This is a genomic window from Neisseria sp. Dent CA1/247 (genome assembly GCF_022870825.1).
Lineage (GTDB): Bacteria > Pseudomonadota > Gammaproteobacteria > Burkholderiales > Neisseriaceae > Neisseria > Neisseria zoodegmatis.
This window is the reverse complement of sequence record NZ_CP091522.1, coordinates 2,299,938-2,357,073: the sequence shown is the minus strand read 5'-3', so window position 1 is coordinate 2,357,073 and position 57,136 is coordinate 2,299,938. Positions and strand designations below refer to the sequence as shown.

The window sequence follows — 57,136 nt, the reverse complement described above, 5'->3', positions numbered from 1 at the left end:
GCAAAAGTGCTGACCCTGCTGGTTTTATGGGCGCACAAAGCCGAGTTGCCGGCCTTGATCGGCGAAGAATTGATGATGGCTTTGCATGGTAAAGCGGTTATGCATTGATACCGACATCTGCGGGAAAGCCGGTATCAAACTTATTTTGATTAATAAAAAGTAAGGCTAAATCGCATTGCGGTTCTGTCGCCTAAAATAGAATTTGTGATTATTGATAATAAAAAACCCGCTTTGTGCGGGTTTTTTGTTTCAATTTAATAATTGAACATTACAAATTAATTGGGATTAATTGCTGTTCATCCAATCATCCAACTCTTTTTCAGCTTGCTCTTTGGTATAACCATAGCGCTCTTGAAGCTTTCCGGCGAGTTGGTCGCGTTTGCCTGCAGCAACAGTCAAATCGTCATCAGTCAATTCGCCCCATTTTTCCTTTGCTTTGCCAACCAGTTGTTCCCATTTGCCTTCGATTTGATCCCAATTCATGTGGATTCCTTTCCTTATAAATGATTTATACAAATGATGTGTGCACCATATCGGTGTAACAAACAGGTAAGGCATAGATGTGGTTTTCCAAGGAAAATTCAGATGTCTTAACAAAATATATTAAAAATATATAGTTGATTGTATTCTTTTAAGTCGATTTACTGAAACCGTAGATTTGTCAGTAATATTTAATTTTGCATTTATATTAATAAAATATAAAAGTTTATTTTTATCAGGTGGTTATATATTTTTGCTCTAAATCGGAGAGTTTTATGATACTGTTTTTTTTTACTTTTTGTTGATTTAATTTTTATTTAGGCGACGGTAAACCTTTAAAAGTGCGGTTTAAGTAAATTTATGCAATTGGAGAGTGTCATTCAGTGTGTTAATGTGATGGCATTCCGTGACTTCTTTATATTTTTCAATAAGATGGAGAAGCAGGAAAGCGGAATTTTGAGATGTCACACATCGAATTTATAACATTTAAAAAGGAAAAAATCATGTTGCGTTATTCTGTAATCTTTTTTGTGATTGCCATTATTGCTGCGGTTTTCGGTTTCGGCGGTATTGCCGGAAGTGCCGCGGGCATTGCGAAAATCCTCTTTATCGGTTTCTTAATTTTGGCCGTACTTTCATTGATTTTCGGTCGTAAGTAACGGTTTCTAAACTTGTGACGAAGCGTAAATAATAAAGGCTGTCTGTTGTTCAGACGGCCTTTTGGGCGTCTTGAACTCAATCGTTAAATATTATTTTGTTAGTCGACGATTTAAATAAAAAAGCACCGTAATGATACGGTGCTTTTTAATGTAAGTATTTTCAGACGGCCTATTTAAAAGCGGTTATTGACCTGCTTTCAAACCTTGCCACAACCGCACGCTTAATTTAACCGCATCGGGAGATTTGGGCAAAACCACAAAACTCTTAGCTTTTACTTCGTCGCCCGGGAAAATCGAGTTGTCGTTTGCGTATTCTTGTTCCATCAAATCGCGTGCCGGTTTGCTGGCGGGTGCGTAGGTAACGAAATTACCGTTTTTCGCCGCCACTTGCGGATCAAGCGTGTGGCTGATGTATTTGTGGGCATTGGCAACGTTTTGCGCGTCTTTGGGAATCATAAACGAATCAATCCAGATGCCTACACCGGTTTTAGGTGTCAGCACTTCGATATTCACGCCGTTTTTGGCATCTTTGGCACGGTTTTTGGCAATGTTCAAGTCGCCGCCGTAGCCTACCGAAACGCAAAGATTACCCGCTGCCATATCGTCAATATAGCCCGAAGAGCTAAAGCGCTTCACGTCGGGACGCACTTTTTTCATCATTTCCACAGCCGCTTTCAAATCATCGGCGGTTTCGCTGTTGGGGTCTTTGCCGATGTAGTTCAGTGCCAGCGGAATTTGCTCGGTGGGACTGTCGAGGAAGCTGATACCGCATGATTTCAATTTAGCGGTGTATTCGGGGTTGAACACCAAATCCCATTCGTTTTCAGGCAGTTTGTCGCTGCCCAAAGCTTTGGTTACTTGGTCTTTGTTGATGGCCAACGTGTTGATGCCCCAGAAGTAGGGCACGGCGTATTTGTTACCCGGATCGACTTTGTCCATCATAGACAACAATTCGGGATCAATATTGCCGTAGTTGGGAATCAGGTTTTTGTCGATTTCCTGATAAGCGCCGGCTTTGATTTGGCGGCCTACGTTGGCAATCGAGGGGGCAACCAAATCGTAGCCCGATTTTCCGGTAAGCACTTTGGCTTCCAGCGTTTCGTTGCTGTCGTAGAAGTCGTAGCGCACTTTAACGCCATTGGCTTTTTCAAAATCGCTCACGGTAGATGAATCGACATAATCCGACCAATTGTAAATGTTCAGTTTGCCTGTTGCCGGAGCGGCTGCCGTTTGCTGCCCGCTGCTTGCTGCCGTATTTTCCGCAGTTTTTTGCGCTTCAGTATTACCCGAACCGCCGCACGCCGCTAAAAACAGGCCTGCCACAGCAGAAACCAACCAAGTTTTTTTCATCTTCTTATCCTTCAAAAAAACGTACCGGAAGCGGTACAAAAAAATATAAACCATGCAGCGGTAGTGGAGCTGCATGCAGCAGGTGCCGAGCATTCGGCAACAGGGCGAATTAAACGGCAAAATCCTTTGAGATGCAAGACCTTACAAGGTAAAAGCAAACATTTTTTAACATGTGTTTTGATAGGCGTTTCATCATAAACAAAATTTTTTTCAGACGGCCTGAAAACGCAGGCGCGGCTTGTGGATAAATTTGTCAAACCGCCTGCATTTATGGGAAAATCTCGCGATTGAATTTTATGCAAGGGCGACACGAAATGCTGGATAGAGAAGGATATCGCCCCAATGTCGGTATTATCTTAACCAACGACCGCAACGAAGTATTTTGGGGCAAGCGCGTGCGCGAGCATTCTTGGCAGTTTCCTCAAGGCGGCATCAAGCCGGGCGAAAGCCCCGAAACCGCCATGTATCGGGAGCTTCTGGAAGAAGTCGGCCTGCTGCCGCACCACGTCAAAATTCTCGGCCGCACGCGTGATTGGCTGCGTTACGACGTGCCTACCCATTGGGTGCGGCGGGAATGGCGCGGTTCGTACCGCGGGCAGAAGCAAATCTGGTATCTGCTGCGCTTGGTGGGCCGCGAAAGCGACGTGCATCTGCGCGCGACCAGCCACCCCGAATTCGACGGCTGGCGTTGGCATCAATATTGGGCACCGATAGACGAAGTGATTGATTTCAAACGCGGCGTGTACGAAGGCGCATTGAGCGAGCTTTCCCGCTTTTTGCGCGGCTTGGAAACGCTGGAAGAATTTACCCGCCGCCAACTGGAACTCAAATAATCCCTCCGAACGCTTTCAGGCCGTCTGAAAGCGTTTTTTATTTTCAGACGGCCTCACTGATTGAAACCTGCCACAAACATACCGCCCGCCATGACCCGCTCCGAACGCCTGCTCAACCTGTTGCAACTGCTGCGCAACCACCGCCTCCCCGTTGCCGCCGACACACTGGCGGAAACGCTTTCCGTGAGCGTGCGCACCGTGTACCGCGACATCGAAACCCTGTGCCGTCAAGGGGCGGATATACGCGGCGAGGCGGGAGTCGGTTTCATTCTCCACAAAGATTTTCTGCTGCCGCCGCTTTCGTTCAACGCCAACGAAATCGAAGCCCTCGTGCTCGGCATGCGTTGAGTACTGGCTTATACCGATAACGCATTGGCGCAAGATGCCAAATCGGTGTTGGCGAAAGTGCAGGCCGTGCTGCCGGAAAACATGGCGGATTTGTTGGACAGCCAAGCCTTGTTCCCCGTCCGCGATCATACGGAATACGGCGAACACGAGCAGCATGTTCTCAACACCATTCGCGCCGCCATCCGCAGCAACCGCAAACTCGAATTCGACTACACCGATGCCGAAAACCGCCCGAGCCACCGCACCGTGTGGCCGTTTTCCATCGGTTATTTCGACGACGCGCGGCTGGTGTCAGCTTGGTGCGAACTGCGGCAGGATTTCCGCCATTTCCGCTCCGACCGCATCGGCAAAGCCGTGATCGGCGACATTTATCCCACCCCGCGCATGCTTTTGTTGGACGAGTGGCGGCGCAGGGAAGGCATCGACCTGCATCCGTTCGATTTTTGAGGCCGTCTGAAACCCTGCTGACAAAAACTGACACGCGCCGCCCGTAAAATCTTTCTACCCTTCCCGATACTAGGAGAACGACATGAAAGACTTTACCCTCTACACCGTACCTCAATCACGCGGCGGCATGGTTTTGTGGATGCTTGAAGAATGCGGTGCCAATTACGATACCGTGGTGTTGTCTTACGACAGCGTCAAATCCCCCGACTATCTCGCCGTCAATCCGATGGGCAAAGTGCCTGCCTTGAAGCACCGCGGCCAAGTGCTGACCGAATCGGCCGCCATCGTTACCTACCTCGCCGAACAGTTTCCCGAAAAAAATCTGATTCCCGCCGCCGGCAGCGAAGAGCGCGGGCAATATTACCGCTGGCTCTTGTTTGCCGTTCATCTCGAATATGCCGGCGTGGACAAAATGCGCGGTTTGGAAAGCGACGAAAACATCCGCCGCGCCATCGGCTACGGCGACTTAAACACCGCTGTAAACACCTTACGCCAACACCTCGACGGCCGCGAATATATGGTCGGCAACCACTTTACCGCACTCGACCTTTACTACACCGGTTTGCTGGATTGGACGGTCAACCACACCGGTGCGCTGCCCGCCGATCCCGCGTTCACAAACTACATCAACCGCCATGCGCAACGACCCGCGGCGGTGCGTGCTGCGGAATGGAATGGTTGATTTGCTGTCAAAACAGCGTGAGGCCGTCTGAAATCTTTTTCAGACGGCCTCATTTGCTTCAATGCCCAATCCGCTTTTCCGATGCCGTCTGAAACCCCGTTTAAATCATGTTAAAATCCCGCCCGACTGCAAGATTTTCTTATTTTTCAGACGGCCTGCCGCAAGAGGCCGTCTGAAACCGCTTAAACATTTGACTGCGTAACCCTCATGACCACACCCCAATACAGCGAATCCAGTATCACCGTCCTCAAAGGCTTGGAGCCGGTAAAAGAACGGCCGGGCATGTACACCCGCACCGACAGCCCCACCCACATCTGCCAAGAAGTGATCGACAATGCCGCCGACGAAGCGCTCGGCGGTTTTGCCGATGAAATCAAAGTGGAAATCCATGAAGACGGCTCGCTTTCTGTGCGCGACAACGGGCGCGGCATTCCGGTGGGGCTGCATCCGGTGGAAGGTTTGCCGGTGGTGGAGCTGGTGTTCACGCAGCTTCATGCGGGCGGTAAGTTCAACAAGAAAGACGGCGGCAGCGCGTATGCCTTTTCAGGCGGCCTGCACGGTGTAGGCGTGTCGGTAACCAACGCGCTTTCCAAACGCCTCGAAGTTACCGTGAAGCGCGAAGGCAAAATCCACCGCATCGTGTTTGCGGGCGGTGCGGTGGTGGAGCCGCTGGCCGAAGTCGGCAAATGCGCGGTGAAAGACAGCGGCACCGAAGTGCGCGTGTGGCCGGACGGCAAATATTTTGAAAGCCCGCAATACAGCATCGCCGAGCTTGAGCGCCTGTTGCGCGCCAAAGCCGTGCTGCTGCCGGGCGTTACCGTGTCGCTTACCCGCCCCGTCAAAGGCCAGCCCGAGCCGCACATGCAGACATGGCATTATCCCAACGGCCTCAAAAGCTATCTGCTCGACTTAATCAGCGAGGCGCAGGAAGCCGTGCCGGTGTTCGCTTCGGAAAACTATATTTCAGACGGCCACGACAGCGATTTCAGCGCGGGCGAAGGTGCGGCGTTTGCGCTCACTTGGCTGGAAGAAGGTTCGTGCAACAGTGAAAGCTATGTGAACCTGATTCCCACCCCGCTCGGCGGCACGCACGAAGCAGGCTTGCGGCAGGCGGTGTTCCAAGCGGTGAACAACTTCATCAACCACCACAACCTGCTGCCGCGCGGCGTGAAAGTACAGAGCGACGACGTGTTCAGCCGCGTGGCATTCGTGTTGTCCGCCCGCGTGCTCGACCCGCAATTCCAAGGCCAAACCAAAGATAAGCTCACCAACCGCGACGCGCTCAAACTTGTCGCCGCCGTGTCGGGCGACCCGCTGGAATTGTGGCTCAACCAAAACGTCGAAGCCGGTAAAAAAATCGCCGAACTCGCCATCAAGCAGGCGCAGGCGCGGATGCGTTCGGTGAAGAAAATCGAAAAGAAAAAAGGCAGCGGCGTGGCCGTGCTGCCCGGCAAGCTCACCGATTGCGAAAGCGAAGACATCCGCGAAAACGAACTCTTCTTAGTGGAGGGCGATTCGGCGGGCGGCTCGGCCAAACTCGCGCGCGACAAAGCCACCCAAGCCATTTTGCCCTTGCGCGGCAAAGTGTTGAACAGCTTTGAAGTGCATCAAGACCAACTGTTCGGCAATGCCGAAATCCACGACATCGCCGTCGCCATCGGCGTTGACCCGCACGGCGCGAACGACACCCCCGATTTAAGCGGCCTGCGTTACGGCAAAATCGCCATCCTCTCCGATGCCGACGTGGACGGTTCACACATCCAAGTGCTGCTGCTCACTCTGTTTTACCGCCACTTCCCCAAACTGGTTTCAGACGGCCATATTTATGTAGCCCAGCCGCCGCTGTTCCGCGTGGACGTAAACGCGCAAGGCAAAAGCAAACCCGCGCGCAAATTCTACGCACTCGATCAGGGCGAATTGGACGGCATTTTGGAGCGGCTGCAAAAAGAAGGCGTGAAAGAAACCGCCTATTCCATCAGCCGCTTCAAAGGCTTGGGCGAGATGAACCCCGACCAGCTCAAAGACACCACCATGCACCCCGACACCCGCCGCCTGTTACAGGTGCAGATTCCCGAAACAGCGCACGAACAAACCCACAGCATCTTTGTCAAATTGATGGGCAAAGGCGAAGCCGCCAGCCGCCGCGCGTGGATGGAAGCCGAGGGAGATACGGCGGAAGTGGATATTTAAAAAGTCTCGCCTTAATAAATAGAATCGGCTTTGATAAGCAAGCAAGCCGTCTGAAAAAAGGTTTTCAGACGGCCTGAAATCTTTGCGGAATAGTTAAGGTATATCGGTTTGAGCGGACTCGGTGTTCATTGCCTGCCTAAAGCAGCCGGTTTGCCCAAGCCGCATTTCCACTTCTTTCATTTGGCCGTCTGAAAGCAAAAGAAATTTGTACAAAAACACAAAACAGGGCTTGAATTTACCGTTTACAGCCTTATTTTGCCTTTCGTTCATACTAGAAAATGTTGGGCTTCCCCTTCATGCACAACATTTCATTTTTTAACAGCCTGAATATTCAGGTATTTGTTTGACTATTTATGATATTGGAGCATACACATGACCATCCGTCCCTTACACGACCGCGTAGTTGTGAAACGCTTGGAAGCTGAAGAAAAAACCGCATCCGGCATCGTATTGCCGGGCGCCGCAGCCGAAAAACCCGACATGGGCGAAGTGATTGCCGTAGGTGCGGGCAAAGTTGGTAAAGACGGCCAACGCCGTGCGCTGGATGTGAAAGTCGGCGACAAAGTGATCTTCGGCAAATACAGCGGCCAAACCGTTAAAGCAGACGGCGAAGAGTTGCTGGTAATGCGCGAAGAAGACATCTTCGGTATCGTGGAATAATCGGCAAACAACATTGTTCAGGCCGTCTGAAACGGTTTCAGACGGCCTCTTGAAAAATTTAAATTATTTGGAGAATCAACATGGCAGCAAAAGACGTACAGTTCGGTAACGAAGTCCGCCAAAAAATGGTAAACGGTGTCAATGTATTGGCCAACGCCGTTAAAGTTACTTTAGGCCCGAAAGGCCGCAATGTGGTAGTAGACCGCGCATTCGGCGGCCCGCACATCACTAAAGACGGCGTTACCGTAGCCAAAGAAATCGAATTAAAAGACAAATTCGAAAACATGGGCGCGCAAATGGTGAAAGAGGTTGCCTCTAAAACCAACGACGTAGCCGGCGACGGTACCACCACTGCAACCGTTTTGGCACAAGCCATCGTAGCCGAAGGTATGAAATACGTTACCGCCGGCATGAACCCGACCGACCTGAAACGCGGTATCGACAAAGCCGTAAATGCTTTGGTTGAAGAGCTGAAAAACATCGCCAAGCCTTGCGACACTTCTAAAGAAATCGCCCAAGTAGGTTCGATTTCCGCCAACTCCGATGAGCAAGTAGGCGCCATCATTGCCGAAGCCATGGAAAAAGTGGGCAAAGAAGGCGTGATTACCGTTGAAGACGGCAAATCATTGGAAAACGAATTGGATGTAGTAGAAGGTATGCAGTTCGACCGCGGCTACCTGTCTCCTTACTTCATTAATGATGCAGAAAAACAATTGGCTGCATTGGATAACCCGTTTGTATTGCTGTTCGACAAAAAAATCAGCAACATCCGCGACCTGTTGCCGGTATTGGAGCAAATCGCCAAAACCAGCCGTCCGCTGCTGATTATTGCCGAAGACGTTGAAGGCGAAGCGTTGGCTACTTTGGTTGTGAACAACCTGCGCGGCATTCTGAAAACCGTTGCCGTTAAAGCCCCGGGCTTCGGCGACCGTCGCAAAGCCATGCTGCAAGACATCGCCATTTTGACCGGCGGTACCGTGATTTCAGAAGAAGTAGGCTTGTCTTTGGAAAAAGCCACTTTGGAAGATTTGGGTCAAGCCAAACGCATCGAAATCGGTAAAGAAAACACTACCATTATCGACGGCTTCGGCGATGCCGCCCTGATTGAAGCGCGTGTAGGAGAAATCCGTCAGCAAATCGACGTAGCAACCAGCGATTACGACAAAGAAAAACTGCAAGAGCGCGTGGCCAAATTGGCCGGCGGTGTTGCGGTAATCAAAGTCGGCGCGGCTACCGAAGTGGAAATGAAAGAGAAGAAAGACCGCGTAGAAGACGCGCTGCATGCAACCCGCGCTGCCGTGGAAGAGGGCGTAGTGGCCGGTGGCGGCGTGGCGCTGCTGCGTGCCCGTGCTGCTTTGGCGAAAGTGGAAACTGCTAATGCCGACCAAGATGCAGGCGTACAAATCGTGTTGCGTGCCGTAGAATCTCCGCTGCGCCAAATCGTGAAAAACGCCGGCGGCGAGCCTTCTGTTGTGGTTAATAAAGTGTTGGAAGGCAAAGGTAATTACGGTTATAACGCCGGTAATGACACCTACGGCGATATGTTGGAAATGGGTGTCTTGGATCCTGCCAAAGTAACCCGTTCAGCCCTGCAACATGCCGCTTCGATTGCCGGTTTGATGCTGACTACCGACTGCATGATTGCCGAAATTCCTGAAGACAAACCTGCTATGCCTGATATGGGCGGCATGGGTGGAATGGGCGGCATGGGCGGTATGATGTAAGAGGCCGTCTGAAAAAGCCGTACCAAACCAAAATCCCGCATGCTTGGCATGCGGGATTTTTTGCGTCTTCACGGATTGCTTGTCTGAATGAGAGGCCGTCTGAAATGAACTTCATTTAATCTAAAAGAGTTGTCATGTTGTATTTCTTTCAATGGCGTTGGAAAAAAGAAATATTGGAATGGTGTATCGAAGCTTCAAAGTGGATTTGATGTTTTATTTATTTAAATCATATAGTTGAAATAATGATTAGATTGCTGTTTTCAGTTAAAAATTAGGGCGTTTGAATGAGACTGATTTGTGAAAATATGATAAAGCAATGTAGAATGCTGGCATTCTATTCTCAGTTTTAAGGAACGGTTCTATGAAAGGAATTATCCGCTTGGGCGATGCGACCACCCACGGTGGAAATGTCATTCAGGCCTCATCGCAAATGGTTATTGATGGCAAGCCGGCGGCTTTGGTGGGCGATATGGTCAGCTGTCCCATACCCGATCATGGTGTGAATCCTATTATCGAAGGGAGCACTTTTATGTCTTTTCAAGATAAAGCGGTGGCCGTTGAAGGGTGTAAATGTGCTTGTGGCTGCGCGTTGATCAGCAGCATGCCGTCTGTGGGGAGCGATTGATGGACTGGCCGATTCCTGATATTCCTGAAGTGGTAAAGCTGGAAAAATATCGCTTTGATAAGCCCTTATTTTGGTTTGCGGGCTTGTTTATTATATTTTTGCTGAGCGTGCCGGTTATCTTGTCTCTTTGGCAAAACAGACCTTTTTCGCTGCTTTTTTGGGTGTTGCTGTTTGGCGTCCCTTTATTGTTGTGGGGAAGTCTGCGCTTGATGTTTTTTTCTTGGGAATACAGCCGGAAAAGCCAATTTGATGCGTGGGAAGTAGAAAAAAACAGAATCCGCCAGCATTGGCAAAATTGGGCGCAAAAAAATATTGCGGTAGTCGGCTCGGGTATTTATTTGCCTGAAAGTCTGAATGTGTCGGATGTGCTGGCTCAGCAGGGAGAAATGCGGAAAGGCAGCCCCGCCGTATTTGGCCGTGCGGAAAAAGATGATTATGAAATTAAGGAAGACATATTCAAAGAGTTTGGCGGATTTGTTGAGAGTATGTTAGCCGCTCTTCCTTATAAAGAGTTGCTTGTTTGCTTAGATGTAGCCAATGAATATTCGAGAGAGGAAGATTTTCAAGCGCTTTCTGATTATTTGAATTACTCCGGTATTTCTGAACAAGTCCAAACTGAAATCAGCTTGTTGGAGCACGGGATCGAGGCATTGGGTAATTGGATTCAAACTACGCCTGAAAAATTAGTTGTAGTTTTATCCTTGGCATTAAATGAAGATGAAGATAATGCCGCGCCTGAAAGTGCCGCTTGGTTTGCGTTTGTTCCCAAGCAGTCTGCGGCAAAACAGCAAGCAAATATTCAAGGATATGTGTTTAGGCAGATTGAATTGGATTATGAAGATAATGAAGCTTTAGGGGAGTTGGTAAGAAAAAAATACGCCCCTTATGCTTTAAAAGACAAAGAGCCGAGTGCGATGTGGCTGGGTAATATTGCGCAGGATAAGATGTCGGTTTTATTAGAGAATCTTTATGCTTCCGGCTTGAAATTTTGGCGTGGAAAAGATGGTGTAGAGGTTCTTACGACAGATCGTTATTTCGATGGAGCCGTGAATTCGCATTGGCTGGTGTTGTGGTTTGCGCTCAATAGCGAGATGTCAGGCAAGGATGTTCTATGGTTGGCGGGCGATCAGCAGAAGGCGTATTTGGGATTGGTTTCTTTTTCACATACCTCATAATTAAGTAAGTAAGAAAGAAACGTGAAATTGGGTTGTGGTAAAAAGGTTTCAATAACATAGTAACGCCAATATCATAAAATAACCGCTTAACATAAACTGATTGATTTTTTCATGCGTGTTGAATAATCTTACGCCTGCGAGGAAAGTTTTTAATCGTTTGTCGTATATGTTAACGATTGAATGTGCTTGTCTATTAAAGAAATTTTAATAATGACACCCAAAAAGGAATCGCAAGATTCCTTTTTTATTTCACGTTAGTTTTACTCTTGTTGGATTTTTTGGAAATTAAAAATCATGAGACCACTTTTTCTGGGTTTAATCCTTCTTGTTATCAGCATTCTATCCGGATGTTTAGTTTATTTTTTCGGCTCTAAAATAGGCCTCGAAGGCTCAATGCAAAAAACAGTTGTTTGGATGTGCTTGGTAGTCATCACTTCACTGATTTTCCTAATGCCTATGATCATTCGCTATGTATGGTCTGGCTGGTCGGGCCGATATGCAGGTGCAAGAAAATTAATCACAGAAGAATTGAAAGAAGAGCCTTCTGAATCCATTCGTTTGCTCGGAAATGTTCAACGTTGGGAACAGTTACAGCAAATTTACACTTTGACTACCCAATATAAAAACCATAGAAAGCCTTGGATATTTGTTGATGGTTCGGATGAAGTAGTTCTGCAAGTATTCCCTGAAATTAAAACCCATTTGTGGGTAGAAAGCCATTCGGCTTTTTGGATTGATCTCCATGCCCCGGAGCCGCTTGAGGGATGGAATGGCCTGCGTGGTCAGGGTGTGCAGCCGGCTGAAGGGATTGTGTATTTGTCAGATGAAATCAATTCTGCAGAACAATTTTCCGGTGCTATTAAATCGTTTATGGATAAGTTGGGATGGTTGCTGCCTGTTAACATGGTTTACGTTGATAGAAACCATCAGCATACCCAACCTTATTCTGTTACCCATCGAGTGTTGGAAACGAAGCAGGAAAATATTCAAAAAGATTTGGATCGGTTTGCTTTTGAATTGTCTGGTATGGGTACGTTTTCGATTGAGGAGAAGCCTACATCGGCTGCAGCTGCGTTGTTGTCACGAAAATTACAGGCTTCAAATGGCATTATTGCAGAGAAGCTTTCTCTGAATAAAAAAGAGATGGGTAAGTCAGACAGCCTTAATACTGTTGCTTTTGTTCATGCTAGACAGCAGGACTTGCTGCCTGATTTGATTTATCAATCTTTCAACAGTATTGCCGACTTCAATAAAGGCAAGAAATTGAAATGGACTCAGCCCGATAAAATTTACGGAGGGTTAAGCATCCTTGCTGTGTTGGCAACAGTGGGTTTCTCAATGGCTGCTTATAACAGCCACAAAGATATGGCGACATTGCAGCAAAGTATCATGCAGTTGAAGCAAAATTCTTCTTCAATTAATAACTTGGCTGGCATCATTAAATTACAAAAACAGATCACTTACCTTGAAGAGAAAAAAGCCAGTACTTCAGGAAAAATATTGACTGCCGTAGGTTACAACCATAGTAAAGAATTGCTTGATACGGCCTATCTTGAATATGGTAAAGCGGTTAAAGCGGCCGTGGTTTCACCCGTTTTACAAAAATGGACTGATCATTTGTCTTATTTAGACGGATATAACAGCGCCAGTATTGAGAATGGCGATGAGTATTACAATATCTTAAAAGCCTATCTGATGGTAACTGATAGAACGGATAAAGTGGATCCTCAGTTCTTGGCTTCAAACATGCTTTTGATATTCGACGGATATTTGACTAAGAATGACCAGATTAAGGAAGTTGTCGCTTTCTACACACAACGTCTTGCCCAGCATCAAAGTTGGGCATCGCAAAGTGATGCTCTCTTGGTTGATAACACTCGTCAGGTCTTAGCTAAATGGATGGGCGATGTGCAAACCGAAGAGCATGTTTACAGAAAAATTATTGAAGAAGGTAATCAAAAGTTTCCGAGCATTTCTTTGGCTGAAATCTTGAAAAGAGATATACAGAATGAATGGGTGGTTGCTAAAAAACTGCCGGGCGTGTTTACAGTAGAGGCATGGAATAAGTATATCGAACCTGCTTTTCAGACGGCCTCTAAAAATAATCATGAGGATGATTGGGTTCTAGCGGGCAAACTGTCGGCAGCTGAAGTGAATGAAATTGCCATCAAGACCCTTAAAGACAAATATTTCTCTGAATATGCTGCGGCATGGTTCGAGGTGCTGAACAGTATTTCATGGGTAAGCCGTAATAAGAGTTTGGAGGCTGTGAACCAATTGCATGTTTATGCTGATCCTCAACGTTCCCCTTTAGTAGCATTGATGGATGTTATTAAAGAAAACAGCATGATTGATGCAAAAAGAATTTCCGTAAATCAAGCGGTATTAAACAAAGCAGAGAAAATTGCAGCTGCAAAAGTATCAACTCGTCAGCGCCAATTGGCTGCTGCCGCATTAGAAAGCCAGTCTGAAGAAGTAAAAGCGGTGCAAGAGCAAGTGCAAGACTATTTGCAAGGGCCATTACACGATCAATTTGCAACCTTACTACAGTTGATTGATGCCAACGTCAATCCCAAAAGTGATCTGAGCTTGCAAAGATATTTGGAAAAAGTAACGGCAACTAAGCAGCGTTTAATTCAGATTGTCGGTTCGTCTGATACAGGAGGTGCAGCCCGTATCGCTGTACAAGGTGTTATGTCTGGTGAACAAAATGAATTTACAGACGGTTTGCAATACGCACGACTGGTTGAAGCCGGGGTAGGTGATAAGTTAATGGCTTTTGCAAACAACGTTTTTGTGAAACCATTCCATGTATCGTGGGGAAGCTTATCAGGTGTCGCTCAAGAAAACATCAACTCAGTGTGGCATCAAAATGTTATGTCTGCTGTGGAAGCGGATATGGGTGGTAAATATCCACTAAGCACAAGTGAGATTGAAGTTGCGATTCCTGTACTTGTTAAATATTTTGAGCCGAATAAAGGTAATTTTGATCAATTTATCCAATCGCAATTGAAAGGTATTTTAACGAAACAAGGTCATCGCTGGGTTGAAGTTCCTGGACAAGAGTTTAAGGTGAATAGGGAATTTTTAAATCAAATTAATAAGCTGGGGCTTATTGCAAATGATTTATTTGTTAACGGAGAAGTCGGATATACATTTGAATTGAAACCGGCTCCAACGGCAGGCGTTACCTCGTTCTCTTTGATGCTTGACGGACAATCATTAAATTACTTTAACCAAGAAGCGGAATGGAAAGCTTTCAGATGGCCTGGAGACGTGAATGCTTCAGGAGCGCAAATCACTTGGGAAAGTGATGCCTCCGGAGTAAGAAAAAATATTGAATTTAACGGGCGTTTTGGATTTATCCGTTTATTAGATAAAGCTCGGGTAACACCGATTGATAGTGGAACTTACCTGGTCGAGTCTGAAGTTGATAATAATCTAGCCATCCGTTTTTACATTCGTACCAACACCGGCAAAGGGCCTTTAGGTTTGCTTGAAATGAGAAACGTGCATATTCCGAACAGAATTTTCGAGGTTTCTGCAAAATGATGGTCCCCGATTGGATCAAATCAGTCTTGGGAGAGAATCCAAGCTCGCTGGCAGAAGAGAGGCTGGCAGCTTGGGTTACTTGGCTAAACCCCATTTCCGAAGAAATGCCGACAGGCAGTGATATTAGCTACGAAGATGACTTTGAAACGGTTAAATCAGAGTTGGCTAAATTAAGTGGAATAGATGTAGGGCTGATTATCCGTTTAAGCGAACAATTATTAAAAGAGCAGGCAAAAGATTTGCGGGTGGGCGCTTATTATGCTTACGCCAAACTGCGTGATGAAGGCCTTACTGGTTTTTCAGACGGCCTAGAACTGATATGTGGTTTACTTTCATCATTTGGCAATGAGGTTTGGCCTAAAAAGCCTCAGCAAAGATACACTGCGTTGTCTTGGTTAATGGGCAACAGGACACTTGATGTTTTAGAGACATTGGAGATTGATAACGAAGACATTTTCAAAAGAATATTATCTTCGTTAGTTCTCCTGCAAAATATCTGTATGAGTTGGGATGAAGGAGCTCGTCCCGGGTTTGGTGCTGTTTTAGAGAAATTTGAACAAGCATCACTTCGGCTGAAAAAAGCATCTGCTCCTGATTCAAGTAGTCAATCTTCTGCAGTTGCTGATTTCGATCATACACAAAACCAACCCATATCAAGTGCAAATGAAGCTAATACTACGGGATCATTGCCCTCACCAGTAGCTACTATCAGCTCCAGCAAGATGTTGTTGGATCAGACAAGGGTAATAGCGGTTTTTTTGAGGCAACAAGAAAACGGTTATTGGTCTGCATGCAAAATGATCAGAGCAATACGTTGGGGCGCTTTGAACAGCTGCCCTCCAGCGGTGGATGGTAAAACCCGTTTGAAAGCACCGCGAACCGATGTTGTAGCAAACTTAGCAAGATTGGAAAAAGAAGAAAACTGGTTGGATTTATTAGAAAAAGTTGAAGCAGCTTTTTTAGAAGGTGCCAATCATTATTGGCTTGATCTGCAATATTATGCCTGGAAAGCTCAAGTGTCTTTAGGGGGCATTTATTCAAGCCAAACAACATCGTTTTTGGCAGACTTTTCCTCTTTTTTAGAAAGATGCGATGGTTTGGCCGGATTAATGTTTGATGATGGCATGGCTTTTGCATCTGATAATGTCTTGGAATGGCTAGAAAAACAGGTGCTCAAATCCACCCAGCCAAGCAGTAACCCTCAACAATCATCCCAAACTATGGATTTGATTGCTTCAGAGGAAAACAACCAATATGAAGAAGCAGTAACAATGGCTGCTGCTTCAGGTGTAGAAGTAGCTATGGCATGGTTATCTGACCATCCTAAATTACAACACGGTAAGTTTTTATGCCACAAGCTTTTAATGATGGCGAAATTGGCAGATGCCTACGAAAAAAACGAATGGGCTTTATACCTGTTGGATCGGGCTGTAGATGAAATGCAAGGCATGCCCGTAGAAGTATGGGATAAGGATTTTGCATTCGATTTATATAAGCTGCAATGTGGCTTTTTGCAGGCCAAAGCCAAGCGGAAAGATGCCCAACATGAGAAAAGCAAGATCATAGAGAAAATAAGTGACCTTCAAAACAGATTGGTCAAACTTGATGCTGCAAAAGCTTTAATTACCTTGTATTAAGGCCATGAATATGTCGGACCCCACCTTAAAATATTTTGAAGAAGAGATGCGCTATTTGAGAGAAGCGGGTTTGGAGTTTTCAAAAGCTTACCCTGATCGCGCAGCACTTTTAAATATCAATCGTTTAGGAACGCGAGACCCTTATGTAGAGCGTTTATTTGAGGGATTCGCCTTTCTAACGGGGCGTATCCAACAAAAATTGAATGACGATTTGCCGGAGCTGACTGAAAGCTTGGTAAATATGCTGTGGCCGCACTATTTAAGAATGATTCCTTCTTTAACGGTGCTGGAGTTTCAACCTGATTTTAAAACTTTACAGGGAAATCAAACTGTTGAAAAAGGCGTTCCTATTCAATCTGAAGCAGTAAGTGTAGAAGATCGTCAGACCCGCTGTATATACAGAACAACTCATGATGTCCAATTAGTCCCTTTGCACATTTTATATAGCATGCTGGATCATGATCTTAATGGCCGCAGCATTATCCGCATTCGATTTAGGTTCGGTGAGCAGATGCAGCGGCAACAGTTGGATATCTCTAAGCTCAGACTATATATATCGGCGGAAGAGCCCGTAGCGTTTGCATTACGTCATGCCTTATTGCACAACGTTGATCATACAAATTTGAATGTTGATGGAGAAAAGTTTGCCCCTGAGCACAATATTAAATTTAGTTCAGTAGGGTTTGGATCTGAAGAGCGATTGTGGCGTAAAGAAAATAACAGTTTTTCAGGCTATCAAATGCTTTTAGAGTATTTTTGCTTTAAGCAAAAATTCTTTTTTGTTGATTTGGAAGGGATTGATTTTTCTGATATTCCTGACTCCTCGTCAGAATTTTCTGTGGATGTGGTGTTATCTAAAAATTACCCGGTCGAGCTCAAGTTTGATGCGGATGCGCTTAGATTACATTGTACGCCTGCGATCAATCTTTTCGACATGGAGGCAGAGCCGGTTAGGGTTGATCATTTGAATCATGAATATATGATTAAACCCCTGCTTCATGACAGTATTAATGTAGAGATATATTCTGTGGATGCCGTGGATGCGTTTAATCATCATGCCGGAACCCGCTATCAATATGTACCCTTTTCATCTTTTCAGCATCGGGGAGGGTTAATGAAATATGATGCTCCCGAACGCTATTTCCATACCAGAGTAAAACAAGGTGTGGGCGGAAAATATGAAACTTACTTGATGTTGGGCGGACATGCATGGGAAGAGCAAAATCCGTTGCCATTTGAAACTTTATCTTTAAAAGTTACAGGGACAAACGGCAAAATTCCTCGAAAAACACTAAGAGAAACACAGATTCGAGATAAATCATCAGGCATTCCGAATATTATTCAGGTGCGGAATCTCTTAACGCCTACGCTGTCATGTTACCCACCTACGGAAGATAGATTTCAATGGCGCATATTGTCTCATCTTGCTCCTAATTATTTGTCTTTACTGAATAAAGATACATTGAAAGGAGCGTTAGCCATATATGATTGGACCGAAGATGAGCTCAATAAGCGAAAATTAAACGGCATCTTAGATGTGAGCCATCAACAAGTCAGAAGGCTTGAAAAAGGCATGGTTCAACGAGGCGTGCATATTACGCTTACCTTGGATGAAGATGCTTTTGAAGGTGAGGCCGAGGTTTATCTGTTTGGAGAACTGTTAAACGAGTTTTTTGCCATGTATGCAGATTTAAATCTGTTTACCCGATTTACGATTGTGTCGCTGCCCTCAGGAAAACAATATCAATGGAAAGACAGCAAAACCACTACCGTTCGGTTTTAAATACAGCAAATCTGGCTGCGGAAGACAACAAGGTTAAGAAAGAGCAGGCAAGCTGGGAAATACCAAGTACGGAAAAGGTATTTCAAAAGAGTATCAACAATATTTTTAGCAGTATATTGGGTAAAAGTGTTGTTGATTCTGCGGATAGAATGAATTTTTTCCAGTTTTGTTACTTACTGGAAAAAGTCAGTGGTAATCATTCAGACGGCCTACATCGAAACATTCGGTTTCGCCGAGTAAAGTCTTTGGCGTTTCCTGCAGGGGAAATTGCAAAGGTTGATACGGAATCGTCAGCCATCCCTTCTGTTTACACAACATTCCTCGGATTGTATGGTGTTGATTCGATATTGCCTGAGTATTTCTTAAACGATATAGCAACGGGGAAAGAAGGATCGGGAAGTCTTGCAGAGTTCCTAGATATTTTTAACCATAGAATCAGTAGCTTGTTTTATCAGGCTTGGAAAAAATATCGCTATCCCTTCCAATTCTTAAACGGAGGAAAAGATAAAACGTCATTAACTTTGCTGCATCTGCTAGGGCAAAGTTTGAAAGAGAACAGTGGGGATTTAGTTCAACCTTTATTAGACAGTAAAATCTTAGGTTTATTAGGTGTTTTTCATCAACGTACTCGAACTGCAGACGGCGTAAAGAGCATTGTGAATTACATTTCTCCTTTCTCAGAAGTAAAAGTTTCTGAATTTCAGCCTCAGTGGATAAATGTGGAAAGCTATCTCAAGTTGGGCAAAGGGACTTTAAAACTTGACGGAGGCAGCGCGGTAGTGGGAAAAAGAATGAAGGATTGTAGCCATCTGATTCATATAGATATTACCCCTTCTTCATATCAAGATATGTTGGATTTGCTGCCGAAGAAAAATCTACATCAACAATTGTTGGGCTTGCTGAAAATCTATTTGGGCTATCAAACCGATGCGGCTATATATTTGAATATTAGAAAACAATGGATAAGCCAAACGAAATTAAGCGGAGCACAAATGTTGAAAATCAATACGGGATTGGGTGCTGCCAAGACGGATAAAAGAATTAAAATCGCCCATTATGTTTGTTGACAAACATTAGGTATGAATAAAATTCTTGGGAGCAGGGGCATATTTATATTTAGTTAAAGGTTTTTAGGGTAAACAATCGAATTTTGGCTCTTCTTAAGCTGTTATTCTGTTGTAGCGCAAAAACAACTGTATATTTATAAAAATGATATCAAATGCCTGGAAATAAAAGGTTTCATTTCCACAATAATCAATATTGAGCAGTTGCAAGATTAAAAAATCATTATTGTTACTTAATGTGGATTATCTTGGGCTAAAATATCCAGCTATTGATCATTAAGTATGGCCGGCTTGCCGAATGGCGAAACAGGCAGACGTTTTATTACTCATTAATTTAAATAATTCAATAACGGGTTAAACCATGAAAGCAAAGCTTAAATTTAAAAAATATACTCAAATTCTTATGTATGGCTTGCTGCTCGCCAGCCTTGCAGGTTGCGGTGCGTGGCAAATGGTTAAAGAAGGCACGGTTAAAACGTCCAGCAGTATATTTTTCAGTAAACTCAAAGTATTGAAGTTGGATATCATTGCACGTCATGGTGTTAATCAAACTGAGCGGGGGCAATCTTTATCAACGGTGGTTAGGATTTACCAGTTAAAAGACAACCAAAGTTTCGATGCCGCAGCCTATCGGGATTTGTTGAACCAAGATACCGTTTTGTTGGGCGATAATCTTTTATCGAGCAAGCAGTTAACTTTCCGTCCGGGGGAGTCTATCAGTGTGGATGAAGAAATCCATCCCGATACTAAATATGTTGGTATTGTGGCGTTTTTTAACCGCTCGGATGACAGCCAAACATGGAAAATTATCATTCCTAAGAAAAAATTCTCCAATAAAAAAGCTTTGGTTATTGAGCTGAAAGAAATCGGTTTGTATATGCAAGACGGTAAGGCCGATCAATAAATGGAAGCCGGCCTGTATGAAAAGTTGACCGGCTACTATTCAGACGGCCAACGGATGGAAGATTTGCCCGACAGCCTTCAGTTGATTAAGAGTGTGTTGGATAACATGCAGCGTATTCTTAATACGCGAAGTGGGGCTCTAAAACACATTCCGGATTATGGTATTCCGGATCTCAGTATGGTGTATAAAAATCTGCCATCCAGTGCGAAAGATTTACGTAGCCACATGCATGCGACCTTACTCAAATATGAGCCGCGTTTAACCGGTTTGGACATTAGGCTGACTGAATCTAAAGATAATTTAATGATTTTGTGCTACCAGCTGGAATGCAGGATTGAGAAGGTAGGAGCCGTAGTAATTGATACCTATTTTATGCCGGAAGGTGTGGTGAATGTTCGTCAAACCAAGCGTTGATTAATAGCTGCTGTAAAAGCTTTATTTTGTTTGGAGGCCGTCTGAAAATAAATTCAGACGGCCTCCATTTAGCTTAGATGCCAATACTTATGATTTGGGTATTGGCCAATCCATTAATGTCCACTCGAAGATGAGCCGAAAGGCGGTTTGGCCAACCAAATGATGGCAATCATCACGATGAATAATAAGCTTGAAGCCCAAAAAATCTCATTGGATCCCATGATAAAACCTTGTTGGGTAATGCTTCGGGTGATGCTTTCCATGCTTTGTGCCGGCGACATTCCTGCTTGTGAAATATTTTGAACGGCAGTTTGGGCTTCAACGGAATAGGGCGTAATTTGCTCGGTAAGTCGGGCATGGTGAAGGGCTTCTCTGCGTTCCCATGTTGTGGTGACGACAGATACGCCCACGCCTCCCATAAATACTCTTAAAAAGTTCGACAAGCTGCCGGCGGCGGCGATTTGCGACCCCTGCATTCTTGAGAGGGTAATGGTAGTGAGGGGTAGGAAGAACATGGCTACACCCAAGCCCTGCCAAAATTGCGGCCAGATAACGTTCGACATATCCATGCCCGCATAGAAGCTGGTGCGCCAGTAAAAGGTATAGGCAAAGACTAAAAAGCTCGCTGTGACCAGCCAACGCATATCGATGCGGCCGCCGAATTTACCAATGATAGGGGACAGCAATATCGGCAAGAAGCCTACCGGCGCGGCCACTAATCCCGCCCAAGTGGCGGTGTAGCCTAAGTTGGATTGCAAAACCAAGGGGAGCAAGGTCAGCGTGCCCATGTAAATCATAAAGCCCAACGAGGTGGCGATAACACCTACCGTAAAGTTGCGGTCTTTGAAAAGGGATAAATCGACAATCGGATGTTTTTCGCCCAGTTCCCACACGATGAAATAAGTCAGGCAAACGAAGGCGATAACGGCCAAGAGGATGATTTCGCTTGAGGCAAACCAATCCAATTCTTTGCCGCGGTCGAGCATCATTTGCAAAGCGCCGACGCCGATAACCATCAAAGCCAAGCCGGTATAGTCTATCGGCGATTTTTGGATTTCCGTTTCACGGTGGGCAAGCTGCTTCCATGCCAGCCAAGCTGAGAAAATGCCTACGGGAATATTGATGAAGAAAATCCAGCTCCAGTGCCAGTTGTCTGAAATCCAGCCGCCTAAAATCGGCCCCAATACCGGCGCGACCACGACAGTCATCGCCCAAAGAGCGAGAGCTAAGGTACGTTTGTCGGGAGGATAAGAAGCCATCAGCAGGCTTTGGGACAAAGGAATAAGCGGGCCGGATACAAACCCCTGTAATACTCTGAACAAAACCAACAATTGCAAATTATCGGCGATGCCGCACAGCCATGAGGTAACGACAAACCCCAATGTAGCGGCCAGAAAAATTTTAACTTCGCCGAAGCGTTTGGCGAGAAAACCGGTTAGCGGTACGGAAATGGCATTGGCAACGGCAAATGCGGTGATTACCCATGTACCTTGTGTGGTGGCGGCACCCAAATCTCCGGCGATAACGGGCACGACGACATTGGCGATGGTGGTGTCCAAAACTTCCATAAACACCGCCAAGCTCAATGCCAGCGTTACCCACATCAGGTTGGCGCCTTTTAAAGGTGGATGAGCCATAATCTCAATCACTTTCCATCGCAGAATGGGGCTTGGTCAAACAGCTTTGATACAGCAAATGATGATGGCTGAATCCAAATAGGAACGGCAAAAATTTTTCGGCAGCATCCGTATGATGAGGCCGTCTGAATCCGAATTCAGACGGCCTCGTTGGTATGTTTAACGACCATTCTGAGATTATTTAGCGTATTTTTCAAAAATCTGTTCAATCAAAGCATCGGCAGCCGACCAATCGACAATATCGGTTTCGGCGCTAACCGCTTGCTTATCGGCAGCTTCGGCCATGCTTTTGCCGCTGATGCTGTTGGATGTATCGACTTTAACCGTCATCGACAAGCCCACGCGCAGAGGGTTGGCTTTGAGTTCCTGCGGATTCAAGCTGATGCGCACGGGCACGCGCTGAACTACTTTAATCCAGTTACCGGTGGCGTTTTGCGGCGGCAGCAGGGAAAACGCGCTGCCTGTGCCGGCGGATAAGCCCATAACTTTACCGTGATAAACCACGCGGCTGCCGTATAAATCGGCAGTCATCACCACCGGCTGACCGATGCGCATTTTACGCAGCTGCACTTCTTTGAAGTTGGCATCAACCCACAGATTGCTTAACGGCACAACCGCCATCATCAAAGTGCCGGGAGCAATGCGCTGGCCGACTTGAATATTGCGTTTGGCAACTTGTCCGGCCATCGGCGCACGAATCTGTGTGCGCTGCAAATTCAACCAAGCATCTTTGATATGGCTGATGGCCGTCTGAACGGCAGGCTGTTGGCGCAACGGGATGTTTTTACCTAAAACGGCTTGTGCGGAATCTGCCTCGGCTTCTACCGCTTTCAAAGCCGCTTGTGCCTGCACGACTGCGGCGCGGGCATGGCTGAGTTCTTCGCCGGAAACGGCATCCGTTCCTTCGAGGCTTTCACGGCGGCGCAAGTCGGCTTGGGCTTTGGCCAATTCGGCTTTACGGACAAGAACTTGTGCTTTGGCTTGGGAAGAGGTGGCGGCTTGCCGTTTGTTTTGGCGGATGGCCTGAATCAGTTCGTTTTGAGCGCGGTCGTATTCAAGCTGGAAATCGGTGTCGTCGAGCACTACCAACACATCGCCTTTTTTCACGATATCGGTGTCGTCCACCATAACGCGGCGCACGGTACCTGCTATTTGGGGCGTGATTTGTACCAAATGTCCGGCCACATAGGCATCATCGGTTTCCTCTTCGTGCTGCCACACTAGAAAATGAATCAGCGCGAATCCCAATGCTACTACGATAAAAAACAGCGTAACCAAGGTAAGATTACGCTTACGGCGGGACAACTGACGCCGTCTGTTTACATTTTCAGCAATATTTTGCGGAGTATCCATCATCCCGTTTCCTGATTTTTGAGGGAAAACGCTGTTCAGACGGCCTTGTCATAAGGCGTTGCGCAACCGTTTTCCAGCACCGATTTTTTTATCTTTGAATGGGCTATTTTTCAAAAAATTATTGATTGGGAATAACCCTGAAAATTGTGGGTATTTTATCGCCCAGTCATTTAATCAGGCAAGTTACAATCTGCTACTTGCATAAAACTGCTTGATGTTGATGCCGTTGAAAGCATTAAAATATCAGCTAGATAGCGTGGTTGGAGTATGGCGCTTGAGGCCGTCTGAATTAACCATAAACTTTTCAGACGGCCTCAAGTGTTCACAATAAATGCTGAATAGAAAAATATTGAGAGACGGCTTCGGGAAAGGCGGCGGGAGAGTAGGGAATCACACCCAACAGTGGCGCCGGAATGCGGCATTTCAAAGTATCGAGGTAATCATCAAGGCGGTGAGGGGCGGCGCTGATGCAGTTTGCTACCCAGCCCGCCAACGGCAATCCGGCTTGGGAAATAGCGCGCACGGTCAGCATGGCGTGGTTGATGCAGCCGAGCTTCATGCCGACGACCAAAATAACCGGCAGCTTTTCTACGGCTACCCAGTCTGAAAAATCCATGTCGCTTGTTAAAGGCGTTAGCCAGCCACCTGCACCTTCCACCAATATCCAGTCGCCGTGCTGTTTTAAATCGGCCAAGCTCCGGCTGAGTAATTGCGGCTGAATTTCTACGCCTTCGTCTGCTGCTGCCAAATGCGGGGCTGTGGCTTCGTGGAAGGTATAGCAGTTGTGGGCATGATAAGGCAGTTGGATATACGAAGCGGCTTGCAAGCGCAGCACGTCGGGATTCTGGCCGTTGCCGTCGGCTTCGGAGGCTACCGGTTTGAACCCGATGGCCTTCTTTCCCGCTTGTGTTGCGGCATGCAGCAGTGTAGCAGTACAAAATGTTTTTCCGACTTCCGTATCCGTGCCGGTAACGAAGTAAATGCGGGGTTCCATAAATTTCAGACGGCCTTTTTTACAATATGAGGAATGGGGGGATTATAAGAGACTAAAGTCAACGCGACACAATGGCAGTTAAGCCACCGCAATAAAAAAGCCCGGATAACCGGGCCGTCTGAAAAAACATCAATGCAATTCGCCGCTCTTGCGTTTGGCTTTAAAGTCTTGCGTTTCTTTGGCAATAACCCCTGACAGCATAATCAACGCAATCAAGTTCGGAATCGCCATCAAGCCGTTGAACGTATCGGCTGCCAACCATACCAAATCCAAGCTGGCGACTGTGCCGATCATCACGGAAGCCACATAAATCACACGGTACACATTGGCAAAACTGTCACCAAACACATAAGCCGCACATTTCTCACCGTAGTAGCACCAGCCCAAAATCGTGGAGTAGGCGAAGAAAATCAGGCCGATGGTTACTACCCAGCCGCCGGGGCCGGGCAGTAGGCGGTCGAATGTGGTGGTGGTCAGCGCCGCGCCGGTGATTTCAGGCTTCACAAATTCTCCGCCGGCACCCAGCAAACCCATTACCAAAATGATACCGGTAATCGAGCAGACAATAATCGTATCTAAGAAAGTGCCGGTCATAGAAACCAAAGCCTGACGCACGGGGTGGTCGGTTTTGGCAGCCGCAGCGGCAATCGGAGCGGAACCCATACCGGCTTCGTTAGAGAATACGCCGCGTGCCACGCCGTAGCGGATTACGCTGCCGAGCGCGCCGCCGGCCACAGCTTGGCCTGTAAACGCATCGGTAAAAATCATATTCAACGCAGGGCCGACCAAATCAAGATTCATCAGAATAACCACGATACCGCCGACGACATAAAGCACCGCCATGATGGGTACAATCAGAGACGATGCAGTGGCGATACTGCGGATGCCGCCCAATACCACAATTGCGGTCAGAATGGTCAAGACGATGCCGGTGTAGAGCGGGTCAATATGAAAGCTGGTGTGTACCGCTTGGGCAACGGAGTTCGACTGCACCGAGCTGCCGATACCGAACGAAGCAATCGTACCGAACAAGGCAAAAGCGTAAGCCAGCCATTTCCATTTGCTGCCTAAGCCGCGCTCGATGTAATACATGGGGCCGCCGGACATCTCGCCTTTTTTATTGGTAATACGGTATTTAACCGCCAAAACACCTTCGCCGTATTTGGTGGCCATACCGAAAATGGCGGTAATCCACATCCAAAACACCGCACCCGGGCCGCCGGCTACTACGGCTGTGGCTACGCCTGCGATGTTACCGGTGCCGATGGTGGCGGAAAGCGCGGTCATTAATGCGCCGAAATGGGAAATATCCCCATCGTGGTCGCTGCCGTCTTCCTTTTTGCGGTGGGGCATAAACGCTTGTTTGAGTGCATAACCCAACATACTGAATTGCAAGCCTTTCAGCATAATGGTCAGCAGCACGCCGGTACCGACGAGCAAAGCCAGCATCGCAGGCCCCCAGACCCAGCCGCCTACCGTGTCGAAAAAGTTTTTCAAGGCATCCATATTTGCTCCTGATTGTTGGCATTTTGTTTTAGTGACCACATTTCAGCACAAGGCGTAAAGAATTGCAAGCAGGGGTTAAACTGTTTCAATAAACCATAATGAGCGTGTTGAGCAGTCGGCGATTCAGGTCTCTCAGCTTCACATGCTTATCTGAAAGAATAATTGCTTGCAGTTGTGATTACGCTAAGAGGCCGTCTGAAATTTCAGACGGCCTCTGGTTATTAAAAGGGAAAAATAGAATTACAGTGCTTGAGAGGTACGTGGTCGCATGATCTTTAGCTCGCAAAGATTGTATTGCAACACCAGAAATCAATGCACAACAAAATCTGCCCTTAAGTCGAATCTAGGAATCGGCACAGAAAAGCGCTCGCCATAGCTGTCTTCAAATTCGTAGCTGCCTTCCATGCAGCCCCACGGGGTATTGAGATGCGCCCCGCTGCTGTAATAATAATGTTCGCCGGGGTAAAGCACAGGCTGTTCGCCAACCACGCCGACGCCGGATACTTTTTCTACTTCTCCGTGAGCGTCGGTAATGCGCCAATGGCGGTTACGCAGCGTGACCACTTCATCGCTGTGGTTGTGAATGGTAATGTCGTAGCTGAATACATATTTGTCTTTGGCAATATTGCTTTCATCCGCCACAAAGCTTGGTTCTACAATGATTTCAATCTCATCCATTTTCAATTCCCGTATATTTTCAGACGGCCTTATATCAGCCAAGCTAAGATTTTCAAAGTCCATATAGTAAACAGGGCGGCTACCAGATCGTCCAACATAATGCCTAAGCCGCCGTGCAAGCGCGCATCCAGCCATTTTATCGGCCAAGGTTTGAGAGCATCGAAAAGACGGAATACTACAAATGCAGCCAGCCACCACGTCCATTTAAAAGGCACGAATGCCAGCACCAACATCATGGCTACGATTTCATCCCAAACGATGCCGCCGTAGTCGTAAATGCCCAGCTCGCGTTCGGTGTGGCTGCAAATCCGAATGCCCCACACAAATAATATCGCACAAAATGCCGCCAGCCACCATCCCGAAATGCCAACGAGATGCAGCATGAAAGCGATCGGTAAAGCGGGTAGCGTACCAAAAGTGCCGGGCGCAACCGGAGCAAGACCGCTGCCGAAGCCGAAGCCCAAAAAACATAAAGGCCGTGTTTTCAGCCATGAAAAATTCGGTTTGAAGTCAGCCAAAATGATCGAAACCTAAAGAAGTTAATGTAATGTGATGACCGTTTGAGTCTAAAAGATTCAGACGGCCACTATCGTTAATTTTGCCGATACGGGTAACGGGTGTATCGCTCACTCGCCCGGCCGCCAAGACTGCTTCTCTGCATGATTCGGGTGCGGTAAACAGCAATTCATAATCATCTCCGCCCGCCAACATATAATCATACAAAACGCCTTTATCCAGTATTTTGCGCAATGCAGGCAAAGTTGGTACGCAGTCTGCGAAAATATCGGCTCCTACGTCGGAGGCTTTCAAAATATGCCCGATATCCTGTGCGAGGCCGTCTGAAATATCTTGTGCGGCGTGTGCAAAAGGCAGTAGAGCCTTTCCTAAATCAACCCTTGGCTTGGGCCGTAAACGGGCTTGCTCGCATAAAGTAAAAACAGTATCTGGTAATTCAATGTTTTTCCAATGGCAATTTAAAGCAGCTGCCGCCAAACCAACCGTGCCGGAAACCCAAATATCGTCCCCCATTTGTGCTGCATCACGGCGTAATGCTTTTCCCTGAGGAAGCTCTCCAATTATTGTAACATTAAATGCTAAGTCGCCTTTAGTGGTGTCGCCGCCAATTAAAGTGACGCCAAATTGCTTTGCTAGAGTAAACAAGCTGTCCCAAAATTCGTTAAGCCAGTTTGGATTCAATTCAGGCAGCCCTGCACTCAATAAAGCCCATCTCGGCACGGCACCCATTGCGGCCATGTCTGAGATATTGACCGCTAAAATTTTATAGGCTAAATCGGCAGGGGATACATCAGCAAAGAAATGGCGATCTTTTAAAAGCATGTCGCTGCTGCAGCACAAGTCCCATCCCAAACGGGGACGGACAATGGCTGCATCATCCCCGATCCCGAGTAATACGTCGGAATCCTTTTGCTGCCTGTATAAATAGTTTTTAATAAAATCGAATTCTTTCATTGTTAAAACAATACTTTAAAAATCTTATATTTCTTAAATTTTATTTGGAAATAAGGATTTCCCCGTAAAAGACAAACCTTTATGGGTTTAAATGTTGCTGAGAATAAAATCTTATACATCAAGTCAGGCTATATTTTGTCAGCATAGTCGATGTCATGCAGTGATGAAGTAAATAATTGATATTGTGTTTTAAACAAAAACCCCGCTCAAGCGGGGTTTTAAATCTCACTGATGTCGTAAAAGAATTACGGACGGGTGTAACCGTGGTATTTAGAAGCAGGAGCTGGCAACCAACCACCTTCAGTAGCAGGACGTTCACCTTCAACGTGACCGGGAGCAACTTGTTTGGTAACCAAAGTGCGGATCTTAACGTCTACACGGCGGTCAGGTTCGATACATGCAATCAAAGCTTCACGTTTCTTAGCCTTAGAAACTTTTTTGCCCAAGTTAGCTACTTCGGCTTCACAGGAAGCAGTCATGCGAGCTTGAGATTCACCCAAACCAACAGCAGAAATTTTGCTAGAAGCAACACCGCGGTTTACCAAGTAATTGGCAACAACATTAGCGCGGCGCTCAGACAGGTTTTGGTTGTACTCGTCAGAACCCATAAAGTCGGTATGACCTTCAACACGTACAGCTTCAACGTTAGTGTTGCTCAAGCGTTGAGCCAAGCCGTTCAGAGTTTCAGTAGCTTCTGGACGCAAGTTGTCTTTGTCGAAGCCGAACAAAGTTTTAGCAGATAAAGAAACAGTTTCATCGGCATATTGAGGAGCGGTAGAAACCGGAACGGCATCGTTACACTCAATACGGCCTTGAGTTTCTTTATTGAAGTAGGTGTTTTTCCAGCACTCGCCATAGTTGTTGCGTACAACAGTTTGTTGGCGGTCTACGGTATAACCGTGTTTGGTATGCGGTTCACTAGCCATTGCGGTGCCTGAAGCAACCAAGGCAACGAACAAGGCGCTTAATTTCAGCTGTTTGGTCATTTTATTCCCTCATCAAAGATTGTTATGCAGCAGTTATATATTTTCAATCCGCTACACATCACCAAATATACAGGCCACTGTTGTAAAACGGCGGCAAATCGGATATATCAGTTTGCACTATAAAGAAGCAGAGGGCAAACTGTCAATAGCACGACACCGGCACACAACGGCAAAGACCCGCTTCCTGTTTGTAAATCATGCCGAAAAATCAATCTTGTGTCATTTATTTACAGATAAAACCGATTGTTGTTAGATTTGTAGTTGCACAAAAACCACATAAAATTGTCTGAAAAAATATGGCTGATTAATATAATTAAAAGATTGTTTATTAAAAAACAAAAGCTTTACTGTGCATTGTTAAGCTGTTGGGCATGGTTTGTTAAAGTATGCTACATTGTTGCCAAACTGTCGTACATAATCCACAAGTCCTCATCTTTTGAGTCAATATGAAGTTACAACAATTACGTTACGCTCTAGAAGTTTCCCGACATAATTTAAATGTGTCTGAAGCTGCGGAGGCACTCTTTACTTCGCAGCCGGGCATATCCAAACAAATCCGCCTTTTGGAGGAGGAGCTTGGTATACAGATTTTCATACGTAGTGGTAAACGGGTGGTTTCGGTCTCTCAACCGGGAAAAGCCGTATTGGAGTTGGCAGAGAGAATTTTGCGTGATGTACAGAATATTAAGAATATTGGTAATGAGTTTACTGAGCAAGATAGCGGTTCGTTAATCATTGCAACAACTCATACGCAGGCAAGATATGCTTTACCTCGGGTTGTGTCGGAATTTGTGAAAAAATATCCGAAAGTTCAGCTGAGTATAAAGCAGGGTAATCCTTCTGGCATCTCTCAAATGGTGATGAGCGGAGATGCGGATTTTGCTATTGCAACCGAATCCCTTGAAGAGGGTGATGAGTTGCGCAAATTACCTTGCTCTGAATGGACTCATGCTGTTTTGGTGCCGGATGATCATCCTTTATTAGATTGTAAACATCCCTTAAGTATTACCGATTTGGCACGTTTTTCATTGGTGACGTATGAGTTTGCGATGAATAATAACAGTAATATTTGCCGTGCTTTCCATAAGGCTCGTTTAGACATGCCGCCCATAGCGTTGGCATCGGCTGATACTGATGTGTTAAAAACTTATGTGCGCTTGGGGTTAGGGGTTGGTTTGATGGCTAAGATGGCATATGACAAACAAGCCGATCAGGATTTGCATCTTATTGATGCTTCTCATTTGTTTGAGCCTTCTCAAACTTATATTGCTTTGCGCCCTGATGTTTATCTCCGCGGTTATGCTTATGACTTTATAAAATTATTTTCTTCTGATTTGAGTAGGGAGAGGATTGATAAAATATTGTACGAGCCTGTTCAAGAGGATTTCTCTATATAATTAAATGACATGTGGCTTTCCAAATATTATTTGACTTTAGCGAGTCTATTTTTGGTTATGTAGTTGGTTATGAATCAAGTTTTATCGAAAAACAAAAATCCCTGTTTGTAGGCAGGGATTTTTGTTTGCAACGCTTCTGTATATAGTACAGATTAACGTTTTGAGAATTGTTTGGCGCGGCGCGCTTTGCGCAGACCCGGTTTTTTACGTTCAACTTCACGAGCATCACGGGTAACGAAGCCGGCTTGGGAGAGAGTGGCTTTCAGTGAGGCATCGTAGTCAATCAGTGCGCGGGTAATGCCGTGACGGATTGCGCCGGATTGGCCTGTTTCACCGCCACCGGTTACATTAACTTTAATGTCGAAAGATTCGGCATTTTCAGTCAGAACCAAAGGTTGGCGAACAACCATGCGGCTGGTTTCGCGAGCGAAGAATTCGTCAACAGGGCGGCCGTTTACGATGATTTGGCCGGTGCCTTTTTGCAAAAATACACGAGCCACTGAACTTTTGCGGCGGCCAGTGCCGTAGTAGTATTTACCGTTCATGTCGTGTCCTTAAATGTCTAAAACTTTAGGTTGTTGTGCAGCGTGGCCGTGTTCTGAACCTGCGTACACTTTCAGTTTTTTGATCATGGCGTAGCCTAAAGGGCCTTTGGGCAGCATGCCTTTAACCGCTTTTTCTAAAACACGCTCAGGGAATTTCTCTTGCATTTCGGTGAAGCTGCGCTCATAGATGCCGCCGGGGAAGCCTGAGTGGCGGTAATATTTTTTGTCTAAAGCTTTGTTGCCGGTTACGCGCAGTTTGTCTGCATTGATAACGATGATGTAATCGCCGGTATCAACGTGAGGAGTGTATTCGGGCTTATGTTTGCCGCGCAGACGGCGGGCGATTTCTGCAGCGACGCGACCTAATACTTTATCTTGTGCGTCAACCACGAACCACTCGCGCTTTACTTCATGCGGCTTGGCTGAAAAGGTTTTCATAAGGGGTAATCCAGATAGATATAGAAAGCTGCCGATTTTATAGATGATTCGTAAGTCTGTCAATCTGATTTGAGTTGCTGGGAAAAATACGTTGAAGACTTTAAATGGAAGGTTAAATGGTGTTGTATTTGTTGCAATTTCGGTGTGCTTGGGTGTGGTTCGAATCTGATGGTTTTGAAGATTTGTGTGTTTTATTATTGATGTATCGGATAGGAAAAATGCCGCTATAGCGGCATTTTGTTTTTTGGGGAATCCCCGCAGGTGTCGTTTAGGCTGAATCCGCTTGAACCTTGCTGACAAGGCGGTCGCCACGGGCAGTTTCGGGTGCATCTGTACAGACGCTCGCGCCCACTGCATCTCCCGGCAACCTTAAGCGAACTTATTGGTTCAAAGGAATGTATGCCTTCGCGAACACCGCAGGGAATAAGCTTTTGGCTTGCTTAGGCTGTTTTGGATAAAACTTTATCGCAAGCATTAATCATGTCTGTTATTTTACGCTCAAAATCGCCAATTGCCAAATCATCTTTCATCGACATTTTTAAGAGGTCGTGAACGACGTTGAGGGCGGCCATGATGACGATTTTGTCGGTTTCGACGATGCGGCCGTTTTGTTTGATGGTGTCAAACTTTTGGTTCAGCATGTTGACGGCTTGCAAAAGGGTGTTTTTTTCTTCTGACGGGGTGCCGATGGTAAATGAGCGGCCCATGATGTCGAGGCTGACTTGTTCGATACTCATTGTCGGGTATCCTTATTTATTGGTTTGCTTCAGGTTCTTGCGGCAGGCGTGCCAGCAGTTTGCGGAGGTGTTCGGCGCTGGCATTCAATGCGTCGCGGTATTTTTGGTTTTCGGCGGTAAGCTCGTCGATTTTATTTTGCATTTCGTCGGTAACGCTCTGAATGCGGCCCTGCATTTCGTTTTTGAGGTTGCTCATTTGTACCATGAGGGCTTCGCTCAATTCGTCGACGGCAGCCTGGTGTTCGTTTTTTTGCTGTTCTTGTGCCATCTGGTGCTGCGTAATTTCGCTTTTCAGGCGGGCGATTTCTTCTTGATGGCGTCTGTTTTCGCCCAGCTGGGTCTCAAATTTCTGTACCAGCTGGTAAACATTGATTTCGAGTTTTTCCAGAGATTGATTCATTTTTCGTACCGCTCGGTTGATATGGAGGCAAGCATAGTAGGGATAAATGGGGCTGTCAAATAAGGCCGTCTGAACGTAATGTTTTTCAGACGGCCTGATGTTCTTTTATATATTTGACGGTTTATTCGAATCGGGTTTCGCGTTCCATTAATCTTTCGACAACCTGACGGGCGTTCAGTTCTTTGCGGAGAAGCTGGAGCAGGGTGTGGGTAATGGGCATGTCGATTTGGTATTTGCAGGCGGTGTTGAATACTTCTTCGATGGTGCTGACGCCTTCGGATACGTGGCCGATTTCTTTTAATACTTGATGCAGTTCTTTGCCTTCTGCCAAGCCTAAGCCGACTCTTCGGTTGCGGGAGAGTGCGCCGGTGCAGGTAAGTATGAGGTCGCCGATGCCGGCAAGTCCCATCATGGTTTTGGGTTGTGCGCCCATGGCGACGGCAAGACGGGTGATTTCGGCGAGGCCGCGGGTTACTAAGGCGGCGCGGGCGTTGAGGCCGTATTCGAGGCCGTCTGAAATACCGGTGGCAATGGCCATGATGTTTTTAACGGCACCGCCTACGGCCACGCCGATGATGTCTTCGCTGCCGTACAGACGCAATACGTTGCTGTTCAGACGGCCTATCAGTTCTTCAGTCCACGCTTTGTTTTCTGATGCCAATACAACGGCGCAGGGAAGTTGCTTGGCCAATTCTTGGGCAAAGCTGGGGCCGGACAGGACGCCGATTTTGTCGTTGTCGGGCAAAACGTCTTTAACGACTTGGAAGGTCAGCAAGCCTGTATCTTGCTCGAAGCCTTTGCAGGCGGTCAGTATGGGGAGGTGGGCGGCGTTGTGTTCTGCCAAGAGTTTGACGCTGTCGCGCAGGCCGGCTACGGAGGTAACGATTAATACCAGTTCGCTATCTTTTAAGGCTTCTTGTAATTCGGTATGGACGCTGAGTGTGTCGGGAAAGGTGAAGCCGGAGAGGTAGCGTTTGTTTTCTCTTTCTTGTCGGATGGTCTGCATGTGTTCGGCATTGCGCGACCATAATGATATGCGGTGGCCGTGTTGGGCGAAATGTAGGGCGAGCGCGGTTCCCCAAGAGCCTGCGCCGATAACGGTGATATTCATATGGGTATTCTCATTGTTGGAATGGGGCTAACTTTAAAACAATCATGGCGGTGGTGCAAGCTCGGCGGGGAAGGGGACAGACGGGTAAAACACGGGTATGGGAGGGAATATGTTTTAGATAAGTGCTATCGGCATTATTGGCAAATGTTATGGTGTTTTGAAAGTTGATTTTAAACAAATCAGCAAAAAATGATCGAGTTTATACTCAAGCCGGTTGTGGAAATATGTTGCGGCCACTCATTTAAGTTAAAACAAAAAATATCAATAACCATAATATCTTTGGAAGGAACCACCATGAAACATGCTATGAATAAAAGCGGCATCGTTCTTGCTGTATTGTTGGCTCTTGCTGCCTGCGGAGAAAAAGCGTCCGAACCTGCCGTTTCCGGTGCAGCTTCTGCTCCTGAAGCGTCCGCTCCTGCTGCTTCTGCACCGGCTGTGGATAACAGCACTGCTTCTGCCGAAGACAAGGAATTGCTGAAGCAGGCTCAAACCTTGTTCCAACCGCTGCCGGACGAGGCTGAAATGCAAAAGGCACATCCTTTTACGCCTGCACAGGTTAAGTTGGGGCATCAATTGTGGTACGAACCGCGTTTGTCTAAAGGTAATACGGTGAGCTGTAACTCATGCCACAACTTAGCGACGGCGGGTGTGGATAACCTGCCGACCAGCCCCGGTCACAAAGGCAGCTTCGGCGGACGCAATTCGCCTACGGCATTGAACGCTGCTTTGTTGGGCAGCCAATTCTGGGACGGGCGCGCGGCAACGGTTGAAGAGCAGGCCGGCGGCCCTTTGCTGAACCCGGTTGAAATGGCCAACGCCGACGAAGCGTCTGTTGAGAAGAAAATTGCGGCGATTCCCGAATATCAGGCTTTGTTTAAAGAAGCTTTCCCTGAAAACGGCGGCGCGGTTTCCTTTAGAAATATTACCCATGCGATTGCGGCTTTCGAGCGTACGCTGTTGACGCCGACCAAGTGGGATGATTATCTGAAAGGCAATATCAATGCCTTGAACGAAACGGAGCGCCAAGGTGTACGTTCGTTTATCAATAACGGCTGTATTGCCTGCCACAAAGGTGTGACGCTGGGTGGCGATACGTTCCAAAAATTCGGTTTGGTGAAAGGCCCTTACTGGCAGTTTACCGGCAGCAAAAAGCATGACGAAGGCCGCTTTGAAGTAACTAAAGCGGAAAACGACAAGTTTGTATTCCGCGTGCCGGGTCTGCGTAACGTGAGCCGTACTTATCCTTATTTCCACGACGGCAGCGTGTGGGAATTGGATAAAGCGGTCAGTATCATGGGCGAGGCTCAATTGGGTAAAGAATTGCCGAAAGAAGAGGTGGAAAAAATTGTGGCATTCTTGAACACCTTGTCGGGTTCCGTTTCCGACTCTGCGCGTACTGTGCCGGAGTTGCCGGTTTATTCTGAAGCCGATAGCCGTCCGAACAATCAATAAAACGCAGTTAAGATAAGTTTGAGGCCGTCTGAAAATATTTTAGCGAAACCCGCAAAGCTTGTTTTCAGACGGCCTCAATCGTTTTTGCTCGGTTGTATCGTTTTACAAGCCGGCAGCTGCTCTCAATGCAGGCACTTTGTCGGTGCGTTCCCAAGTAAACTCAGGCTCTTCGCGGCCGAAGTGGCCGTAGGCGGCGGTTTTGCTGTAAATCGGACGTTGCAGGTCGAGCATTTGTACGATGCCTTTCGGGCGCAGGTCGAAATGTTCGCGTACCAATTTAATCAGTTCTTCTTCGTTCAGTTTGCCTGTGCCGAAGGTGTCGATGGAAATCGAGGTCGGTTCGGCAATACCGATGGCGTAGGAAACCTGCACTTGGCATTGGGTGGCCAAGCCTGCGGCAACGATGTTTTTGGCTACATAGCGGCAGGCGTAAGCGGCGGAACGGTCGACTTTGGTGGGGTCTTTGCCGGAGAATGCGCCGCCGCCGTGCGGAGCGGCACCGCCGTAGGTGTCGACAATGATTTTACGGCCGGTTAAGCCGCAGTCGCCTTGCGGGCCGCCGATGACGAAACGGCCGGTGGGGTTGATCAGATATTTGGTTTCTTCCGTGAGCATGTCTTTCGGCAGCACGGGTTTGATGATGTACTCGATAACGGCTTGGCACAGCTCTTCATGGCCGATTTCGGGGTCGTGCTGGGTGGACAATACCACAGTGTCGATGCGTTTTACTTTGCCGGTTTCGGCGTCATAAACGGCGGTAATTTGGGCTTTGGCGTCGGGGCGCAACCACGGCAGACGGCCGTCGCGGCGCACTTCGCTTTGGCGCTGCATCAGGCGGTGGCTGTAATAAATGGCAAACGGCATCAGCGTGGGGGTTTCGTCGCAAGCGTAGCCGAACATCAGGCCTTGGTCGCCCGCGCCTTGGTTTAAGTCTAAGCCTTCACCTTCGTTCACGCCTTGGGCGATGTCGGGAGACTGTTGGTCGTAGCACATCATGACTGCGCAGCCGTTGGCGTCAAAGCCCAGCTCGGAAGAGTTGTAGCCGATGCGTTTGATGGTTTCGCGCGCTACTTTGATGTAATCGACGTGTGCGGTGGTGGTCACTTCGCCGGCCAGTACGCACAAGCCGGTGTTGACTAAGGTTTCGGCGGCCACGCGGGCAGTCGGGTCTTGCGCCAAAATGGCGTCAAGAATGGCATCGGAAATCTGGTCGGCCACTTTGTCGGGATGGCCTTCCGATACCGATTCGGAAGTGAATAAATATTCGCTCATGGGGGAAGTGCTTTCTTGAATAAGGAAGCCGCACACCGGGCCGGGGCGGCAGTAGAAAATAAACGCTGCGATTATAGCAGAGAACGCCGGTTTGGGGCGGCGCGTGCCGTCTGAAAAAACGGGAGCGGCATGAGCGGGCGATGATGTGCTTTTTACGGTGTGGAAGGTTTGATGCGGGCTTTTTTCCATTACAATAGCGTTTTTATTTCGCCCGCTTGTCCGCTTTATGCAGAAACTGATTGCCTTGATTTTCCGCCTGCTGGCCGCGCTGCCGTTACCGCTGCTGCATACTTTTGCACGCGCGGCGGGCAGTTTGGCGTTTCGTTTTTTGGCGGACAACCGCGAGCGTATCCGCAAGCATTTGGAGATTGCCGGCATCCGCGCCGACGACCGTATGATTAAAGCTGTGTTGCAGGAAACAGCCAAAGGCGGTTTGGAGCTGCCGGTGGCTTTTTTCAGACGGCCTGAAGAAGTGGCGGCGCTGTTTAAAGAAGTACACGGCTGGGAACATATTCAGACGGCCTTGGATAACGGCGAAGGGCTGTTGCTGATTACGCCGCACATCGGCAGCTACGATATTGCCGGCCGCTATATCAGCCACCGTTTGCCTTTCCCGCTGACTGCGATGTACAAGCCGCCGAAAATCAAAGCATTTGACGCGGTGATGCAGGCAGGCAGGGTGCGAGACAAAGGCCGCACGGCACCGACTTCTATTCAAGGGGTCAAGCAGATTATCAAGGCTTTGAGGGCGGGGGAGGCAACCATCGTGCTGCCCGACCATGTGCCCGATCCGCGGGAAGGCGGCGAAGGCGTTTGGGCTGAATTTTTCGGCAAACCCGCTTATACCATGACGCTGGCGGCCAAGCTGGCTCAAGTAAAAGGCGTGAAGGCATTGTTTTTCTGCGGAGAACGCCTGCCTGAAGGGCAAGGATTCGTGCTGCACATCGAGCCGCTTCAAGGCGAGTTGAACGGCGACAAGCAGCATGATGCGGCCGTGATCAATGAAAACGTAGAATATTGGGTGCGCCGCTTCCCCGAACAATATCTGTTTGCCTACAACCGTTACAAACATCCGGCAGGCGCGCCGCCGCCTCCCGATGCCGTCTGAAAAGGCTGTCGAACATGACTCAACCCCATACCCCGAAACGTATTTTGATTATCAAACTGCGGCATCACGGCGATGTGTTGCTGACAACGCCGGTGGTCGATCAAATCAAACATGCGTATCCCGATTGCGCTGTCGATATGCTGGTGTATCATGAAACCGCCGATATTTTGCGCGGCAACAGCCAAATACGCCGCATCTTCACCATCGACCGCCAATGGAAAAAACAAGGCCTCCGCCGCCAGCTGTCGCACGAAGCTGCGCTGTTTGCCGATTTGAAAGCGCAGCATTACGACTGGGTGTTCAATCTTTCCGACCAATGGCGCGCGGCCGCCGTGGCCAAATTGTGCGGCAAACGCAGCGGCAGCCTCAGCTACGGTAAGCGCGACAACGCTTTGTGGCGGTTTTGCCATAGCGAGTTGAACGAAGATCTCGGTCATGCCCATCATGTTGTGCAAAACCATCTTGCCGTGCTGCGTCCGCTGGGCTTGCAAAGCAGTTATCAGCCGAAAGTGCGCATGGAAATCGACGCCGCCGCGCGCGAATCGCTGCATGCCAAGTTAACGGAACGCGGTTGGCGGGGCGAGGCGTATGTGCTGATGCACCCCGGCTCGCGCTGGCAATTCAAATGTTGGGACAACGATAAATACATCGAATTGCTGCAACGCTTGTTAAACAGCGGTCGGAATGTGGTGCTGACCGCCGCGCCCGACGCGGAAGAACAAGCCATGCTGGACGAGATTACAGGCCGTCTGAATATACCCGCAGGCGTTCAGCTATGGCAGCTTTCAGGTTGTCTGAACTTACGCGAACTGGCCGCTGCGATTGACGGTGCAGAGCTGTTTATCGGCGTGGACTCCGTTCCCATGCACATGGCCGCCGCACTCGACAAGCCGCAGGTTGCCTTGTTCGGGCCGAGCTGGGTCAGCCGTTGGCGGCCTTATTCGGATAAGGCTTCGGTAGTGTGGGCAGGCGATTTCGGCGAACTGCCGCATCCAGACAGCATCAATACCGATGATAAAACCCGTTTGTTGTCGGCGATACCGGTGGATGCCGTGTGGAATGCCGTGCAGGAAAAGCTGAAGCCTGTTGGCGGGAATCAACACTCGGCCGTGTGATGTTTAGGCCTATTTCGGCACAATTTTATTCCGCTTAAGGGGCAGTGCTTTAGATTGATACCGCAGTACGGTATAATCGGCGCCGCAAAGACGAGAATTATCCTGCCGCACGCATTTCATCTTCATCCTGTGCCCGAACAATAATATATAGTTACAGTGAGCCGCCCCATGTTAGTTTGCAATCCCTACGAAATCATCATTCACGGCACCACCAGCAACGGAAAAGTGTTCCGTCCGAGCGACTGGGCGGAACGGCTGTGCGGTATTTTGTCATCGTTCGACAAGGGCAACCGGCTTTCTTATCACGAATGGGTACACCCGATTTTGGTCGATAAAATCCGTTGCGTGGCGGTGGACAAAAAGCTGGAAGAAATCAATCCGGCGATGTTCCGCTTTTTGATGGACTTTGCCGCCGACAACGATTTGCGTGTGATGGATTGCCAGTCGTTGATGGATGAACAGGCGGCGGCCAAAGAGCCGGCACAACAGCCTGCCGCACCTGCTCCGGCTGTTGAAGCTGCCGTAAAAGAAACGGCCGAAGCACAAGCCAAAGCCGATACTGATGCGGAACATAGTGTGTTGCGTGAAATCGGCGAAGAAGAAACCGCCGTCGCCTTCGCTGCTTTGAGCGTTCTGCGCACCATGCACAATGACGTTTCCCGCTTTGTCGAGCAGATCAACCATTATCAACGTCCTCAAGGCTACCGTTTGCTGGGTATTTTTGAAGAAGGTAAAACCAATGCCGTGGCCGTCTGCGGTTTCCGTGAGCAAACCAATTTAGCCAGCGGCCGCCATATCCATGTTGATGATGTGGTAACGATTCCGCAAGGGCGAAGCAAAGGCTATGCGGCACGCTTGTTGGCGGAAGTGCAAAATATCGCCAGAGAAGCAGGTATTTCGAAAATCCATGTACAATCAGACGTCGGCAGCGAGCGTACTCCCGCACACCGTTTATATTTTGAAAGCGGTTTTGAAATTGACGCTTTCCATTTTGTATGTAAAGTAGATTAAGGAAATCAAGATGAAAGCATTCTATGTAGCCATGCTGGCCGTATTGTTGGCAGCGTGCGCCCAATCCGGCGGCAACGGCCGGCAGCAGATATACGGTGAAGTGAAAAGCGGTGTGGAAACCTCACACACCCGTATAGGCCGTTAATGAACAATTGCCTTTAAATAAATCTGAGAAGATACCAAAGGCCGTCTGAAAATGATTTTCAGACGGCCTTAACATTTTATTTTGAAAGTTAGGAAATAGATAAGCTTGCCTGTTTACATTGGTTTGACGCACATAAAAAATCCTCCGAATACATTCCGCGGTGAGTATTCGGAGGATGGTTTGGCTTTTATACGGTTTGCGGCAGAAAAGCCTCAACCTGCCAATATTTTAAATGCTTAGATAATGCCTTCATTGTTTAACGGCAGGGCAGTTGCATCGTAGCTCGCTGTTGCGTAGCCGGTGTCGACACCTTGTACGCTCAAAGCTTTGTTGATGGCTGCGGAATCCCACACGCTGCCGTCATCGAAGTTGAATGATTCGATATGGTAGGCGGAACTCTTGAACCAGTCAAGAATCGTTAGACTGTCGGAACTGTTGACTTTAACGGTAAGGTCGTTGCCATTGCGTCCGAGCGTTAAGTCGGAAGACAGAATGCCTTTGCCGAAATCAAGCACATCGCAGTTGCCCGCTTGGGTGTCGAAATCGCAAATCACATCTTTACCGTAGCCGAGGTTGAACACATAAGTGTCATTACCTGAACCACCGTCCAAATAGTCGTTACCGAAACCGCCGTCAAGCACATCGGAGCCTCCTTTGCCGATTAAGCGGTCGTCTCCTGCCAGCCCGCTCAATCTGTTATGGGCACCGTTGCCGATGATTTCGTTGTTCAACTCGTTACCTGTGCCGTTTAAGTTGGCATTGCCCATCAGAATCAGGTTTTCAACATTTGCAGGCAGTTCATAGTCGATATAAGTGCGGACAGTATCTAAGCCTTCTCCTTTAAGCTCAATAACTTGATCGCCTTTTTGTTCAACCAGATAAACATCGTTGCCTTGGCCGCCGCGCATAATGTCATTACCGCTTCCGCCGTTTAGATAGTCGTTACCGTCTTGGCCGAACAGTCGGTCGTTGCCTTCATTGCCGTACAGCGTATCGCCGTTGGGGCCGCCGTAGATGATGTCGTCTCCGCCTTTGCCATAGATAACATCAGGACCGCTGCGGCCGTCGATGGTATCTTTGTGGTCGGTACCGTAGATGGTATCTTTACTGTCTGTGCCGACAATAACGCCGTTGATGATGTTGCCCGGGTTTTTGTCGATACCGCCGAAGCTGTTATCAGGATTGGCATTGCTGTCTTTACAGTTTACGCAATCATCGGGCTTAGGCTGAGGCTTCGGTTCAGGTTTTTGAGGCTCGGGCTGAGGCTTCGGCTCGGGTTTTTGAGGCTCGGGCTGAGGCTTCGGCTCAGGTTTTTGAGGCTCGGGCTGAGGCTTCGGCTCGGGTTTTTGAGGCTCGGGCTGAGGCTTCGGCTCAGGTTTTTGAGGCTCGGGCTGAGGTTTCGGCTCAGGTTTTTGAGGCTCGGGCTGAGGTTTCGGCTCAGGTTTTTGAGGCTCGGGCTGAGGTTTCGGCTCAGGCTTCGGCTGGGGTTTTGGCTTGGGTAAAGGTTGCCAGCCGTCTTTATCGCCATCATTATCAGGCTTGGGTTGAGGCTTGGGTTTGGGCTGTGGTTTCCATTTGCCTTTATCGTCATCGTCATCGCGATCGTGCTTGCCTTTGTCTTTATCCTTAGGTTTCCACTTGCCTTTGTCGTTATCGTCGTCGCAGTCGTATTTGTCTTTACCTTTGCCTTTAGGCTTCCACCACTTGCCTTTGTCGTCGTCCTTGTCTTTGCCTTTGGGATACCATTTGCCTTTATCGTCGTCGCGGTCGTGCTTCGGCTTCGGTTTGGCTTTCGGATAGGGATTCAGTGGAGGATAGTTGTCAGGATAGCAGTCAATCCAACTTCCTTTCTTGCCTTTGTGCCCTTTGCTTTTACTTCCGCCTTTACCCCAGCCGTAACCGTAGTAACCGCCGTATCCCGGCTGGTAGGCGTAGCCATAGTATGAATGACTGTAATTCATGTTTATTCTCCCAAAAAGGTTTCGTTGTAAAATCATTTACTTCAATAATATTGCTATTAAAGTAAATGACGGAACTTTAGTATTTTCATTCTAGCTTTAAATTTATTTTGGGAAGATTGATTTCATTCAAATGGTGGATTTCAACGCTTAATGGCAATGTATTAACATGTACAAATATTTCATTATTAATATTATGCTTTATGTTTAGTTTTTCGGCATAGAGTATCCTTGTAAAGCATTACAAAAATAAGATTTAAATTAATGTAGTTTATAGATAATTTTAAAATTTTTTCAAAGTGAAAGGAGTGTGTTAAAGGTGGCTGGTGCTTTAAAAATAACATGAATGATTGCGAGATTATTTTTAATCAAATGACATAATATTGTCAATTTAAAACCAATGCTTTTACATTCGGCGAAATAATTTCTTGTTGAAAAATTTTGCTTAAAAAATGTACAATTTCTGCTTTGCAGAAACGGCCATTCTGAAAAATGTATATCGGTACTTATTCCATTGATACGCCTATTGCGCTTGCTCCGATGGCAGGCATTACCGACAAACCTTTCCGGCACTTATGCAGGGAATACGGAGCGGGTTGGGCTGTGGGCGAGATGTTGAACAGCGATCCGACTTTGCGCCAAACCCGTAAAACGCTCCGTCGCAGCGATTTCGAAGGTGAAAAAGGGGTTGTTGCCGTTCAGATTGCCGGTAACGATCCTGTGCAGATGGCGGAAGCTGCCCGATATAATGTGAAGCAGGGTGCCCAGGTGGTGGATATCAACATGGGCTGTCCGGCAAAGAAGGTATGCAACGTATTGGCGGGCAGTGCATTGCTGCAAAACGAACCGCTGGTGGCCGATATTCTGCATGCCGTGGTGAAGGCGGTTGATGTGCCGGTAACGTTGAAAACCCGTTTGGGTTGGCACGACGAGCATAAAAATATTCTAACGGTTGCCCGCATTGCTGAAGATGCCGGTATTGCGGCGATTGCCATTCACGGCCGCACGCGTACGCAGATGTATAAAGGCGAGGCCGAATATGATTTGATTGCCGAGGCTAAAGGCCGTCTGAAGATCCCTGTGTGGGTGAATGGCGATATTACCGCGCCGCAAAAAGCTGCCGAAGTATTGAGGCAGACCGGAGCGGACGGCATCATGATAGGGCGGGGTGCGCAAGGGCAGCCGTGGCTGTTTCGGGATTTGAAATATTTTGCCGAGTATGGCCGCTTGCCCGAAGCGCTGACTGTTCAAGAGTGTGGCGAAACCGTTTTACGGCATATTCGCGATATGCACGGCTTCTACGGAGAGCGAGACGGCGTACGCATTGCCCGCAAGCATATCGGTTGGTATATCGGAGCCATGCCGGGCGGCGAGACTGTGCGCAGGGAAATCAATCAAACCGACAGCGCAGCCGCACAATACGATATGCTTGCCCGTTTTCTCGATCAGTTAAAAGACCATACCGACTGCTGGATGTGCAGCTACCGTTGAGGCCGTCTGAAATCATCAGGCCGAAAAATGAATAATAAATAATAAAGACATTGTTATGAAACAGAATATTCCCGACATAGCTCATTGTATCGAGCAAAATCTGAAGCAGTATTTTCATGACCTGAATGGAGAAACACCCTGTGCGGTTTACGATATGGTACTGCATCAGGTTGAAAAACCTTTGCTGGAGTGCGTGATGGCCGAATGCGGCGGCAACCAGTCGAAGGCTGCTGCCGTGTTGGGGTTGAACCGCAATACTCTGCGTAAGAAGCTGGTGCAACACGGATTATTGGAACAATAAAGATAAATTGTGGCCGTCTGAAAATCATGGCGGCCATTTTGCGTTTATATATATGAAATGATGAGGGAATTGCTCTAGTGTCAGCTTGACAGATTAAGAAGCCATACTCGTCAGCAATCCCATCAACAAAGACTTTTTGGCACGACATATCATTTATTCAAACAGTGATTTTTCATAATTAAGGAACCGAAATGGCAACTGTAAAACGCGCCCTGATCAGCTTGTCCGACAAAACAGGCGTTATCGAATTTGCCCAAGCCTTAAACAAGCTTGGCGTGGAAATCCTTTCTACCGGCGGCACGGCCAAAATGCTGGCCGATGCTGGTGTGCCCGTGATTGAAGTGGCCGACTATACCGGCTTCCCCGAAATGCTCGACGGCCGTGTGAAAACCCTTCACCCGAAAATCCACGGCGGTATTCTCGGTCGCCGTGATTTAGACGAACACGTTGCCAAAATGAAAGAGCACGATATCGGCAATATCGATTTGGTATGCGTGAACCTCTATCCGTTTGCCGCAACCATTGCCAAACCCGGCTGCACGCTGGAAGAGGCAATTGAAAACATCGACATCGGCGGCCCGACCATGGTGCGCTCCGCAGCTAAAAACTGGAAACATGTAGCCATCGTAACCGACAACAGCGATTTCCAAGCCGTTATTGAAGAACTGCAAAACCAGAACGGCACATTGAGCGACAAAACCCGCTTCAACCTTTCGCGCAAAGCCTTCAGCCATACCGCCCAATACGACGGCATGATTTCCAATTATCTGACCAGCGTGTCGGATGAAAAATTATCAGGCGAGCCTGAAATCGGCGAGTTTCCTGCGCAGTTCAACCAAAGCTGGATAAAAGTTCAAGAAATGCGTTACGGCGAAAACCCGCATCAACATGCTGCTTTTTACCGCGACGTTTATCCTGCCGCCGGTAGCTTGAGCGCCTACAACCAATTGCAAGGCAAAGAATTGTCTTACAACAACATTGCCGATGCCGATGCCGCGTGGGAAGCTGTTAAAGCATTCGAGCAACCGGCTTGCGTGATTGTAAAACATGCCAACCCTTGCGGCGTTGCCGTGGCCGATTCGCCCTTGAATGCCTATAAGTTGGCTTTTGCTACCGATACCACCAGCGCTTTCGGCGGCATTATTGCGTTTAACCGTGAAGTTGATGCCGACACCGTAGAAGCAGTAACCGGTCAGTTCCTCGAAGTATTGATGGCGCCTAAATTTACCGACAAAGCCAAAGAAATCATCGCCGCCAAGAAAAACGTGCGCGTGTTGGAAGTGCCTCTGCTGGCCGGCTCTAACCGTTTCGAGTTGAAGCGTGTCGGCGGCGGTTTGTTGGTTCAAACCCCCGATATCCACCGCATCAAGCGCGAAGATTTGAAAGTAGTGTCCAAACGCCAGCCGACAGAGCAAGAGTGGCAGGATTTAATGTTTGTGTGGAACGTAGCCAAATTTGTGAAATCCAACGCCATCGTATTCGGCAAAGGCGGCCAAACTTACGGCATCGGCGCAGGCCAAATGAGCCGTGTCGATTCCACCCGCATTGCTGCGCGTAAAGCCCAAGACGGCGGTTTTGACCTCAATGGCGCCTGCGCAGCTTCAGACGCATTTTTCCCGTTCCGTGATGGCGTAGATGTGATTGCCGAACAAGGTATCAAAGCGATTATTCATCCCGGCGGCTCGATGCGCGATGAAGAAGTATTTGCCGCAGCAGACGAGCATGGCATCGCCATGGTGCTGACCGGCGTGCGTCATTTCCGCCATTAATTATTGGTTTTGACGAATGTGAGGCCGTCTGAAAACTATTTTCAGACGGCCTCATCGTTATCATGTGTAACCATATAAAGCACATATCAAACTGTTTGCTCAAGCTGGTAAAGAGTAAATATTTTGACCCCGCTGTGAGCTGTGTCTGCTTTATTGCGTCAGACACAACATTTATCAGGATTCTTTCATGGAAAAACACCTAACTTTTAAAAACAAGCTTGAAATGAAATCGATTTTTGTGGTATAAATCGCGTTTTACCATTTTAGAAGTTTGGAGACTAACCATGGCACGAGTTTGCAAAGTGACCGGTAAGCGCCCGATGTCTGGCAATAACGTATCACACGCCAACAACAAAACCAAACGTCGTTTTTTGCCTAACTTGCAATCACGTCGTTTTTGGGTAGAAAGTGAAAACCGCTGGGTTCGCCTGCGCGTATCCAACGCTGCATTGCGCACCATCGACAAAGTAGGCATTGACGTTGTATTGGCCGAAATGCGCGCCCGCGGCGAAGCTTAATTTAAATATATTTTGATTAAGGAATACTGCAATGCGCGATAAAATCAAACTGGAATCAAGTGCAGGTACTGGTCACTTTTACACCACTACCAAAAACAAACGCACCATGCCCGGCAAACTGGAAATCAAAAAATTTGACCCGGTAGCCCGTAAGCATGTTTTGTACAAAGAAACCAAACTGAAATAAACAGTCGGTTTTTTGTAAGCAAAGAAAAAAGCCTTCGTATTTTGCGAAGGCTTTTTTATATTTTGATTTTATTGGGGAAGTCTTGGATAAAAAAATGCTGCAAGGGCGGGGGAGGCTTTTGTTCAATCAATAAAGATTTCAAAATATCCGCACCTGCAAAAGTTGTCTGGAAGGTATTTCGTTAAAACATGCTGAGCCGAGGTTTTACGAAACTCACAAAGTTCGCTTTCAGACGGCCTCACCCCCTTTAAAGTTTACTTTGGTATGTATCTGGATTTTTCAGAGGTTTCAGGTAGATGATTTATCTGCCTTCTATCAGCGAATCCGGCGTTTAAATACAGCTGAGGCTTCCGAATTTTGTGTATAAGGAAGCCTTAGTTTGTACGCCTTATGCCTCAGTTACAAATTCGCGGGAATAAGTTTTTTCACAGTAGTGGCATTTCAGCTTGGTTTGACCGCCACTGTTTTTCACATAAAAACGGCTTTTTACCGGCTCCCCGTGGCTGGCACAGTTGGGGTTGGGGCAGCGGAATACTTCGCTGATTGTATCAGGTAGGCTCAAATGCCTTTTTTCTACTACCTGAAAGCGTTCGATAACGTTTACTGTGGCTTCCGGTGCGAATAAGGCCAAGCGGTTAGATTCTTTTTCATTCAAATGAATGCCTGAAATTTTGATGATGTCTTTGCTGCCGTGAGTTTTGCTGGGGAGGTTGAAGCCTACGGTGACTGCATTGCCGGGATGCAGCAGCTTAAACTGGCGCAGAATCGCCAAGCCTTTGCCTGCCGGAATATGGTCGATTACTGTGCCGTTTTCAATCGCTTCTACGCTGTACTGTTTTTTTTCCATGTTCGGCTCCTCAAACTTCTTCATTCAGAATCAACGATAAAATCGCCATGCGCGCATAAACGCCGTTGGTGGCTTGCTCGAAATAATAAGCATAAGGTGTGCTGTCTACATTGGGGTGGATTTCATCGACACGCGGCAGCGGGTGCAGAATGCGCAGGTTGTTTTTGGCTTTGCTGAGCATAGAGGCATCGAGATTGAATTTGCCTTGAATTTTGGAAAATTCCTGTTCGTCGAAACGTTCCCGCTGCACCCGGGTCATATATAGAATGTCTGCCCATTCGATAGCGGCTTCCAAAGAGGGCAGAATCTGGTATGTACAGCCTGCTTCGTCTAATTCCTCGGTAATGTAGGCGGGCATGGCTAAGCTTGGAGGCGATACAAAGGCAAATTCGCAACCCCAACGTTTCAATGCCTGCGCCAAAGAATGCACGGTGCGGCCGTATTTCAAATCACCGCACATGGCTATTTTGAGATTATTCAGACGGCCCTGTGTCTCATAAATCGTTACCAAATCCAAGAGGGTTTGGCTCGGGTGCTGGTTGGTGCCGTCGCCGGCATTGATAACAGGCACGCTGGAAAACTCGGCCAACACGCGTGCTGCACCGTCTTTGGGATGGCGTTGGATAATCGCATCGGTGTAGCTGGAGATAATCCGCGCCGTATCAGCCAGAGTTTCTCCTTTTTTTGCGCTGGTGTTGGCACCGTCGGCAAAGCCGATTACTTTGCCGCCCAATCGTTGGACGGCGGTTTCAAATGAAAGGCGGGTTCGGGTTGAAGGTTCGAAAAAACACGAACCGATTAATTTGTCTTTAAGCAAATCCGTGCGTGGTTCGGCTTTGAGCTTGAGTGCGGTGTGCAGCAGCAATTCAAGCTGGGGCGTACTCAAATCGGAGATGGAAATGACATTTTGACGATAAAGCAAATTGGGCATTGTATTTCCTTTTTCCATAAAAAAGCCCGTGGGCAATACGGGCGCGATATGTGGGGAACGGCAAAACCGCTGCGGGTGGCAGCACGGCTGGGTTTGTGCGGCATCAAAATAGACATGGCGGTTTTGCGGTTGTTTGATTGGCGCAATTATCGCATAAACCAAAGGCCGTCTGAAAAAATATTTCAGACGGCCTGTGGCGTTGTTGATGGGTTTCCTTGAAAAGATAGGCTCTGTCGAAAAGACTTTAGTTTGCCCAAGAGCGAAGTAATTTTAGCAAACCATCATTGAATACATTAAATTATGCGGCACTCACGGAATCTTGGCGGCGCAGCAAGGTAATCAGGTCTGCAATCCGCTTTTTCATTTCTCTGCGGTCGATAATTTGGTCGATCGCGCCTTTTTCCAGCAGGAACTCTGCACGTTGGAAACCTTCAGGTAAGGTTTCGCGCACGGTTTGTTCAATCACGCGCGGGCCGGCAAAACCGATGAGTGCGTTGGGTTCGGCCAATACGATGTCGCCGAGGAAAGCAAAACTTGCCGATACGCCGCCCATGGTCGGATCGGTTAATACGGAGATAAACGGCAATTTTTTCTCGGTCAGCAAATGTAAAGACGCGCTGGTTTTGGTCATCTGCATCAAGGAGTTCAAACCTTCCTGCATGCGCGCACCACCCGAAGCGGCAACGCAGATAAACGAGCAGTTGTCTGCTACTGCGCGGCGCACACCTTGAACGAAACGCTCGCCGACTACCGAACCCATAGAGCCGCCGATAAAGCGGAATTCAAATGCGGCAACTACCACGGGCAAGCCGTTTAACGTGCCTTTCATGACCACCAAAGCATCGTCTTCGCCGGTGGTTTTGCGGGCGGCAGTCAGGCGGTCGGGATATTTTTTGCTGTCTTTAAATTTCAGAATATCGGTGGGTTTTACATGCGCACCGATTTCTTCGCGGCCGTTTTCGTCCAATAAAAGATTCAAGCGTTCGCGTGCTGATAGTGCGTTGTGATGGTTACATTTGGGGCAAACGTAGAGGTTTTGCTGTAAGTCGGTAGAGTAAAGTGTGGCGGAGCAAGAAGGGCATTTGTGCCATAGACCTTCCGGCACGCTTGATTCGTTTTTGTCTGCACGTTTGATTTTAGGAGGCAGGATTTTATCTAACCAGCTCATGTTAAGTTCCTTTGTTGTTTTCAGACGGCCTAATGTTAGTCGTGGTGTTTATATATTTCGGTCAAACCGATTGACTTGTTTTGCCGGTATTCAGCGATGTTGCCGGCATTTTAAAAGACTCGCTGTTTCAAGCGTGTGCGCCGATAAGTGCGGGCAGTAGAAATGGGGCTGACATTAGGCGGATAACTGAAATGCTTTTTGCACATTAAACAATCAATATAGCCAGCAGCAGCATAGTTGGCAACTGATTTTTTACCTGATTTTAAATATTCCGAGTAAAAAATCTAGATAGCGGCTTTGAGGTTGCGAACCAAAGCGCCAACCGATTCGGCTTCTTTGCCGGGGTTTTGCTCAATTTCTTTGACGATACGGCTGCCGATAATCACGGCATCGGCCACGGCGGCAACTTTGCGGGCGCTTTCTTCGTCTGAAATGCCGAAGCCCACACCAATAGGTATATTGATATATCGGCGCAAAACGGCAATTTTTGCTGCTACTTCATCTGTATCCAGTTTTGTCGAACCAGTAACGCCTTTGAGAGACACATAATAAACAAACCCGCTTGCCAGCCGGCCGATTTGCGCCATGCGTTCTTCGCTGGTGGTTGGGGCAACCAAAAAGATGCAGTCCAGCCCATTCTGAGCTAAAGCATCGCGAAGTGTAGTGATGGTTTCTACCGGAGAGTCAACAGTCAATACGCCGTCTACGCCGGATTCGGATGCTGCCCGGGCAAATTCTGCGTAACCCATTTTATGTATGGGATTCAGATAGCCCATCAAAACAACCGGTGTAACGGTATTTTTTTGGCGGAATGTGCTTACCATAGTCAAAACATCTTTTAAAGACACTTTGTTGGCCAGCGCACGCTCGGCAGCGCGTTGAATCGTGGGGCCGTCTGCCATAGGGTCTGAAAACGGAACGCCCAGTTCGATAATATCGGCGCCGTTTTCAACCATGCTGTGCATTAAGGCAAGAGTTGTATTGATATCGGGATCGCCGACAGTAATATAAGGTATCAGGGCTTTTTTACCGCCCAGTACATCGAAAGCTTGTTGGATTCTGCTCATGGTAGAGTAGAGACTGTTTTCAGACGGCCTCTATAAGGTTGAAAAATAATCGGGAAGTATAGCATTGCTTCACTTCAAAATGAGCGACTATTTTCAATTCGGTCGGAGTGTTCTGATTGTTTGCGGATGGGCTTAGATAATAACTATCTATAAGTATCTAAGTTGAGGGGTTCTTTTAATATAGAGCAGAGCGGATGTTTTGAATATCGGCAAGCATTTCAAGCGATATAAACAAAACAGCCTTTGCTTGTCCGTGGTGCGGGTTATAAAAGCAAAGGCCGTCTGAAAGAGAAAGTATTGGATAGATGAATTGAGATAACGGTTTAGTCGGGCTTGTGTTCGATATAGTTTTGTTTGTCTTTTTCAGACGGCCTCGTAACCGTATATTCGCCTTCTATAATGTCTCCCTCATTTTGCTGCTTGGGCGGATACTGGAAAGGGTTGTGACCGGTTTGAAAAGTTTCCATTTGAGCAATCGGCTTCCCTTTAATCGGCAGCAGCAAAATTAGAGCAATGATCAAAGAGACAAAGCCCGGGCTCATCAACAAAACCGCTGCAACCGTATAACGGATAGGCCACAACATTTGATACAGCGATATCCCTTTGTCGCTGCGCATCGTTGCCCCGGCCATCAATACCCCGGAAATCCCCGTATGGCGCAGCATCATAACGCCGCCGGCAAAACTCAACAGCATCAATAAAAACGTCAAACCGCCGCCAAGCCAGTCTGCCACCCAAACGATGGACATGATCTCCAAAAACAGTAGCACCAAAAAACCGATACCGAAAAATTGCATTACATTGGCTCCTTAACCAAGTGAAATCATCCGCACGCCGATTGTTGAGAAACAAAAAGTGCAAAGCAGGCGGATTGATTCAATCATTCAAATTGCTGCGGGAGTTTACCGGTATCAAACAAATTGAGCTTTGCCACACCGTTTAGATAGATTCGACAGCAGATTTTTTCATTGCCTAGTAAAATAAAGACTACTGCAAACCCTTTCAAGCGCCATTGGCGAAAACCGCCGCTATATGCAGTAAAAAAAAGTAAAGGCTGAAAAGAAAGGCCGTCTGAAAATTTTTGAAGCAGTTTAAATTTGCTATCCTTACGCCCATGAAAACACAATTGACTTATTTACTGAAAAAAATTCTTCCTGCCGCAACAGCTTTAGTGCTTGCGGCTTGTGCTACCACATCTTCAGACGGCCCCGTGCCTGAAGGGCATTACCGAGTTCAAAGCGGCGATACGCTCTACCGTATCAGCCAGCGTTTCGGACAAAGCGTACAAACACTGGCCGCATGGAATAATCTGAAAGACCCAACCAAAATCGAAGTAGGTCAAGTGCTTAAAGTGCGCGCTCAAGGCCGTTTGCAGGAAAGCCCGAGAAAAACGCAAACCGTCGCGCCCACCAACCGCCTGACTTTACAGTGGCCGGTAAGTAACGGGAGCGCAAACATCATCGAACACTATAACGGCAGCACCAATAAAGGCATAGATATTGCCGGCGAGCTTGGAATGCCGGTGCGCGCCGCCGCTGCGGGCAAAGTGCTTTATGCCGGAGAAGATGTGCGCGGATACGGCAAGATGGTCCTCATTAGCCACAACAGCAGCACCATCACCGCTTACGCCCATAACGACAGCTTCACCGTTCAAAAAGGGCAAACCGTTCAAGCAGGGCAAACCATCGCCACAATGGGCAGCACCGATACCGATCGCGTCAAACTACATTTTGAAGTACGCATTAATGGTAAGGCAGTTAATCCCACGCAGTATCTGAGATAAATTTTAATGTGGCAGAAGTCTCAATCAACAGGCCGTCTGAATTTTCAGACGGCCTGTTAAGTTTATGTGCGATATACCCAAACTTGTTCTACAAATATCCTGAAATGTAGGGGCAGATTACATATCCGCCCGTAACGGTTTTTCATGAAAATTCGAGGCCGTCTGAAAGCGAGCAAACGTAGATTGGGTCGTGACCCAACAAAAAAATATTCAACTCTTCTGCCGCATTGGGTTTGGCAGCCCAACTTACGGGGTGGCTGAAATTTTCCAAAGCAAGCGTGCGGGCGGATTGCATATCCGCCCGCAACGGCTTGTCTCAAGAAGCACCATTAGTAAGGCTCGGCCTTGGCTGCGGAATCGTTACCGAATATGTAAGTGTTGCTAGCGGTTTTATGCCGAACCGTCTGTTAAGGCTAAATGGAGCAAACAAGCCTAAGAAAACGCTGTTTGAATATGAAAAATCACCCAAAGTGCCGAAAAACAACATAACCTGACAATTTGTTGCAAATGTGCCAATTTTTGAAATTAAAAATATATTATTTTGATTTTTAATGGTTTTAATCTTGTTTGTGGAATAAACCATACACATTCTTTGGAAAGAATAAGCTCTAAAAGCCGATAAAGTTTGTTTTTTTGCAACGAAGCAATTATATTAGCAGGCATGAAATCGCTCTCCCGCGATGAATGCATAAGCTTGGATGGTTTCATAATCCATTTGAGTTTGTTTTCTTAAATGATAGAAAAGGAATACAGCAATGAAAAAATCTCTGATTGCTTTGTCTTTGGCTGCTCTGCCTGTAGCAGCTATGGCCGATGTAACCCTGTACGGTCAAGTTAAGGCCGGTGTTGAAGTTTCTAAAGTAAAAGTAGGCTCTGGTGATCAGGCTAATCGCAGCAAAACTGCGACAGAGATTACCGATTTGGGTTCTCGCATCGGTTTCAAAGGCCACGAACACTTGGGTTCTAACCTGAACGCTATTTGGCAAATTGAGCAAAAAACACCTGTTTCCGGTAGCAAAGAAGGCTGGGCTACTCGTGATTCGTTCATTGGCTTGGAAGGTGGCTTCGGTAAGTTCCGTGCCGGTAAAATCAGCACTCAGCTGAACGATATGGGTAACATTGATCCGTGGGAATACAACAACAATGCTTTAGGCTTGGGTGTGTTCACTCGTACCGGTGAGCGTGCAATTTCTGCTCGCTACGATACTCCTGTATTTGGTGGTTTCAGCGCAAATGTGCAATACACTCCTCGTGATAACGCTAATCCTAGTGATAAATACACTCATGACAAAAAATCAAAAGAAGCTTACTATGGTGGCTTGAACTATGAAAACTCTGGCTTCTTTGCTCAGTATGGCACTAAATTCCAAAAAAATGCTTACGCTAAAAATGGTAAAGATAAAGCTGGTCAGGTTCATCGTGTAGAAGCTGGTTACGATGCCAATAACCTGTTTGCAGGATTGGGTTATCAATTCACCAAAGGTGTAGATACTGTTCAATCTTACCGCGGTGCTTTGAGTAATGGTCACTCTCTTCCTAAGGATAATAAAGCAACTCCGGATGTTGATGAGTCAAAAGTTGATAATACTGCTGCCATCAAAACCCAAGAATTGGCTGCAACTGTAGGTTATCGCTTTGGTAACGTAACGCCTCGCTTGTCTTATGCTCACGGCTTCAAAGCGAAAAACGTTAGCAATAACGACAAAATCGACAACACTCGCTACCATCAAGTAGTTGTTGGTGCTGATTACGACTTCTCTAAACGTACTACTGCTATGGTTTCTGCCGGTTGGTTGAAAGCTGGTACTGGTAAAGAGAAAATCCAAAACACTGCCGGTTTGGTTGGTCTGCGTCACAAATTCTAATCATGTTATGATTAGCAAAGGAGCCTGCGATTTGCAGGCTCTTTTTTTGTTCTCATGTTTTGGATTTGGTATTTCTCATTAACGCTGCATTGTCGGGTATTGAATTGTTCCACTTTGTTGTTTAATGTTCATTAAATCTGATAATTCTTTCGCAGGTGGTACTGTTTGCTTGACTAAGTATTTGCATTGGAAATATAATTCCGCTCTTATCGACATGGTGTCGTTAAGTATTTCACTCAACAGGACGAGAAAATATGCCAACTATTAATCAATTAGTACGCAAAGGCCGTCAAAAGCCCGTGTACGTAAATAAAGTGCCTGCATTGGAAGCATGTCCGCAAAAACGTGGCGTGTGCACCCGTGTATACACTACTACTCCTAAAAAACCGAACTCTGCATTGCGTAAAGTATGTAAAGTACGCTTGACCAACGGTTTTGAAGTTATTTCATACATCGGTGGTGAAGGTCACAACTTGCAAGAGCACAGTGTAGTGCTGATCCGCGGCGGTCGTGTAAAAGACTTGCCGGGTGTGCGCTATCACACAGTTCGCGGTTCTTTGGATACGGCAGGTGTTAAAGACCGTAAACAAGCCCGTTCTAAATACGGTGCTAAACGCCCGAAATAATTTAACCCGATGGCACGTCGGTTATTTTCAATAATAAATAGCCGAGTAAGTGAGTATCTTTTTAGATATTCATGGGATTGCCCCAACTGAATAGATAATTTAAGGAATTAAAATGCCAAGACGTAGAGAAGTCCCCAAGCGCGACGTATTGCCTGATCCGAAATTCGGTAGCGTTGAGCTGACAAAATTCATGAATGTATTGATGATTGACGGTAAAAAATCGGTTGCAGAGCGTATCGTTTACGGTGCGTTGGATCAAATCGAGAAAAAAACCGGCAAAGCAGCGATCGAAGTGTTTAACGAAGCTATTGCCAATGCAAAACCCGTTGTTGAAGTTAAAAGCCGCCGCGTAGGTGGTGCCAACTACCAAGTTCCTGTTGAGGTTCGTCCTTCACGCCGTTTGGCTTTGGCAATGCGTTGGGTAAGAGATGCAGCTCGTAAGCGTGGTGAAAAATCAATGGATTTACGCTTAGCTGGTGAATTGATTGATGCCTCAGAAGGTCGCGGTGGTGCAATGAAGAAACGTGAAGAAGTACACCGCATGGCTGAAGCCAACAAAGCATTCTCTCACTTCCGCTTCTAATCTGGATTTAGAAAGGCGACCAAAATGGCTCGTAAAACCCCCATTAGTTTATACCGTAATATCGGTATTTCTGCTCACATTGATGCAGGTAAAACCACAACAACCGAGCGTATTTTGTTCTATACCGGCTTGACCCACAAACTGGGTGAGGTGCACGATGGTGCAGCTACAACCGACTACATGGAACAAGAACAAGAGCGTGGTATTACCATTACTTCTGCAGCCGTTACTTCTTACTGGAAAGGTATGGCTGGTCAGTTTAAAGAGCATCGCTTCAATATTATTGATACCCCGGGACACGTTGACTTTACCGTTGAGGTAGAGCGTTCTATGCGCGTTTTGGATGGTGCGGTAATGGTTTATTGTGCGGTAGGTGGTGTTCAACCTCAGTCAGAAACCGTATGGCGTCAAGCAAACAAATATAAAGTGCCCCGTTTGGCCTTTGTAAACAAAATGGACCGCCAAGGTGCCAACTTCTTCCGTGTAGTGGAGCAAATGCGCACCCGCTTGCGTGCGAATCCTGTACCTATCGTTATTCCTGTAGGTGCGGAAGATAATTTTGAAGGTGTTGTTGATCTGCTGAAAATGAAAGCCATTATTTGGAATGAAGCAGATAAAGGTACTACCTTTGAATACGGCGACATCCCTGCTGACTTGGTAGCAACTGCTGAAGAATGGCGCAACAATATGGTAGAAGCTGCCGCTGAAGCCAGTGAAGAGTTGATGGATAAATACTTGGGCGGCGAAGAGCTGACTGAAGAAGAAATCATCAATGCTATTCGTCAACGCACTTTGGCTGGTGAAATTCAACCGATGTTGTGTGGTTCAGCCTTTAAAAACAAAGGTGTTCAACGCATGTTGGATGCGGTGGTAGAGTTTTTGCCTTCTCCTACTGATATTCCGCCTGTACAAGGCGAAACACCCAATGGTGAGAAAGACAGCCGTGAAGCCAGCGACGATGCTAAATTCTCTGCATTGGCATTCAAAATGCTCAACGATAAATATGTTGGTCAATTAACCTTTATCCGTGTTTATTCTGGTGTGGTAAAATCAGGCGACACTGTAATTAACTCGGTTAAAGGTACACGTGAACGTATTGGTCGTTTGGTACAAATGACTGCTGCTGACCGTACTGAAATCGAAGAAGTTCGTGCAGGTGATATTGCTGCAGCCATTGGTTTGAAAGACGTTACAACCGGTGAAACGCTTTGTGCTGAAGATGCTCCCATTATTTTGGAGCGCATGGAGTTCCCTGAGCCTGTGATTCACGTTGCGGTTGAGCCGAAAACAAAAGCAGACCAAGAGAAAATGGGTATTGCTTTGAACCGCTTGGCTAAAGAAGACCCTTCTTTCCGTGTTCGTACAGATGAAGAATCAGGTCAAACAATTATTTCCGGTATGGGTGAATTGCACTTGGAAATTATTGTTGACCGTATGAAGCGTGAATTTGGTGTTGAGGCTAACGTAGGTGCGCCTCAAGTAGCTTATCGTGAAACCATCCGTAAAGAAGTGGAATCCGAAGCTAAACACGTTAAGCAGTCTGGCGGTAAAGGTCAGTATGGTCACGTAGTGATTAAAATGGAACCTTTGGAGCCGGGTGGTGTAGGCTATGAGTTTATCGACGAGATTAAAGGTGGTGTAATTCCTCGCGAATTTATTCCGTCTTGTGACAAAGGTATCCGTGATACTCTCCCCAACGGTATCGTAGCAGGCTATCCTGTTGTAGATGTTCGTGTACGCCTTATTTTCGGTTCTTACCATGATGTAGACTCATCTCAAATCGCCTTTGAATTGGCTGCTTCAATGGCCTTCAAAGAAGGTATGAAAAAAGCTTCGCCTGTTCTGCTGGAGCCAATTATGGCTGTTGAAGTAGAAACACCTGAAGAGTATATGGGTGATGTAATGGGTGACTTGAACCGTCGTCGCGGTATCGTATTGGGTATGGACGATGATGGTATCGGTGGTAAGAAAGTACGTGCTGAGGTTCCTTTGGCCGAAATGTTTGGTTATTCTACTGACCTGCGTTCAGCTACCCAAGGCCGTGCAACTTACTCCATGGAGTTTAAAAAATACGCAGAAGCTCCTGCACACGTTGCTGCTGAAGTGACTGCAGCCCGTAAAGGCTAATCTGTTTAGTAAGGCCGTCTGAAATTTTCA

At 47.2% G+C, this 57,136-nt stretch carries 56 protein-coding genes and 1 other RNA gene (1 of these 57 running past the window's edge); 33 read left to right on the top strand and 24 right to left on the bottom strand.

Annotated features, from left to right (window positions below; translation table 11 throughout):
• Positions 1-108, top strand: the 3' end of a protein-coding gene (locus LVJ85_RS11575) for a DUF494 domain-containing protein (protein ID WP_085363403.1). Its footprint begins 348 nt before the window's first position; the window shows 108 of its 456 coding nt (coding positions 349-456); its start codon lies beyond the left edge, outside the window; its stop codon occupies positions 106-108.
• A gap of 177 nt (positions 109-285) precedes the next feature.
• Here LVJ85_RS11575 and LVJ85_RS11570 read toward each other — a convergent pair whose 3' ends face one another.
• On the bottom strand, positions 286-483 hold the full coding sequence (locus LVJ85_RS11570; RefSeq protein WP_085363404.1) for a CsbD family protein: 198 nt from the start codon (positions 481-483) through the stop codon (positions 286-288).
• Between the two features lie 500 nt (positions 484-983).
• Here LVJ85_RS11570 and LVJ85_RS11565 point away from each other — a divergent pair, with 500 nt between their 5' ends.
• Positions 984-1,139, top strand: a complete 156-nt coding sequence (locus tag LVJ85_RS11565; RefSeq protein ID WP_244739925.1) for a DUF1328 domain-containing protein — start codon at positions 984-986, stop codon at positions 1,137-1,139.
• 183 nt (positions 1,140-1,322) lie between these two features.
• On the opposite strand, the gene LVJ85_RS11560 is transcribed toward LVJ85_RS11565, so the two are convergent.
• The gene (locus LVJ85_RS11560; protein WP_244739924.1) at positions 1,323-2,489 is read right to left on the bottom strand and encodes a polyamine ABC transporter substrate-binding protein; all 1,167 of its coding nucleotides are present in this window, start codon (positions 2,487-2,489) and stop codon (positions 1,323-1,325) included.
• Positions 2,490-2,785: 296 nt separating this feature from the next.
• On the opposite strand from LVJ85_RS11560, the gene LVJ85_RS11555 reads away from it, so the two are divergent.
• The 15 genes from LVJ85_RS11555 to tssE all read left to right on the top strand — a co-directional run bounded on the left by LVJ85_RS11555 (position 2,786) and on the right by tssE (position 20,527).
• Complete coding sequence (locus LVJ85_RS11555; RefSeq protein ID WP_085390199.1) at positions 2,786-3,322, top strand: RNA pyrophosphohydrolase; 537 nt, start codon at positions 2,786-2,788, stop codon at positions 3,320-3,322.
• Between the two features lie 60 nt (positions 3,323-3,382).
• The gene (locus LVJ85_RS13505) at positions 3,383-3,670 is read left to right on the top strand and encodes a helix-turn-helix transcriptional regulator (protein ID WP_370686922.1); all 288 of its coding nucleotides are present in this window, start codon (positions 3,383-3,385) and stop codon (positions 3,668-3,670) included.
• A 24-nt stretch (positions 3,671-3,694) separates the two neighbouring features.
• Positions 3,695-4,117, top strand: a complete 423-nt coding sequence (locus tag LVJ85_RS13500) for a helix-turn-helix transcriptional regulator (protein ID WP_370686921.1) — start codon at positions 3,695-3,697, stop codon at positions 4,115-4,117.
• An 82-nt stretch (positions 4,118-4,199) separates the two neighbouring features.
• On the top strand, positions 4,200-4,799 hold the full coding sequence (locus tag LVJ85_RS11545) for a glutathione S-transferase family protein (protein ID WP_244739923.1): 600 nt from the start codon (positions 4,200-4,202) through the stop codon (positions 4,797-4,799).
• 207 nt (positions 4,800-5,006) lie between these two features.
• Positions 5,007-6,989, top strand: a complete 1,983-nt coding sequence (gene parE, locus LVJ85_RS11540; RefSeq protein ID WP_244739922.1) for a DNA topoisomerase IV subunit B — start codon at positions 5,007-5,009, stop codon at positions 6,987-6,989.
• A 372-nt stretch (positions 6,990-7,361) separates the two neighbouring features.
• Positions 7,362-7,649, top strand: a complete 288-nt coding sequence (gene groES, locus LVJ85_RS11535; protein ID WP_085363411.1) for a co-chaperone GroES — start codon at positions 7,362-7,364, stop codon at positions 7,647-7,649.
• A gap of 80 nt (positions 7,650-7,729) precedes the next feature.
• Positions 7,730-9,373: a chaperonin GroEL gene (groL, locus tag LVJ85_RS11530; protein WP_244739921.1), complete on the top strand. Its 1,644-nt coding sequence runs from the start codon at positions 7,730-7,732 to the stop codon at positions 9,371-9,373.
• A gap of 361 nt (positions 9,374-9,734) precedes the next feature.
• The gene (locus LVJ85_RS11525; RefSeq protein WP_244739920.1) at positions 9,735-9,998 is read left to right on the top strand and encodes a PAAR domain-containing protein; all 264 of its coding nucleotides are present in this window, start codon (positions 9,735-9,737) and stop codon (positions 9,996-9,998) included.
• A complete protein-coding gene (locus LVJ85_RS11520) occupies positions 9,998-11,173 on the top strand; it encodes a hypothetical protein (RefSeq protein ID WP_244739919.1) in 1,176 nt (391 codons plus the stop codon). The genes LVJ85_RS11525 and LVJ85_RS11520 overlap by 1 nt, the downstream gene beginning before the upstream one ends.
• A 294-nt stretch (positions 11,174-11,467) precedes the next feature.
• Positions 11,468-14,725, top strand: coding sequence for an ImcF-related family protein (locus tag LVJ85_RS11515; RefSeq protein ID WP_244739918.1), 3,258 nt, complete (start codon positions 11,468-11,470; stop codon positions 14,723-14,725).
• Entirely contained in the window at positions 14,722-16,362 is a 1,641-nt protein-coding gene (gene tssA, locus LVJ85_RS11510) for a type VI secretion system protein TssA (RefSeq protein ID WP_244739917.1), read from the top strand. Before LVJ85_RS11515 ends, tssA begins: the two co-directional genes overlap by 4 nt.
• Before the next feature lie 10 nt (positions 16,363-16,372).
• Complete coding sequence (tssF, locus tag LVJ85_RS11505) at positions 16,373-18,145, top strand: type VI secretion system baseplate subunit TssF (RefSeq protein ID WP_244739916.1); 1,773 nt, start codon at positions 16,373-16,375, stop codon at positions 18,143-18,145.
• Positions 18,109-19,212: a type VI secretion system baseplate subunit TssG gene (gene tssG / locus LVJ85_RS11500; RefSeq protein WP_244739915.1), complete on the top strand. Its 1,104-nt coding sequence runs from the start codon at positions 18,109-18,111 to the stop codon at positions 19,210-19,212. The genes tssF and tssG overlap by 37 nt, the downstream gene beginning before the upstream one ends.
• Positions 19,213-19,570: 358 nt before the next feature.
• Positions 19,571-20,113 carry a type VI secretion system lipoprotein TssJ gene (gene tssJ / locus LVJ85_RS11495; RefSeq protein WP_244739914.1) on the top strand — a complete coding sequence of 181 codons (543 nt, stop codon included), beginning with the start codon at positions 19,571-19,573 and terminating at the stop codon, positions 20,111-20,113.
• Complete coding sequence (gene tssE / locus LVJ85_RS11490) at positions 20,114-20,527, top strand: type VI secretion system baseplate subunit TssE (protein ID WP_085363418.1); 414 nt, start codon at positions 20,114-20,116, stop codon at positions 20,525-20,527.
• 113 nt (positions 20,528-20,640) lie between these two features.
• On the opposite strand, the gene LVJ85_RS11485 is transcribed toward tssE, so the two are convergent.
• The 8 genes from LVJ85_RS11485 to LVJ85_RS11450 form a co-directional block, all read right to left on the bottom strand.
• Entirely contained in the window at positions 20,641-22,164 is a 1,524-nt protein-coding gene (locus LVJ85_RS11485; protein WP_244739913.1) for a DHA2 family efflux MFS transporter permease subunit, read from the bottom strand.
• Positions 22,165-22,341: 177 nt separating this feature from the next.
• Positions 22,342-23,517: an efflux RND transporter periplasmic adaptor subunit gene (locus LVJ85_RS11480; RefSeq protein ID WP_115134772.1), complete on the bottom strand. Its 1,176-nt coding sequence runs from the start codon at positions 23,515-23,517 to the stop codon at positions 22,342-22,344.
• A 322-nt stretch (positions 23,518-23,839) separates the two neighbouring features.
• Positions 23,840-24,511 carry a dethiobiotin synthase gene (gene bioD / locus LVJ85_RS11475; protein WP_244739912.1) on the bottom strand — a complete coding sequence of 224 codons (672 nt, stop codon included), beginning with the start codon at positions 24,509-24,511 and terminating at the stop codon, positions 23,840-23,842.
• A gap of 129 nt (positions 24,512-24,640) precedes the next feature.
• On the bottom strand, positions 24,641-26,017 hold the full coding sequence (locus LVJ85_RS11470) for a sodium:alanine symporter family protein (RefSeq protein WP_085363421.1): 1,377 nt from the start codon (positions 26,015-26,017) through the stop codon (positions 24,641-24,643).
• Positions 26,018-26,326: 309 nt separating this feature from the next.
• Positions 26,327-26,695, bottom strand: a complete 369-nt coding sequence (apaG, locus tag LVJ85_RS11465; protein ID WP_085363422.1) for a Co2+/Mg2+ efflux protein ApaG — start codon at positions 26,693-26,695, stop codon at positions 26,327-26,329.
• Positions 26,696-26,724: 29 nt separating this feature from the next.
• Positions 26,725-27,213, bottom strand: a complete 489-nt coding sequence (locus LVJ85_RS11460; RefSeq protein ID WP_085363423.1) for a phosphatidylglycerophosphatase A — start codon at positions 27,211-27,213, stop codon at positions 26,725-26,727.
• Positions 27,206-28,165, bottom strand: coding sequence for a thiamine-phosphate kinase (gene thiL, locus LVJ85_RS11455; protein ID WP_244739911.1), 960 nt, complete (start codon positions 28,163-28,165; stop codon positions 27,206-27,208). Before thiL ends, LVJ85_RS11460 begins: the two co-directional genes overlap by 8 nt.
• A gap of 245 nt (positions 28,166-28,410) precedes the next feature.
• Positions 28,411-29,151 (bottom strand): OmpA family protein, encoded by a 741-nt coding sequence (locus LVJ85_RS11450; protein ID WP_085363425.1) that lies wholly within the window; start codon positions 29,149-29,151, stop codon positions 28,411-28,413.
• Positions 29,152-29,597: 446 nt separating this feature from the next.
• On the opposite strand from LVJ85_RS11450, the gene LVJ85_RS11445 reads away from it, so the two are divergent.
• Positions 29,598-30,548, top strand: a complete 951-nt coding sequence (locus LVJ85_RS11445) for a CysB family HTH-type transcriptional regulator (protein ID WP_244739910.1) — start codon at positions 29,598-29,600, stop codon at positions 30,546-30,548.
• Positions 30,549-30,700: 152 nt separating this feature from the next.
• Here the strand turns inward: LVJ85_RS11445 and rpsI are convergent, their stop codons facing one another.
• The 6 genes from rpsI to LVJ85_RS11415 all read right to left on the bottom strand — a co-directional run bounded on the left by rpsI (position 30,701) and on the right by LVJ85_RS11415 (position 33,779).
• Positions 30,701-31,093, bottom strand: coding sequence for a 30S ribosomal protein S9 (gene rpsI, locus LVJ85_RS11440; RefSeq protein ID WP_244739909.1), 393 nt, complete (start codon positions 31,091-31,093; stop codon positions 30,701-30,703).
• Between the two features lie 9 nt (positions 31,094-31,102).
• Positions 31,103-31,531: a 50S ribosomal protein L13 gene (gene rplM, locus LVJ85_RS11435; protein ID WP_085363428.1), complete on the bottom strand. Its 429-nt coding sequence runs from the start codon at positions 31,529-31,531 to the stop codon at positions 31,103-31,105.
• 248 nt (positions 31,532-31,779) lie between these two features.
• A non-coding RNA gene (gene ssrS, locus LVJ85_RS11430) (6S RNA) lies at positions 31,780-31,957 on the bottom strand.
• Between the two features lie 14 nt (positions 31,958-31,971).
• Positions 31,972-32,268, bottom strand: coding sequence for a cell division protein ZapA (locus LVJ85_RS11425; RefSeq protein WP_115134374.1), 297 nt, complete (start codon positions 32,266-32,268; stop codon positions 31,972-31,974).
• 16 nt (positions 32,269-32,284) lie between these two features.
• Complete coding sequence (locus LVJ85_RS11420; protein ID WP_244739908.1) at positions 32,285-32,668, bottom strand: hypothetical protein; 384 nt, start codon at positions 32,666-32,668, stop codon at positions 32,285-32,287.
• 121 nt (positions 32,669-32,789) lie between these two features.
• On the bottom strand, positions 32,790-33,779 hold the full coding sequence (locus LVJ85_RS11415) for an NAD(P)H-dependent glycerol-3-phosphate dehydrogenase (RefSeq protein WP_244739907.1): 990 nt from the start codon (positions 33,777-33,779) through the stop codon (positions 32,790-32,792).
• A 294-nt stretch (positions 33,780-34,073) separates the two neighbouring features.
• Between LVJ85_RS11415 and LVJ85_RS11410 the strand changes: the two genes are divergently transcribed.
• A complete protein-coding gene (locus LVJ85_RS11410) occupies positions 34,074-35,234 on the top strand; it encodes a cytochrome-c peroxidase (protein WP_244739906.1) in 1,161 nt (386 codons plus the stop codon).
• A gap of 102 nt (positions 35,235-35,336) precedes the next feature.
• Here LVJ85_RS11410 and metK read toward each other — a convergent pair whose 3' ends face one another.
• On the bottom strand, positions 35,337-36,506 hold the full coding sequence (metK, locus tag LVJ85_RS11405) for a methionine adenosyltransferase (RefSeq protein ID WP_244743206.1): 1,170 nt from the start codon (positions 36,504-36,506) through the stop codon (positions 35,337-35,339).
• 193 nt (positions 36,507-36,699) lie between these two features.
• On the opposite strand from metK, the gene LVJ85_RS11400 reads away from it, so the two are divergent.
• The 4 genes from LVJ85_RS11400 (at position 36,700) to LVJ85_RS13375 (ending at position 39,885) form a co-directional block, all read left to right on the top strand.
• Entirely contained in the window at positions 36,700-37,614 is a 915-nt protein-coding gene (locus LVJ85_RS11400) for a lysophospholipid acyltransferase family protein (protein WP_255733916.1), read from the top strand.
• Positions 37,615-37,628: 14 nt separating this feature from the next.
• Positions 37,629-38,729 carry a putative lipopolysaccharide heptosyltransferase III gene (gene rfaQ / locus LVJ85_RS11395; RefSeq protein WP_244739904.1) on the top strand — a complete coding sequence of 367 codons (1,101 nt, stop codon included), beginning with the start codon at positions 37,629-37,631 and terminating at the stop codon, positions 38,727-38,729.
• 168 nt (positions 38,730-38,897) lie between these two features.
• Entirely contained in the window at positions 38,898-39,740 is an 843-nt protein-coding gene (locus tag LVJ85_RS11390) for a GNAT family N-acetyltransferase (protein WP_244739903.1), read from the top strand.
• A gap of 10 nt (positions 39,741-39,750) precedes the next feature.
• Entirely contained in the window at positions 39,751-39,885 is a 135-nt protein-coding gene (locus LVJ85_RS13375; RefSeq protein WP_255733779.1) for a hypothetical protein, read from the top strand.
• A 236-nt stretch (positions 39,886-40,121) separates the two neighbouring features.
• On the opposite strand, the gene LVJ85_RS13415 is transcribed toward LVJ85_RS13375, so the two are convergent.
• Complete coding sequence (locus LVJ85_RS13415; protein ID WP_304653899.1) at positions 40,122-41,846, bottom strand: calcium-binding protein; 1,725 nt, start codon at positions 41,844-41,846, stop codon at positions 40,122-40,124.
• A 489-nt stretch (positions 41,847-42,335) separates the two neighbouring features.
• On the opposite strand from LVJ85_RS13415, the gene dusB reads away from it, so the two are divergent.
• From dusB to rpmG, 5 genes are all read left to right on the top strand, one after another.
• Complete coding sequence (gene dusB, locus LVJ85_RS11380; protein ID WP_244739902.1) at positions 42,336-43,334, top strand: tRNA dihydrouridine synthase DusB; 999 nt, start codon at positions 42,336-42,338, stop codon at positions 43,332-43,334.
• Positions 43,335-43,389: 55 nt separating this feature from the next.
• The gene (locus tag LVJ85_RS11375; RefSeq protein WP_085364520.1) at positions 43,390-43,635 is read left to right on the top strand and encodes a Fis family transcriptional regulator; all 246 of its coding nucleotides are present in this window, start codon (positions 43,390-43,392) and stop codon (positions 43,633-43,635) included.
• A 191-nt stretch (positions 43,636-43,826) separates the two neighbouring features.
• The gene (gene purH, locus LVJ85_RS11370) at positions 43,827-45,404 is read left to right on the top strand and encodes a bifunctional phosphoribosylaminoimidazolecarboxamide formyltransferase/IMP cyclohydrolase (protein WP_244739901.1); all 1,578 of its coding nucleotides are present in this window, start codon (positions 43,827-43,829) and stop codon (positions 45,402-45,404) included.
• Between the two features lie 284 nt (positions 45,405-45,688).
• Entirely contained in the window at positions 45,689-45,922 is a 234-nt protein-coding gene (gene rpmB / locus LVJ85_RS11365; protein WP_085364522.1) for a 50S ribosomal protein L28, read from the top strand.
• Between the two features lie 31 nt (positions 45,923-45,953).
• Positions 45,954-46,109, top strand: a complete 156-nt coding sequence (gene rpmG / locus LVJ85_RS11360) for a 50S ribosomal protein L33 (protein WP_004283097.1) — start codon at positions 45,954-45,956, stop codon at positions 46,107-46,109.
• A 388-nt stretch (positions 46,110-46,497) separates the two neighbouring features.
• Here rpmG and pyrI read toward each other — a convergent pair whose 3' ends face one another.
• The 5 genes from pyrI to LVJ85_RS11335 form a co-directional block, all read right to left on the bottom strand.
• Positions 46,498-46,956 carry an aspartate carbamoyltransferase regulatory subunit gene (pyrI, locus tag LVJ85_RS11355; protein WP_244739900.1) on the bottom strand — a complete coding sequence of 153 codons (459 nt, stop codon included), beginning with the start codon at positions 46,954-46,956 and terminating at the stop codon, positions 46,498-46,500.
• A 10-nt stretch (positions 46,957-46,966) separates the two neighbouring features.
• A complete protein-coding gene (gene pyrB, locus LVJ85_RS11350; RefSeq protein WP_244739899.1) occupies positions 46,967-47,887 on the bottom strand; it encodes an aspartate carbamoyltransferase in 921 nt (306 codons plus the stop codon).
• Between the two features lie 298 nt (positions 47,888-48,185).
• Positions 48,186-49,055, bottom strand: coding sequence for an acetyl-CoA carboxylase, carboxyltransferase subunit beta (gene accD / locus LVJ85_RS11345; protein ID WP_244739898.1), 870 nt, complete (start codon positions 49,053-49,055; stop codon positions 48,186-48,188).
• A 284-nt stretch (positions 49,056-49,339) separates the two neighbouring features.
• Positions 49,340-50,122 carry a tryptophan synthase subunit alpha gene (gene trpA / locus LVJ85_RS11340; protein ID WP_244739897.1) on the bottom strand — a complete coding sequence of 261 codons (783 nt, stop codon included), beginning with the start codon at positions 50,120-50,122 and terminating at the stop codon, positions 49,340-49,342.
• 323 nt (positions 50,123-50,445) lie between these two features.
• A complete protein-coding gene (locus LVJ85_RS11335) occupies positions 50,446-50,919 on the bottom strand; it encodes an FxsA family protein (RefSeq protein ID WP_244739896.1) in 474 nt (157 codons plus the stop codon).
• A 317-nt stretch (positions 50,920-51,236) separates the two neighbouring features.
• Between LVJ85_RS11335 and LVJ85_RS11330 the strand changes: the two genes are divergently transcribed.
• Complete coding sequence (locus LVJ85_RS11330; RefSeq protein ID WP_244739895.1) at positions 51,237-51,905, top strand: M23 family metallopeptidase; 669 nt, start codon at positions 51,237-51,239, stop codon at positions 51,903-51,905.
• Between the two features lie 142 nt (positions 51,906-52,047).
• Here the strand turns inward: LVJ85_RS11330 and LVJ85_RS11325 are convergent, their stop codons facing one another.
• On the bottom strand, positions 52,048-52,200 hold the full coding sequence (locus tag LVJ85_RS11325; protein ID WP_244739894.1) for a hypothetical protein: 153 nt from the start codon (positions 52,198-52,200) through the stop codon (positions 52,048-52,050).
• Between the two features lie 460 nt (positions 52,201-52,660).
• On the opposite strand from LVJ85_RS11325, the gene porB reads away from it, so the two are divergent.
• From porB to fusA, 4 genes are all read left to right on the top strand, one after another.
• Positions 52,661-53,770 (top strand): trimeric porin PorB, encoded by a 1,110-nt coding sequence (gene porB, locus LVJ85_RS11320; protein WP_244739893.1) that lies wholly within the window; start codon positions 52,661-52,663, stop codon positions 53,768-53,770.
• 254 nt (positions 53,771-54,024) lie between these two features.
• Positions 54,025-54,396: a 30S ribosomal protein S12 gene (rpsL, locus tag LVJ85_RS11315; protein WP_002218431.1), complete on the top strand. Its 372-nt coding sequence runs from the start codon at positions 54,025-54,027 to the stop codon at positions 54,394-54,396.
• Between the two features lie 112 nt (positions 54,397-54,508).
• The gene (gene rpsG, locus LVJ85_RS11310) at positions 54,509-54,979 is read left to right on the top strand and encodes a 30S ribosomal protein S7 (RefSeq protein WP_085364529.1); all 471 of its coding nucleotides are present in this window, start codon (positions 54,509-54,511) and stop codon (positions 54,977-54,979) included.
• 24 nt (positions 54,980-55,003) lie between these two features.
• Positions 55,004-57,106 carry an elongation factor G gene (gene fusA, locus LVJ85_RS11305; protein WP_085364530.1) on the top strand — a complete coding sequence of 701 codons (2,103 nt, stop codon included), beginning with the start codon at positions 55,004-55,006 and terminating at the stop codon, positions 57,104-57,106.
• Positions 57,107-57,136: the final 30 nt, after the last annotated feature.

Excerpts from the sequence above, each read along its gene's own strand:
- LVJ85_RS11570 (WP_085363404.1), bottom strand. The coding sequence starts at position 483 with ATGAATTGGGATCAAATCGAAGGCAAATGGGAACAACTGGTTGGCAAA.
- LVJ85_RS11565 (WP_244739925.1), top strand. The coding sequence starts at position 984 with ATGTTGCGTTATTCTGTAATCTTTTTTGTGATTGCCATTATTGCTGCG.
- LVJ85_RS11560 (WP_244739924.1), bottom strand. The coding sequence starts at position 2,489 with ATGAAAAAAACTTGGTTGGTTTCTGCTGTGGCAGGCCTGTTTTTAGCG.
- LVJ85_RS11555 (WP_085390199.1), top strand. The coding sequence starts at position 2,786 with ATGCAAGGGCGACACGAAATGCTGGATAGAGAAGGATATCGCCCCAAT.
- LVJ85_RS11545 (WP_244739923.1), top strand. The coding sequence starts at position 4,200 with ATGAAAGACTTTACCCTCTACACCGTACCTCAATCACGCGGCGGCATG.
- parE (WP_244739922.1), top strand. The coding sequence starts at position 5,007 with ATGACCACACCCCAATACAGCGAATCCAGTATCACCGTCCTCAAAGGC.
- groES (WP_085363411.1), top strand. The coding sequence starts at position 7,362 with ATGACCATCCGTCCCTTACACGACCGCGTAGTTGTGAAACGCTTGGAA.
- groL (WP_244739921.1), top strand. The coding sequence starts at position 7,730 with ATGGCAGCAAAAGACGTACAGTTCGGTAACGAAGTCCGCCAAAAAATG.
- LVJ85_RS11525 (WP_244739920.1), top strand. The coding sequence starts at position 9,735 with ATGAAAGGAATTATCCGCTTGGGCGATGCGACCACCCACGGTGGAAAT.
- LVJ85_RS11520 (WP_244739919.1), top strand. The coding sequence starts at position 9,998 with ATGGACTGGCCGATTCCTGATATTCCTGAAGTGGTAAAGCTGGAAAAA.
- LVJ85_RS11515 (WP_244739918.1), top strand. The coding sequence starts at position 11,468 with ATGAGACCACTTTTTCTGGGTTTAATCCTTCTTGTTATCAGCATTCTA.
- tssA (WP_244739917.1), top strand. The coding sequence starts at position 14,722 with ATGATGGTCCCCGATTGGATCAAATCAGTCTTGGGAGAGAATCCAAGC.
- tssF (WP_244739916.1), top strand. The coding sequence starts at position 16,373 with ATGTCGGACCCCACCTTAAAATATTTTGAAGAAGAGATGCGCTATTTG.
- tssG (WP_244739915.1), top strand. The coding sequence starts at position 18,109 with ATGGAAAGACAGCAAAACCACTACCGTTCGGTTTTAAATACAGCAAAT.
- tssJ (WP_244739914.1), top strand. The coding sequence starts at position 19,571 with ATGAAAGCAAAGCTTAAATTTAAAAAATATACTCAAATTCTTATGTAT.
- tssE (WP_085363418.1), top strand. The coding sequence starts at position 20,114 with ATGGAAGCCGGCCTGTATGAAAAGTTGACCGGCTACTATTCAGACGGC.
- LVJ85_RS11485 (WP_244739913.1), bottom strand. The coding sequence starts at position 22,164 with ATGGCTCATCCACCTTTAAAAGGCGCCAACCTGATGTGGGTAACGCTG.
- LVJ85_RS11480 (WP_115134772.1), bottom strand. The coding sequence starts at position 23,517 with ATGGATACTCCGCAAAATATTGCTGAAAATGTAAACAGACGGCGTCAG.
- bioD (WP_244739912.1), bottom strand. The coding sequence starts at position 24,511 with ATGGAACCCCGCATTTACTTCGTTACCGGCACGGATACGGAAGTCGGA.
- LVJ85_RS11470 (WP_085363421.1), bottom strand. The coding sequence starts at position 26,017 with ATGGATGCCTTGAAAAACTTTTTCGACACGGTAGGCGGCTGGGTCTGG.
- apaG (WP_085363422.1), bottom strand. The coding sequence starts at position 26,695 with ATGGATGAGATTGAAATCATTGTAGAACCAAGCTTTGTGGCGGATGAA.
- thiL (WP_244739911.1), bottom strand. The coding sequence starts at position 28,165 with ATGAAAGAATTCGATTTTATTAAAAACTATTTATACAGGCAGCAAAAG.
- LVJ85_RS11450 (WP_085363425.1), bottom strand. The coding sequence starts at position 29,151 with ATGACCAAACAGCTGAAATTAAGCGCCTTGTTCGTTGCCTTGGTTGCT.
- LVJ85_RS11445 (WP_244739910.1), top strand. The coding sequence starts at position 29,598 with ATGAAGTTACAACAATTACGTTACGCTCTAGAAGTTTCCCGACATAAT.
- rpsI (WP_244739909.1), bottom strand. The coding sequence starts at position 31,093 with ATGAACGGTAAATACTACTACGGCACTGGCCGCCGCAAAAGTTCAGTG.
- rplM (WP_085363428.1), bottom strand. The coding sequence starts at position 31,531 with ATGAAAACCTTTTCAGCCAAGCCGCATGAAGTAAAGCGCGAGTGGTTC.
- LVJ85_RS11425 (WP_115134374.1), bottom strand. The coding sequence starts at position 32,268 with ATGAGTATCGAACAAGTCAGCCTCGACATCATGGGCCGCTCATTTACC.
- LVJ85_RS11420 (WP_244739908.1), bottom strand. The coding sequence starts at position 32,668 with ATGAATCAATCTCTGGAAAAACTCGAAATCAATGTTTACCAGCTGGTA.
- LVJ85_RS11415 (WP_244739907.1), bottom strand. The coding sequence starts at position 33,779 with ATGAATATCACCGTTATCGGCGCAGGCTCTTGGGGAACCGCGCTCGCC.
- LVJ85_RS11410 (WP_244739906.1), top strand. The coding sequence starts at position 34,074 with ATGAAACATGCTATGAATAAAAGCGGCATCGTTCTTGCTGTATTGTTG.
- metK (WP_244743206.1), bottom strand. The coding sequence starts at position 36,506 with ATGAGCGAATATTTATTCACTTCCGAATCGGTATCGGAAGGCCATCCC.
- rfaQ (WP_244739904.1), top strand. The coding sequence starts at position 37,629 with ATGACTCAACCCCATACCCCGAAACGTATTTTGATTATCAAACTGCGG.
- LVJ85_RS11390 (WP_244739903.1), top strand. The coding sequence starts at position 38,898 with ATGTTAGTTTGCAATCCCTACGAAATCATCATTCACGGCACCACCAGC.
- LVJ85_RS13375 (WP_255733779.1), top strand. The coding sequence starts at position 39,751 with ATGAAAGCATTCTATGTAGCCATGCTGGCCGTATTGTTGGCAGCGTGC.
- LVJ85_RS13415 (WP_304653899.1), bottom strand. The coding sequence starts at position 41,846 with ATGAATTACAGTCATTCATACTATGGCTACGCCTACCAGCCGGGATAC.
- dusB (WP_244739902.1), top strand. The coding sequence starts at position 42,336 with ATGTATATCGGTACTTATTCCATTGATACGCCTATTGCGCTTGCTCCG.
- LVJ85_RS11375 (WP_085364520.1), top strand. The coding sequence starts at position 43,390 with ATGAAACAGAATATTCCCGACATAGCTCATTGTATCGAGCAAAATCTG.
- purH (WP_244739901.1), top strand. The coding sequence starts at position 43,827 with ATGGCAACTGTAAAACGCGCCCTGATCAGCTTGTCCGACAAAACAGGC.
- rpmB (WP_085364522.1), top strand. The coding sequence starts at position 45,689 with ATGGCACGAGTTTGCAAAGTGACCGGTAAGCGCCCGATGTCTGGCAAT.
- rpmG (WP_004283097.1), top strand. The coding sequence starts at position 45,954 with ATGCGCGATAAAATCAAACTGGAATCAAGTGCAGGTACTGGTCACTTT.
- pyrI (WP_244739900.1), bottom strand. The coding sequence starts at position 46,956 with ATGGAAAAAAAACAGTACAGCGTAGAAGCGATTGAAAACGGCACAGTA.
- pyrB (WP_244739899.1), bottom strand. The coding sequence starts at position 47,887 with ATGCCCAATTTGCTTTATCGTCAAAATGTCATTTCCATCTCCGATTTG.
- accD (WP_244739898.1), bottom strand. The coding sequence starts at position 49,055 with ATGAGCTGGTTAGATAAAATCCTGCCTCCTAAAATCAAACGTGCAGAC.
- trpA (WP_244739897.1), bottom strand. The coding sequence starts at position 50,122 with ATGAGCAGAATCCAACAAGCTTTCGATGTACTGGGCGGTAAAAAAGCC.
- LVJ85_RS11335 (WP_244739896.1), bottom strand. The coding sequence starts at position 50,919 with ATGCAATTTTTCGGTATCGGTTTTTTGGTGCTACTGTTTTTGGAGATC.
- LVJ85_RS11330 (WP_244739895.1), top strand. The coding sequence starts at position 51,237 with ATGAAAACACAATTGACTTATTTACTGAAAAAAATTCTTCCTGCCGCA.
- LVJ85_RS11325 (WP_244739894.1), bottom strand. The coding sequence starts at position 52,200 with ATGCAATCCGCCCGCACGCTTGCTTTGGAAAATTTCAGCCACCCCGTA.
- porB (WP_244739893.1), top strand. The coding sequence starts at position 52,661 with ATGAAAAAATCTCTGATTGCTTTGTCTTTGGCTGCTCTGCCTGTAGCA.
- rpsL (WP_002218431.1), top strand. The coding sequence starts at position 54,025 with ATGCCAACTATTAATCAATTAGTACGCAAAGGCCGTCAAAAGCCCGTG.
- rpsG (WP_085364529.1), top strand. The coding sequence starts at position 54,509 with ATGCCAAGACGTAGAGAAGTCCCCAAGCGCGACGTATTGCCTGATCCG.
- fusA (WP_085364530.1), top strand. The coding sequence starts at position 55,004 with ATGGCTCGTAAAACCCCCATTAGTTTATACCGTAATATCGGTATTTCT.